Origin of the sequence: Flavobacterium sp. (assembly GCF_035299245.1) — a bacterium.
In the GTDB taxonomy this organism is placed as follows: Bacteria; Bacteroidota; Bacteroidia; order Flavobacteriales; family Flavobacteriaceae; genus Flavobacterium.
Genome location: NZ_DATGWY010000002.1, coordinates 115343 through 173013, shown reverse-complemented (window position 1 = coordinate 173013; position 57671 = coordinate 115343). Strand labels below are relative to the sequence as shown.

Genomic DNA, 57671 nt, shown 5'->3' with positions numbered 1-57671 from the left:
ATTTCTTTGTTTGCAAATTAGTTGCACAACATTTCGTTCCAAAATTCTCGGAAGATCAAACCTATGTACTTCATTTAGACCGTGTAAGAGATAACGATGATTATAGAAATCTAAGATGGGCAACACGTGAAGAGATGATTGAACACAGTCGTAAAAGTCCGTTTGTGATTCAAGCCAAAAAAAATCTTTTAGAACACAACATCAAATCCGACGGTAAAAAACTTACCGTTACCAAAGTCATCCTCATCAAAAAATTACTGGCAAAACCTGATAGAAAAACGCGTTTAAAAATGATTGCAAAACAGTTTGGTGTAAGCGAAATGCAAATCAGACGTATTAAAAGTGGCGAAAATTGGGGACACATTAAAATTTAAACTCATTTTCATTTGAGTACTAAAGATAATTTTTCAACAAATTCAGACTTGTACAAGCAATTCCGACCCAATTATCCTGTCGCTTTGTTTGAATTTATTGAAAGTAAATTAACTTCTACGGATTGTGCATGGGATTGCGGAACAGGAAATGGTCAAATAGCCCAACATCTGCAATCCATCTTCACAACCATTCATGCCACCGACATCAGTCAAAAGCAAATTGACTGTGCCGAAATTTCTGATAACATTGAATACTCTGTTCAGCCTGCAGAAAAAACAAATTTTACTCCTTCTCTATTCGATTTAATAATTGTCGGACAAGCCATTCATTGGTTTGATTTTAATGCTTTTTATGCAGAAGTAAATCGGACTGCTAAAAATAATGCTTTGCTGGTGGTAACGGGTTACGGAAAACTTCAAATAAACAACAAGATTGATGCTGTAATTGATTATTTATATACTGAAATCTTAGGGAAATACTGGGATAAAGAGCGGAAATACATAGATGAAAATTATACTACTATTCCGTTTCCATTTGCAGAAATAGACTGTCCAAAATTTGAAAACACTTATCAATGGACATTCGAACACTTAATGGGTTATTTGAACACTTGGTCGGCAGTAAAACATTATATTCAACAAAACCAATCCAATCCAATCGATTTAGTTTACAATCAATTGCGCTCATCTTGGGAAAAAGAGGAAATAAAAACAGTTCATTTTCCTTTATTGCTTCGAATGGGACGCATTTCAAAATAATTAGCTAACTTTATACAATAAAATTATTTGAACATGAAAAAGTTACTCATTATTGCATTTTGTATTCTGACATTAAGTAGCTGCAAAAAGAAAGAAGTTTTAGTTGATCCTCAAAAGATGGAAACTACTCAATCTCTTCTTCCAATAGGTTGTTATGTTTTTAACGATTCTAAAAATGTCATCTCGTTTGAAATTACAGATAATAAGGACGAAATAAAGGGAATTTTAGCCTACAGTTTAGCTGAAAAAGACCGAAATTCTGGCAGTTTTGTAGGTCAATTAAACAATAAAACTCTAATTGGAACCTACACTTTTCAATCGGAAGGAACCGAAAGCACCCGACAAGTAGCTTTCAAAATTAACGGAAACCAACTGTTAGAAGGTTATGGTGAAATGAGTGCTGACGGAACTACTTTTAAAGATACCAATGCCTTGACATTTCCAAATGAGATGCCATTGACTAAAACGCCTTGCAGTCAATAATACAGCTTTTTGATCTGTATGATAATTATCATTTCAAATTCATTTTACCTGATATAGATTTGTACCTTCAAAAGGTATGAGTATGTCAATTTCATTAATTCAAAAATACAATGTTCCAGGTCCGCGATACACCAGTTATCCGACTGTTCCGTATTGGGAAGAGAACGATTTCACGTTAGAAAAGTGGAAAAAAGATAGTATCAAATCGTTTCTAGAAAGCAATACATCGGAAGGAATCAGTTTGTACATTCATTTGCCTTTTTGCGAAAGTATGTGTACCTTTTGTGGTTGCAACAAACGAATTACAAAACGACACGATATTGAAAATCCGTACATTGAAGCCGTTTTGAAAGAATGGAATTTGTACTGTGATTTACTTCCCGAACAACCCAACATCAAAGAGATTCATTTGGGTGGAGGAACACCTACTTTTTTCTCACCCGAAAATTTAGAGCGTTTAATAAATGGTTTATTCGAAAGAGCCCAAAAAGCACCAAATCACGAATTCAGTTTTGAAGGCCATCCTAATAACACAACTCGAACTCATCTTCAAAAACTCTACGATTTAGGATTCAGAAGAGTGAGTTTTGGTGTACAAGATTATTCGCCCAAAGTACAAGAAGCGATTCATCGAAACCAACCGTTCCACAATGTGGCAAAAGTGACTTTTTGGGCACGCGAGATTGGTTATACTTCTATCAGTCACGATTTGATTTATGGATTGCCTTTTCAGACTTTAGACGATGTTTTGGATACCATTGACAAAACCAATTCACTCCAACCCGATCGCTTGGCATTTTACAGTTACGCTCACGTTCCGTGGATTAAAGGCAACGGGCAGCGTGGTTTCAATGATGAAGATTTACCCAAAGACGATGAAAAAAGAAGATTGTACGAAGAAGGTAAAAAACGATTAGCAACCAATCAGTACCACGAAATTGGAATGGATCATTTTGCGTTGGAAAACGACAGTATGTTTCAATCGTTTAATCAAGGAAAATTACACCGCAATTTTATGGGTTACACCTCATCAAAAACTCAATTGATGATTGGTTTGGGAGTTTCATCAATAAGCGACAGTTGGTACAGTTTTGCTCAAAATGTAAAAACGATTGAAGAATATTATCAGAAATTAGAAGCCAACGAATTGCCTGTTTTTAGAGGACATATGCTCACCATCGAAGATTTAATAATTCGCAAACACATACTGAATTTGATGTGTCAGTTTCAGACCACTTGGAGCGATTCTAAGACTACATTTGCCGAATTACCAAAAGTACTGCAACAATTAAAAGAGATGGAAAACGATGGCTTGGTTGAGATTACATCGAATTCGGTAACCGTTACCGAAAAAGGCAAACCTTTTGTGCGGAATATTTGTATGGCTTTTGATTTACGTCTCAAACGAAAAGCGCCTCATACCGAATTGTTTTCGATGACGATATAATAGACATCAAAATGCACTTTGTATCCCATTGAGAAATAACCGTTTGTAATTCGTAACATATTTGACAATTTAGTGACATATATAGAAATAATTGTTTCTATGTTCAACCGAATTTCAGACGAAAACTTCAGAAGAATACAGTTGCCTAAACAAAGTAGTTTAGTCAATTACTCGCGTTTTAAAGAGCTAGAGACGGATGTGTTATTCAGAAGTTTTAGTATCAAATACGTCATTGAAGGTTGTGAAAAATACCGAATCTATGGCAATCAGTTTAAAGTACAAACGGGCGAATATCTTTTGGCAAATAATTTTTCTGGTGGTCATTTGATCATTGACAATCCAACAATGGTAGAAGGAATGTGCATTGACATTGCTCCATCTATTCTAACCGAAGTAGTAAGCGGCATAAAAAAACCTGATTTAACCGAATTCAATCCCGATTTGGAGCGCTACTTCACAACCAACTATTTTCCTGAAAACAAATACAATGCAAAACAAAATGCATTGGGAAAAAGACTAGAGCAAATCAGCCAAGAATTAGCGTTGAACACTGAACATCAGTTTGAATTTAGCAATGAGTTTTTTTATGATTTAGCCGAAAAATTAGTCATTGACCAATACTCCAACATCAAAGACCTTAACGCTATTCCTTCGGTTAAATTGGCAACTAAAAAAGACCTTTTCAGAAAAATAGCACTCGGGAAAAATTTCATTGACAGCCATTTCAGTCAAATTAAAAATATCGAAGAAGTGGCATTAGAATGCTCGATGTCTGAATATCATTTTTTTAGATTGTTTCGTCATGTGTATCAAATAAGTCCGTATCAATACATTCTAAAAAAGAAACTTGAATTGGCGTATCACTTACTCAAAGATAAAACACTAAACATTTCAGAAGTCGCCTTTTTAACCGGATTTAATGATTTGCCTACCTTTAGCAAAAGCTTCAAAAAGCATTTTGGTTTAACTCCTTCTATTATTCAGAATAAATCCATTTTATAATTAGCAGAAATTGACAATCCTATCTCAAAATTGGCTCTTATTTTTGAGACAAAATAGTATTTATGAAATATTTTTTTCTGTTAATCACAGTAGTAGTTGGGTTTCAATCATTCAGTCAAAACATCAAACGAAAAGGCAGTTTGGGAGTTGCCTATTATCAAAAAACACCTGATTCATTAATTGATAAACTTCAATACGAAAAAGGAGCAGTTGTACAATTTGCCGTTCCTAACACCACGGCTGCGAGTATTGGTATAAAAAAGGACGATATTATCGTAAAAATCAATTCCACCTCTATTGAGACTCCAACACAAATTGTAAGTGAAGCCCGAAAATTCCGTTCTGGTGATCCAGTTGAAATAACCGTAATTCGAAATAAAGAAATTCAAACCCTCAAAGGAATAGTCATTGAACGACCCAAAGAAACCAGTGAAATCGCCGATGTAGTCTACGGTGAATTTGCATACAAGAATGGCTATGTTCGCACTATTTACAAATCATTAAAAGGGAAAAAACCAATTGGAACCATCTACTTTTTACAAGGATTACCTTGTTATTCAATGGATAATTTTCAGGCTTTAGATAAAACCAAACAAGCCATTGACGCCATGGTCGAAAGAGGTTTTGCTGTATATCGAATGGAAAAAGGTGACATGGGAGATAATCTAAACACGCCACCTTGTGAACCAATGGGCTTTACAGAAGAATTGGCCATGTACGATGCAGGATACAAAAATTTGTTGTTATTAAAAGAAGTTGATGCTAGCGCTATTTTTCTTTTCGGACATTCGATGGGTGGAATCACAGCACCATTATTGGCTGAAAAATACCAACCCAAAGGTGTTGTAGTGTATGGCACAGGATTCAAACCATGGCAAGAATATCTTTTTGATGCTTTTCTCATTCAATCGCAGTATTACGGCGAAGATTTAGGAAAATTACGTATGGCTTTGGAAAAATACAAACCCTATATTTACGACTATTTTTATCACAACAAAAGCATTGAAGAAATCGCCAAAGATCCAATGGGTTTGATGGCGCTTCAACAAGTTCTGAGCTACAATCCTGAAACGGGTTTGGTTGCTTCTGGAAGAAGTCCGTTGACTTTTAAAGAACTCAACCAACAACCTTTGGCAAAAGCATGGGGCAATTACGAAAATGATGTTTTGGCAATTTATGGTGAATGTGATATTGCGGCCAACAACGAGAAAGATCATGTAGCGTTGATTGATTACGTCAATAAAAAGAATCCCGGAAATGGAACTTTTTGGTTAGCTCCCAAAACCACTCACACGTTTGAAGAAATTGGTACAATGGAAGAATTCATCAAATGGCAATCCAACCCGCAGGCTTTTCAGCAATATGCTGCCTCAAAATTTAATCCAAAAGTATTTGATTATACGTGTGATTGGATGAAAACTGTTGCGGCCAAACCCAATAAAAACAGAGTGAAACCACTTTTTACCGACGTTAGCGAACGATTACCCGATATTGGGAGTCATGGAGCAAGTATGGATGTAAAAGCCACTGATATCAATGGTGATGGCCATTTGGATGTAATCTTGGCTAATGAATTTCAACCTAACACCATTCTCATTAACGATGGCAAGGGTAATTTCATCAACGAATCTGAAAAAAGATTGCCACAAGTAGTACATGATAGTGAAGATATTGCTACAGCTGATTTTAATGGAGATGGTTTAGTAGACTTAGTATTTTGCAGTGAAGACGATAAAGTACACGAATATTACCTCAACCAAGGACAAGGTATATTCAAAGAAGCTGCTTTTAAACTTCCAAATTCGGAGGCCAATGCGGTGATTGCAGCCGACTTCAACAACGACAAAAAAATGGATTTGCTTTTGGGAAATAGTGGTCAAAGTTTGATTTTAATTAACCAAGGAAATGGCGATTTTAAAGAAGAACCCAATCGATTACCAATCATCAAAAAAGTGACTCAAGATGTTGCCTTGATTGATATGGATAAAGATGGCGATATGGATTTATTTTTAGCCAATGAAGATGGGAATTTACTCTACAAAAACAATGGAAAAGGATATTTTACCGATTGCACTACAACTCACCTACCTCAACAAAATGATGATTTAGAGACACGAAAAATAGCACTAAGCGATGTAGACCGTGATGGCGATATGGATGTGTTTTTGGCTAATGTCAATTTCTTAGGAACTAAAAATCCGCAAAACAGACTGTACATCAATAATGGAAAAGGGAAATTTACTGACGAAACCAGTCAACGTTTGCCTAAAGATGAAGACCATACTATTGATGCCATTTTTGAAGATGTGAATAATGATAAAATTCCTGATTTGATTTTAGGAAATGTATTTGGAGGTCCGATTAAGGCTTATACTAACAACGGAAAAGGAGTGTTTTCAGATGCTACCGAAACTATCTTTGGAAAAAATATCATCGATGCATTAGGTGTAATCGCAGCCGATTTTGATGGAGATGGAATAAAAGAAATATATTTTTGTGACCGAAATAATCCTATAATTAACAACAAAGACGTACTACTTCATCAATCAAAAAAAATTGCTGTGAAGAGATAGATTAAGTTTGATTTGATGAAAAAAAAGCACCTGCTTGATTTCAGGTGCTTTTTGTTTAAAAAATAACTAAATTATCTACTCAAATACGTATAGATCTCGTCTTTAAGATGTAATAATTGTGATTTCAATTCGTGTGCATATTCGTCAATTACTACTTCTTCATCAGTATTGATTCGGTGAATTCGATGTTCCAACTCATGGTAATCGTCAAATAATTTTCTAAAATGGTGATCATCAACTTTGAGTTGGTGTATTTTTTCCTGGTATTCAGGAAACTCGTGTAATAAATCGTGTCTTTCCATGACTTTTAGTTTTTTGGTTATTAATTGTGGCAATTAGCATTGGCTTGAACAAATAAATCCATTGTACTAGGGGAAATATAATCGATATTTAAACCTAATCCTCTAAGGATGAATAACGTTCCGATGAGTATGGTTACCAATGGAATCGCCTTTTGAATTTTATTTCTGAAAGGTTGTGTTATAAAATTAGTGGCATAAACGACAGCACTCATAAGTGGAATGGTTCCTAGACCGTACAAAAGCATATAGGATACACTTAACAAGGTGTTTTGCATAGCAATAGCTCCGAATAAAGCGGCGTAGACCATTCCGCAAGGCAATAAACCATTCAAAAACCCGATGGTGAATAACGCATCTGGACTTTTGCGTTTGAACTGTTCGCCTAATTTACTTTTAATGCTTGAGATGAGTTTGTAAATTGGTTTTGAGAAATTATATTGGGCAAAAACCCGATCAGGCACAAGTGCTATAACAATCATCAAAACACCAACCACAACAGACAATCGTTGTTGAAAACCTGCAATAAACAAACCTCTTCCGAGTAGTCCAAAAATAAATCCCAACATACCATAAGCGGTAATTCTGCCCAATTGGTACGTTAGGATTTGAAGCGCTTTTTTCGTTGGATTTTTATGGTCTACAGGTAACATCATCGCAATTGGTCCGCACATACCAATGCAATGTAAGCTACTAATCAATCCAAAAAATAACGCAGTAAATAACATTATGAGAGTGTTACAAAATGAATTTCTCCTTACTTAAATAATCAACACCATTATAACTCCAATCTAAAGCAATGTCCCAACGACCGCCAACCAAGTTGTTTTTAGGTATGAGCAAACGAGGACCAGAAAGTGAAACCTGAGTTTCAAAATCTAGTTTTTTGTTGGACGGTCGATATAAGGACACTTTGCCTGTAACTTTAGTATAATCGATATCTTCTGGGAACTGAACTACTATTCCTTCTTTCTCAACAGTAAATTGTACTGCAGTAGTCAAATCATGAGCATTTTGCTCTTTCTCCATTTCCTTTTCAAATCCTTGCTCCTTTTGATAGTATTTTTCAACTACTAATTCGTTGTCGTATTTACTGTTGGATTGCACTTTAAAAACAAAGAACAATATGAAACTCATAAATAATCCAAATGCAATTACAATTCCGGTTCCCCAATTTATTTTCATGATTTCTATTTTTTTAGTCGAAACTTCTTGGTCCAATAAAATTAGTAGACGTTGTTTCAATTACTTTATTTCCGTTGTAAACGGCCATTTCTAATTCGGTTTTATCACCTGTCAAATAAGCTTGATCAATTTCGATGAATAATGTCCCTTTTGCTAAACCTTGTTTTGGAACTTTAATTTTGGCATTTCCAACCAACTTCACTTCACCTTTTGGAGTGATTAATTTGAAGGTAACATCCTCAAAAGGAGCTTCTGTTTTATTGACAATTTTGTATGTATAAATATTACTTATCTTGTCTCCTTTGTGCTGGAACAATTGTCCTGGTAAATGCAATACAGTCGCTTCAACATCATTTCGCAAGAACAACATTCCAATGAACACACCCGTTAAAATGGCCAAAACAGCAATATACCCTTTCATACGAGTGGTCAATTTGAACTTCTCTTTTTTAACGATTTCATCTTCGCTGGCGTAACGAATTAATCCTTTTGGCAGTCCAACTTTATCCATGATGGAATCGCATTCATCAATACAAGCTGTACAGTTGATGCATTCTAATTGCGTTCCGTTTCGGATGTCAATTCCGGTTGGACAAACGTGAACGCATACTTTACAATCAATACAGTCACCTTTTCCTAAAGCTGCTCTATCTTCATTCTTATTGAATTTAGCTCTTCCTGTTGTACCTTCACCACGAACGTGATCGTAAGCAACGTTAATGGTTTTATTATCCAACAACACACCTTGCATCCTTCCGTACGGACAAGCTATTATACATACTTGCTCTCTGAACCATGCATAGATAAAATAAAATACTGCTGTAAAAATCAATAAGGCAATGAGCGTGCTGGCATTTTTAGTTGGTCCTTCTTGAATGAATTTAATCAACTCATCACTGCTGATCAAATACGCCAGAAACACATTGGCAATGATGAACGAAATGAGAAAGAAGATGATGAACTTGACTGCTTTCTTTCTGATTTTTTCGGCATCCCAATCTTGTTTAGCTAAACGCATTTGAGCAGCTCTGTCGCCTTCAATCCAAAATTCAATTCTACGGAAAACCATTTCCATGAAAATGGTTTGTGGACAAAACCAACCGCAAAATATTCTACCGAAAGCAACAGTAAAAAGCGCCAATCCGACCACACCAATAATCATCGAAATTACAAATAAGTGAAAATCCTGTGGCCAAAAAGGGAAACTGAAAATATTGAATTTTCGTTCCAATACATTAAACATCAAGAACTGGTTGCCATTAATTTTTAAAAATGGTGCACCCAATAAGAAAATCAACAAAAAATAACTGAGTAGTTTTCTTCTATCATACAATTTTCCTGAAGGTATTTTTGGAAAAATCCACGCTCTCTTACCTTTGCTATCAATAGTTGCAATGGTATCCCTAAAACTATCATCTTGAATTTTTGACATGGCATTTGAAATGAATCACGCGAATTGTAGCAACCCGCGTGATATTTATTTAAAGTTATTTTGCTACTACTTTTGTACTGTCAGTAGCAGTTGCTTTGGCATCAACAGGTGCAGCGGCACCTTCTTCTACCCATAATTTTGCTTCGGGTTCTACTGGTTTGGCACCAGCTGGTTTTGAACCTTGTAAAGAAAGAACGTAACTGGCCACTTTTTGAATATCAGAAGGTTTGATGTTTGATTTCCAAGGCACCATACCTTTTCCTTCGCGTCCACCTTCAGAAATGGTTTTGAAAACATTTTTGATTCCGCCACCATTAATCCAGTATTCATCAGTTAAGTTGGGTCCGATTTGTCCACCACCATCAGCTTTGTGACAAGCTACACAGGCATTAGTGAAAATTTCTTTTCCTTTTGCTAAGCTTTCAGCATCGGTTAATAAAGTTACTTTATCCACATTCATTTCATCAGGAGCATCCGATTTGTTTTTCTCGATTTCAATTTTAGCTGTTTCCACCTCAGCAAGATATTCTTGTGCTTGGTTATAGTCACCAAACATGTGAAAACGCAATAAATAAATCACACCAAAAATGATTGTCGCATAGAACAAGTTGACCCACCATGGTGGTAACACGTTGTCTAACTCTTTAATTCCGTCGTAATCATGATCTAACATTACATCTGCTTCTTGTTCCACTTCTTTAGAACGAGTAAGCTTTTTCATCAAGTTTTTCATGAAAGGACTTTCAGAAAAAGAAACCGATTGGGCGTCAGCTAATTTTTGTTTTTGTTCGTCAGTCAACATGTGATACGTCACTTTGTCAACAGCGCTTGTTACGATTTCGATGGCAACCAATAAGAAAAGGAACACACCCAAAAAGAGCATAACCATTGGATACTTAATAAAAGCAGGACGATCGCCAGAATCAATAAAATACTCCAATGCTGCAAACACCATTGCAAATATCACTGGAACTCTAACGTATGATGGAAATAATTTTTTCATTATATATCTTTTATAATTTTTAATTAGTCTTTAAAAGGTAATTCACTAAGCTCTTTGATTGTTTCTTTTTTGTAGGTCATTGCCCAGATAAAAAAAGCAACAAACACAGTAAAGAAAATGGTCAGCGAAATAATCGGATAGATTGAAACACCATCAATCGTTTCCATATTATGTTTTATGAACTTTAACATGGCTCTTATTTTTTATCTTTAACTTTAATATCAGTACCTAAACGTTGTAGATAAGCGATAAGTGCTACGATTTCTCTGTCTTTCATAGGAACAAATTGTTCGCCTTTAGCAGCCGCTTTTTTCTTACTGTCTTCATATGACTTAACAAAATCAGGATCGTTATACAAGTTTTTCTCTATAGCTTCTGCTTGAGTTGCAATACTTGTTTTGGCATTAGCAATGTCTTCTTTAGTATAAGGAACACCTAAAGTTACCATAGCTTCCATTTTTTTCTCGGTCATTGAATAATCCATCGGACTGTTGTCAAACAACCATTTATAACCTGGCATGATAGAACCGGGAGAAGTACTTTGTGGATTCCACATGTGGTTGAAATGCCAGTTATCGTTGTATTTTCCACCTTCACGATGTAAATCTGGACCAGTACGTTTTGAACCCCACAAGAATGGATGTTGGTACACGTATTCACCTGCTTTCGAATATTCTCCATAACGTTCCACTTCTGAACGGAAAGGACGAATCATTTGAGAGTGACAACCTACACAACCTTCACGGATGTATAAATCTCTACCTTCTAATTCTAACGGAGTATAAGGTTTAACGGCTGCGATTGTAGGTATGTTTGATTTTACCATAATAGTTGGTACAATTTGGATAAGACCACCAATTAAGATTGCAACAGTAGTTAATAACGTAAATTGAACTGGTCTTCTTTCCAACCAAGAGTGCCATTTTTCACCTTTAAGTCGTGCTGATCCAATGGCTGCTAAAGCTGGAGCTTCGGCTAATTCATCTTCTACTTTTGCACCTGAAGTTACCGTTTTAGCAATGTTGTATACCAATACAATTACACCTGTAAAGTAAAGAGTTCCACCGATAGCACGCATCCAATACATTGGGATAAGCTGTGTCACCGTTTCTAAGAAGTTACCGTATACTAACGTTCCTTCTGGAGTAAATTGTTTCCACATAGAAGCTTGAGTAAATCCTGCAACATACATTGGAAGCGCATATAAAATAATACCTAAAGTTCCGATCCAGAAGTGGAAATTGGCTAATTTTTCAGAGTACAATTTGGTTTTAGTCATGCGTGGAATCAACCAATAAATCATACCAAATGATAAGAATCCATTCCAAGCCAGAGCACCAACATGAACGTGAGCAATAATCCAGTCGGTAAAGTGCGCAATCGCATTTACATTTTTCAAAGAAAGCATCGGACCTTCAAATGTGGCCATACCGTAACCTGTAATCGCTACAACATAGAATTTCAATACCGCATCGGTACGTACTTTATCCCAAACACCACGAAGAGTTAATAAACCATTAATCATACCACCCCAAGATGGAGCAATCAACATTACTGAGAAAACAACACCTAGATTTTGTGCCCAGTCTGGAAGAGCAGAATACAATAAATGGTGAGGTCCAGCCCAGATGTAAATGAAAATTAACGACCAGAAGTGGATGATAGAAAGTCGATACGAATACACCGGACGATTAGCTGCTTTTGGAACAAAGTAGTACATCATCCCTAAGAATGGAGTAGTTAGGAAGAATGCAACCGCATTGTGTCCGTACCACCATTGCACTAAAGCATCTTGTACACCTGCGTAAACTGAATAGGATTTTAATCCGGAAACAGGTAATTCTAAACTGTTAAAAATATGAAGTACAGCAACGGTTACAAACGTAGCAATGTAGAACCAAATGGCTACATAAATATGACGTTCTCTTCTTTTGATAATGGTTCCAATCATGTTGATACCAAAAACTACCCAAATTAATGCAATGGCAATATCAATTGGCCATTCTAATTCGGCGTATTCTTTAGAAGTAGAGAAACCTAAAGGTAAAGTCACTGCTGCGGCTACAATGATCAATTGCCAACCCCAAAAATGCAGATTACTTAAAAAGTCGCTCAACATTCTTGTTTTTAGCAAGCGTTGCATAGAGTAATAAACTCCAGCAAACATAGCATTACCCACAAAGGCAAAAATAACGGCATTGGTGTGTAATGGTCTTAATCGTCCAAAACTTAAAAATGAAACTCCATCGGTAAGATTAGGAAAGAGGAATAAAATAGCCAGAATCAACCCGACTAGCATTCCCACTACTCCAAAAAGGATACTCGCGTAGAGGAATTTCTTTACAATTTTGTTGTCGTAATAAAATTGTTGCATTTCCATAATTATAATTGTTTTTCTTCGGTTATATTAATTTGATTTTTGTTTGTTTCTTTGAGAAGTTCATCGTCAAATAACATTCTGACTGACGGCGTATAGTCATCATCGTACTGACCTGATCGGACGGCACGAATAAAAGCATACAAAAACGCTATGGCTACGACTATACTAATTGAGATTAATAAATAAATGACACTCATACCTTACTAATTGTGTTAACAAAATTACTTTTACCTAGTTTCTTAAAATATGACATTTGTCATACTCTTAAATTTGTCTTAAATTTTTATTTACTTCGAGCGAAATAATTACTCATAATGGTCACAAAACTGACTATGGTTACTGTACTCAAAGGCATTATTATTGCGGCTACTAAAGGCGATAAATTGCCTGTAACAGCGTAACTTAATCCGACTACATTGTACAATAATGACAAGCCAAAACTCATGTAAATGGTTTTCATTGCGTTTTTAGAATACTTCATAAAAAAGGCAATCTTATCGAATTGGGTTGCATCCAAAATTCCGTCGCAAGCAGGAGAAAATACGTTTACATTTTCGGAGATGGAAATTCCGACATTGCTTTGAGCCAAAGCGCCGGCATCGTTCAAACCATCGCCCACCATCATTACATTTCTTCCTTGCTTTTGAAGGTTTCCGATGAATTCTAATTTTTGTTCTGGTTTTTGATTGAATACCAAAGTAGCTGTAGTTGGTAGCATTTTTTCAAGGATTTTTCGCTCACCATCATTATCACCCGACAATACCACTATGCTGTATTTTTTGGCTAACTGCTCAAACAATTGCTCCAAACCATTTCGGTATTGATTATTGAATACATAACTTCCTTTGTATGCTCCATTAATTTCAACATGCACTTTGGTTTTCTTATGCGTGTTTTCGCTCATGTGTTGCAAAAACTGAGACGATCCTAATTTTATTGAATTTCCATCCAAAGTGGCAAAAACTCCTTTTCCGATGATTTCTTCAAAACTCGTAATTTCGATTCGGTCGGAATTCGGAATGAACTCATACAATCGTCTGCTTAATGGGTGATTCGAACCGCGTAAAGTGTTTTTTAGTAATTTTAATTCGGCATCATTTAAAGGAGTTCCTTCATAAGTAATGGATGTCTTTTTGTTAGTTGTAATCGTTCCTGTTTTATCAAAAACAATCGTGTCTACTTTGGCCAATTGCTCAATTACTAAAGCATTCTTTAAATAGAATTTTCGGTTACCTAAAATACGCAACACATTACCTAATGTAAAGGGTGCGGTCAATGCCAATGCACACGGACAAGCCACAATCAAAATTGCTGTAAACACATTGAATGCAGTGGCTGTGTCGAAAAACATCCAATAAATAAAGGAAACTACCGCCAATCCTAGTAAAGCAGGCGTAAAATAGCGGCTGATTGTATCCGTAATCGTTTTGTGTTTTTGTTCGACTCTTTTTTGAAAGACATCATTACTCCACAATTGCGTGAGGTAACTTTGTGACACTGAAAACAGCACTTCCATTTCAATGACTTTGCCCATTTGTTTTCCGCCAGCAAAAATTTTATCACCCGATTTTTTTTCAATCGCAACCGCTTCACCTGTCACAAAACTGTAATCTATCGATGCTTTTTCGGAGATTAAAATTCCGTCAACCGGAATCAATTCTTGGTTTCGAATGAGCAATCGATCGCCTTTTTCAATATCATAGACTTGAATGGCTTCTTCACTTCCATCAGGTAAAACTTTTGTAATAGCAATAGGAAAATACGATTTGTAATCGCGTTCAAACGATAAGAAGTCGTAGGTTTTGATTTGAAACAATTTCCCCAATAACATAAAGAAAATTAATCCACACATACTATCAAAAAAACCTTGTCCGTAGTCAAAAACAATATCAACCGTGCTCCGAACGAACATAACTACAATTCCCAATGCAATTGGAATATCAATATTGAGCAGACCCGATTTGATGCTTTTCCACGCCGACACATAATAACCCGAAGCCGAGTAAATGAAGGAAGGAAGTGATAATGCAAATATCAACCAACGGAAAAATCCGCGGTACTGATTGATCCAAAATTCTTCTACTTCAAAGTATTCGGGAAACGAAAGCAGCATTATGTTTCCGAAGCAAAAAAACGCCACACCAATTTTATATATTAAGGAGCGATCGACTTTCTTTTTCCCTTCGTCAAAATTCTCCAAACTGATGTACGGTTCGTAACCAATCGAACTGAGTAATTCAACTATCTTTTTAAGCGTTGTTTTTTCGGGATTGTAAGTAATTCGAACTTTCTTTTCGGGAAAATTCACCTGTGAAGTACTTATGCCTTCTTGAAGTTTCTGTAGATTCTCCAAAATCCAAATGCACGAACTACAGTGTATGTGAGGAATGTACAGTGAAACAATATTCGTTGTATCCTCTTGGAATTCGAGAAGTTTAGCAACAATTTCGTCATTGTCTAAAAAATCATATTTACCTTTAATATCCAGTGGAGTTGCGCCAGGTGACGCTTGAAAATCATAATAGCAAGTCAAATCATTCTGACTGAAAATTTCGTAGACGGTTTTACAACCGGTACAACAAAAACTTTTTTCATCAAATAGAACTTCGTCTTTTTTTACAATTTCATTACCACAATGGAAACATTTTTCTGTGTCCATAATTTGCTCATTTTACCTGCAACAAAGGTTAGACAATGGTTAAAATTAAAATATGATATTTGTCATGGTTTTAATATCTTTGTAGAACTTAAACTAAAACCAAGTTATGAGTAAGTGTGAACAGTGCATTGTGAGACAGTTTAGCTCTTTAAAAGCGTTATCTAAGGATGAATTAATGCGTATGGCAGAATGTAAAACGTCGTACACAATTAAAAAAGGCGAGCCTATTTTTGAAGAAGGTGAAGTAACCAATGGTATTTACTGTGTCAAAGACGGTGTTTGCAAAATGACTAAGTTAAGTGCCAACGGTAAAGACCAAATTGTAAAATTGGTGAAATCGGGCGAACTATTAGGTCAGCGTTCGATGATCAGTGACGAACCTGCTAATTTAAGTGCCGTGGCATTAGAAGACATGGAAGTGTGTTTTATTCCGAAGAGTGAAGTCATGGCCTTTTTTACCCAGAACAATCAGTTTTCGATGAACGTGATGAAAACCATTTGCGGTGATTTGAAAGAAGCCGATGATCATATGGTTTCGATGGCACAAAAAAGTGTGAAAGAACGTTTGGCCGAAACCTTACTCTATTTAGAAGAAACCTTCGGAAAAAGTGCTGATGGATCATTACACATCCAATTATCACGTGAAGAGTTAGCTGGAATGATTGGTACAGCTACCGAAAGTTGCATTCGTTTACTATCCGAATTCAACAAAAGCGGTTATGTAGATTTAACTGGAAAAAAAATTACCATTTTAGATCGCAACAAATTGAAACGTTTGGCGGATTAATCCCATCAAAATAATACTACAATTTAAACTGCTTTTCGTAAGCAGTTTTTTTTTATTTTTATTGAAAATGAAACATTAAGAATTTCAGCCTATGAATGCAGGAAAGAAATACACCTTATCAGAGTTTATTTATTGGACTCGAAGACACATTTATAAACTACTGATTTTATCTACAATTCCGACTATTTTGTATTTTTTTGGATGGAAATTTCTTTCCATTACTTGGGTTCCAGTAGCCATGTTAGGTACAGCTGTGGCGTTCATTGTCGGATTTAAAAACAACGCCAGCTATGGTCGTTTGTGGGAAGCGCGACAAATTTATGGTGCCATCATCAATGATAGCCGAAGTTTTGGCGTGAAGGTTCGCGATTTTTTAGGCGGAAAAACAGATTCCGATGTTACAGCCATTTTCTACCGTCATTTTGCATGGTTAACTGCCTTACGCTATCAATTAAGAGAATCGCGGGTTTGGGAAAATATGGATCAAAAGAACAATATTGAATATTTGAACAGCTATTTTTCCATCCCCGAAAGGGAAACACCACTCGAAGAGGAACTGAAAAAATACCTTTCTGAAACGGAACACTCCTATTTACTGAGTAAAAAAAACAGAGCTACTCAGGCGTTGGCTTTGCAGTCTGAAATGATCAATAGTTTACATAAAAAAGGGAAACTATCCGATTTTCAGCAGATGCAATTACAAACGAATTTGTCGCTTTTTTACGAACACCAAGGAAAAGCCGAACGCATTAAAAATTTCCCTTATCCTAGAAATTTTTCTTCCATAACCACCATTTTACTTTACGCTTTTGTGATTTTGGTTCCGTATGGATTACTCAAAGAATTTGATGGAATGGGAAAAGGAACTTTTTTGGAAGGTTGTACCATTTGGTTGAACATTCCGTTTGCCACTATGCTGACTTGGGTTTTTGTGTCGTTGGATTTGGTAGGTGAAAGTTCGGTGAATCCGTTTGAAGGCAATGCTAATGACGTTCCGATTACGCAAATCAGTCGCACGATTGAAATCGACCTGCGAGATATGTTGGACGAAACCGATTTGCCTAAGCCAATAACACCAACTAATAATATAGTAATGTAATTCTAATTGATATGGACATAGAAAAAGTATTCAAAAACAACGAAAAATGGATTGCTCAGAAGCTTTCTGTTGACTCAAATTATTTCGAAAATTTATCCAAAGGTCAAAGTCCGGATATTCTATACATCGGTTGTTCTGACAGTAGAGTTACTGCCGAAGATTTGATGGGTGTTGAACCCGGCGAAGTATTCGTTCACCGCAACATCGCCAATATGGTAATCAGTATCGATTTGAATGTAATGTCGGTGTTGAACTACGCCGTTCGTCATTTGAAAGTCAATCACGTAGTGGTTTGTGGCCATTACTTTTGTGGTGGTGTAAAAGCGGCGATGGTGGCACAAGATATGGGAATTTTGAACCCGTGGTTGCGTAATATTCGCGATGTATATCGTTTACACAAAGAAGAATTGAACTCGATTACAGACGAAAATCAACGGTACAATCGTTTGGTAGAGTTGAATGTTCAAGAACAATGCGTCAATTTGATTAAAACAGCGGCAATTCAAGAAGCGTACAAAGAAAGAGGTTTACAAGTACATGGTTGGGTTTTTGATATTCATTCGGGCAAACTCATCGACTTAAAAATTGATTTTCCAAAAGTGTTGAAAGACATTATGGAGATTTATGATTTGGGACAGTAAAATCAACTCTCTTGGAATGATTTCATTTAAAACGGTACAAAAGTTGGCACTTTCTTTTCCTGAAACTACGGAAGAACCTCATTTTGAAAAGACCTCATTTCGGGTAAAAAAGAAAATTTTTGCGACTTATGACGAAAAAAACGAAAGAGTATGCATCAAACTTTCTGCGATTGATCAAAATGTATTTTTCTATTGACGGAAAGAGTATTTATCCGTTAAATAATAAATGGGGAAAACAAGGTTGGACATTAATTGAATTGAAACTCGTAAATCCTGATTTGTTGATGGATGCCATTACATCAGCCTATTGCGAAGTGGCACCAAAAAAACTTGCTGAACAAATTCGAAATAGTAATTCTTAATTTCCAAAAGAATACTCTCTTTCGACTAAAGCAATTCGAACGGTGTAATTTTCGTACCACTTACTTCGGCCTTTGAGTTGAGCGTCTAAATGATCTAAATTGTTTTTCCAGTTTTTAATGGATTCCAAATCGCGCCAATACGAAACAGTGATTCCGACTTCATTTCGCGCCGATTCTACTCCGAGAAATCCTTCTTGTTGTTGGGCTAATTCGACCATTTGAGTTGCCATTTCGGCGTAACCTTCATCGACTGAAGTTCGAGTTGAAGTAAAAATAACAGCGTAGTAAGGTGGTTGCATAATTATTTTAAAAATTAAAAACAATTTTAGTGTGAGATAAAACATTAAGTGTTTACAATCAATCACAACTTCTTCGCTTCTTCCCAAATTTTAATAACTGAAAATCAAAGATTTTCTGATTACTGTTTATTTGGGAAGCCGCTTCGCTTCTTCCCAAATTTTAATAACTGAAAATCAAAGATTTTCTGATTACTGTTTATTTGGGAAGCCTCTTCGCTTCTTCCCAAAAAACATCCATCTCTGCTAAAGTCATATCGGCTAGAGGTTTTCCGAGTGAGCTTGCTTTACTTTCTAAATATTGAAAACGTTTGATGAATTTTTTGTTGGTGCGTTCTAAAGCATCTTCGGGATTGACTTTCAAAAACCGAGCGTAATTGATCATTGAAAATAGCACATCGCCAAACTCTGCTTCTATTTTGTCTTGATTTCCTGCATTGACTTCGGTTTGGAGTTCGTTCAATTCTTCCTGAACTTTGTCCCAAACCTGATGTGGTTCTTCCCAATCAAATCCGACTCCTTTTACTTTATCTTGAATGCGACTTGCTTTAACTAATGCTGGCAATCCTTTAGGAACCCCTTCTAAAACCGATTTTTTACCTTCTTTTAATTTGAGTTTTTCCCAGTTTTGTTTTACTTCTTCTTCATCAGCCACGACCACATCTCCATAAATATGCGGATGACGATGAATGAGTTTATCACAAATTTCGTTGGCCACATCGGCCATATCGAAATCGTTGGTTTCACTTCCTATTTTGGCATAAAAAACAATGTGCAAGAGTAAATCGCCTAACTCTTTTTTGATTTCTTGTAAATCGTTATTCAGAATGGCATCACCCAGTTCGTAGGTTTCTTCAATGGTTAAATGACGTAAACTTTCGAGTGTTTGCTTTTTGTCCCACGGACATTGAGCACGCAAATCGTCCATAATATCCAATAAGCGATTGAAAGCATTGAGTTGGTCTTGGCGGGAATTCATCTTTTTGAGTTGCTGAGTTACTGAGAATCTGAGTTGCTGAGTATTTTTTCTTTCAGAGCAGCGGACTTTCTTCTCACTCGTAAAAATAAAAAATCCTGTCACTACAATGCAGTAACAGGATGTATAGTTATGAAAAAGAAATTAACTATTTTTTAGTTTTTGGAGTCTTTTCCTTTGTATCTTTTTTGGTTTCTTTTTTAGCCTCTTTTTTTACTTCTTCCACTACTTCTTCTTTAATAGCTTCAGCATTGGCTACTTTTGGTTCTTCTTTTGAAACTAAACCTTTGGCTTGCAAAATATTATACCAATTGATAACTTTTTTAATATCAGAAGGATATACTCTATCTTCATCATAATCAGGAACAATTCCGGCAAAATAAGTAATTAAAGCGGCATTGTCTTCTTTGTGAGAAATCGCCGGACCTTCATTTTCTTTTACAGCAATCGCACGCATGATTTCGGCTAATGGCTTTTCTTCGCTGTGAGTGTACATTGAAATTTCAGACAATAAACTCACGTTACTTCTCATTCCAACAGTAATCTTTTTTCCATCTAATAACGACTCGGCCACAAAACCCGAACGCGTTTGTAATTTCAATTCGTATAATCCTGGTTTCCCAGAAATGGCTAATATTTTTTCTACATTCATTTCTAAAAATTGTTTTTAAGCGGTGGCAAATATATAGATTTTAAATTCCAAAAAGCAAATAACAAATTCCAAATAAATCTTCCGAAGAACTTTCTTACTCTTCACTATTTACTTTTCACTAATCACTATTTTTTCAAATTAGCTAACTTCATTCGGTAATCAGGACGAAATTTGCCTTCCATAATATTTTGAAGTTTCTTTTTGATCAATGTTTTTTTCAAAAGAGCAATTTTGTCGGTAAACAAAATACCTTCAATATGATCGTATTCATGTTGAATTACGCGAGCAATCAAACCATTGTAAGTAGCTGTTTTTTTGTTGAAATTCTCGTCGTAGTATTCAATCGTAATTTGCTCGTGACGGTATACATCTTCTCGAACTTCTGGAATACTCAAACAACCTTCGTTGAAAGCCCATTCTTCACCTTCTTCTTTCAGCATTTTAGCGTTGATGAATACTTCCTTAAAGTTTTTCAATTGCTCGGCTTCTGCTGGCGTTAAGTCTTCACTATCACTTAACGGTTCGGTATCGAGAATAAACAAACGAATCGGTAAACCAATTTGCGGAGCTGCCAATCCCAAACCATAAGCGTTATACATCGTATCGTACATATTTGCGATCAATTCCTTTAAATTAGGATATTCTGGCGTAATATCTTCGGCCACTTTTCGTAAAACGGCTTCTCCGTAACCGTAAATAGGTAGTATCATTTTTGTGAAATTCTGTAATTATTGGGCAAAAGTAATCAAAAAAAGAAATAGTTGTAAGTTTGATGAATGTTGTTTAGATAAAATTAACGCGTTGCTTGCGCATTCAGACGTAAGATTTTTTGAACATTAGTTCTAACTTCTTTACATAAATCAGCATTTGTATTGAGCGATTGCCCATACGACGGAATCATTTCTTTGAGTTTGTCTTGCCAATTGGCTTCTTTCATATCGTTACCAAAACAACTATTTATTACTTCTAACATTATAGAAACTGCTGTTGATGCTCCCGGCGATGCTCCTAATAAACACGCTAAACTTCCGTCTTCAGAGTGAATAATTTCAGTTCCAAATTCCAAAATTCCGCCTTCTTTTTCATCTTTCTTAATCACTTGTACGCGTTGTCCCGCTTCTAATAAAATCCAATCTTCCGATTTTGCTCCTGGGAAATATTCTTTCAACGCTTCAATGCGTTTCTCTTGAGATTGCATGACTTGTTCGATAAGATATTTTGTAAGTGGAATGTTGTTCCAACCTGCATACAGCATCGGTTTTATATTGTCAAATTCGATTGATTTTATCAAGTCCAAATACGAACCATTTTTTAAAAATTTGGTCGAAAAACCAGCAAATGGTCCGAATAATAATTCTTTTTTACCATTGATAATGCGTGTATCCAAATGCGGAACCGACATGGGTGGCGAACCTACGCTCGCTTTCCCATATACTTTCGCTTGATGCTGATTAATAATAGCTTCATTGGTACATTTCAGCCATTGTCCGCTAACTGGAAACCCGCCAAAACCATCGCCTTCTTTGATGTCGGCTTTATCCAACAATAATAACGAAGCTCCGCCAGCGCCAATAAAAACAAATTTTGCTCTCGTTTTTACCTTTTCATCGGTAATTTTATTATTGATTTTCAAACGCCAAACTCCGTCCTCTTTTTGTTTTAATTTTTGAACTTCGTGATTGTAAAAAACAGCAACTCCTTCTTGTTTAACAAGATAGTCAAGTAAACTTTTGGTCAATGCGCCAAAATTGACGTCGGTTCCATCTTCCATAAAAGTAGCGGCAACTTGATCTCCACTCCTATTTTGCATCACTAATGGCATCCACGATTGCAATTGTTCTTTATTTGTGGAAAATTGCATTTCAGAAAATAACGAATGTTGTTGTAATGCTTCAAATCGCTTTTTTAAAAAAGTTACATTTTCTTCCCCAAAAACAACACTCAAATGCGGAATGCGATGAATGAATGTTTCTGGATTCGGGAGTTTTTCATTGGCCACCAAATAACTCCAAAATTGTCGCGTTACTTCATAACTTTCGGCAATTTTAATGGCTTTTTTGGTATCGATAGTTCCGTCTGAATTTTGAGGAGTATAATTGAGTTCACAATAAGCAGAGTGACCTGTTCCAGCGTTATTCCACGCATCTGAACTTTCTTGTGCGGGTTGATCCAATCGTTCGTATAATTCAATTTTTAGCTTCGGATTGAGTTCTTTCAATAATACACCCAACGTTGCACTCATGATTCCGGCGCCAATTAAAATGACGTCTGGATGTTGCTTTGAATCTTCCATTTTAAAACATTTTTCGGCTTAAATAATCTTGTAACATAATGGTGGCCGCAATTTCATCAATCAATGCTTTATTTTGACGTTGTTTCTTTTTCAATCCGCTATCAATCATGGTTTGAAATGCCATTTTGGAAGTAAATCGCTCGTCGGCGCGTTCCACTTTCATATCGGGAAATTCTTGTTGGAACTTGGTCACAAACTTCTCAATTATTTCGGCACTTTCAGAAGGTTGTCCGTTCATTTGTTTCGGCTCACCTATAAGTACTTTAGCTACGTTTTCTTTTGAAAAATAGTCGTTCAAAAAAGCAATTGCAGTTTCAGAAGGAATCGTTGTCAAACCCGAAGCAATAATTTGCAATTCATCGGTGACCGCAATTCCGGTGCGCTTTATTCCGTAATCGATAGCTAAAATTCGTGCCATACTTTCTTTTTTACAAAGGTAGAGAATTAATCAAATGTGAGTTGCTGAAATTCATCTAAAATAAAGAATAAAATTTTAGTCAAAAGTCATTCTCCATCGGGAATTTTTAAATAAATTAGCGACTTTAATTTTATATCAAATCCAAATGAAAAATACTGCTTTATCGCACATTCATGAAAGTTTAGGAGCAAAAATGGTTCCATTTGCTGGTTACAATATGCCAGTTCAATACGAAGGAGTAAATGCCGAACACGAAACCGTTAGAAATGGCGTGGGTGTTTTCGATGTTTCACACATGGGAGAGTTTTTGTTAACGGGTGAAAATGCATTGGCTTTAATCCAAAAAGTAACTTCTAATGATGCTTCGGTTTTAGAAATCGGAAAAGCGCAATATTCGTGTTTACCTAATAATGAAGGCGGAATTGTAGATGATTTAATTGTGTATCGTGTAAAAGAAGAGCAGTATTTATTAGTTGTAAATGCTTCTAATATTGATAAAGATTGGGATTGGATCTCGTCGCACAATGATTTGGGAGTTGAAATGAAAAATCTTTCTGATGATTATTCGTTGTTGGCCATTCAAGGTCCAAAAGCGGTTGAAGCGATGCAATCATTAACTTCAATTGACTTATCTGCTATCAAGTATTACCATTTTGAAGTAGCCGATTTTGCTGGAATTAAACATGTAATTATATCTGCAACTGGTTACACTGGTTCGGGTGGATTTGAGATTTACTGTAAAAATAGCGAAGTTGAACAAGTGTGGAATAAAGTTTTTGAAGCCGGTGCTGCATTCGGAATCAAACCTATTGGCTTGGCTGCGCGCGATACGTTGCGTTTGGAAATGGGTTTTTGTTTGTACGGAAACGACATTAACGATACTACTTCGCCATTAGAAGCCGGTTTGGGTTGGATTACTAAATTCACCAAAGATTTTGTCAATTCAGAAAACTTGAAAAAACAAAAAGAAGCTGGAGTTACCAAAAAATTAGTTGGTTTTGAGCTGACAGAAAGAGGAATTCCGCGTCATGATTACGAAATTGTCGATGCTGATGGAAATAACATCGGAATTGTAACTTCGGGAACTATGGCACCTTCTTTGGGTAAAGGAATTGGAATGGGTTATGTAAAAACCGAATTTGCAGCAGTTGATTCTGAAATTTACATTCAAATCAGAAATAATAAAGTTGCCGCTAAAGTGGTTAAAATGCCATTTTATAAAAAATAATTTGTGAGATTATATTTGTATCTTCTGTTGTTCGTTTCAAGTATTGCTTTTTCTCAAAGTGATTCGAATCCGTGTGAAACGTTGGGACGAATAGAAAAATTAATTAAATACCAACATTACAAAAGCAAACCGATTGATGATAGTTTGTCGGCGTATGTACATCGTGTTTTTCTATTAAAATTAGACGAAGATTCGCGTTTGTTTATTCAACCCGAAATTGATCAACTGAGCAAACACAAGTTCAAGATTGATGATTATTTGAATGAAAAAAACTGTGCTTTTCTTGATGAATATTATGCCTCCTATACTAACGCCGTCAATCGTTATGAAAAAATAATTGATGGAATAATAAGTTCGCCTTTTGCCTACAAGCGAAACGACACCATTCAGTTTTCGAAAGAGAATTTTCCGTATCCAAAAGACGAAGCCGAACAGAACAAAATCTTTCAAAAAAGCATTCTATTTCATGTTTTAAAGGACATTTCTGAAATCAGTAAAAACAGAGACTCTTTAATTCAGAATTTTGATAAGATTGCTCCGATTTCGAAAGACAAAGTTTTAGAATCCTACAAATGTAAAACCGAATCGTATCGATTGTCTAAAGCCGAATTTTACTCGGTTTTTTATAATGTTTTTTGCCGCTATTTTGATCCACACACCATGTATTTGTCGCAAAGTGATCGCTACTCCTTTTTGTCGGGTGTGAGTTCAAGTAACTTAACATTCGGATTTTATGTATCCTTAAATGAAAGTAATGAAATAGTAATTGAAGACATTATTCCGGGTAGTTCGGCTTATTCTACTCAAAAAATAAGTTCAGGCGATGTAATAACCAAAATTGCTTCCGACAATACCGAATATCGAGTGGCCTGTTCTTCTTTGAAAAAAATTGAAGAAATTTTTACTTCCGATAAATTTAAAAAAGCCGATTTCACCGTTCGAAAGAAAACAGGTGAAATTGTCACAGTAAAGTTGGTCAAAAAAGTAATGAAAGATTACCAAAATAATGTGTACAGCTATGTTTTACAAAAAGACAGCCTCAAAATTGGTTACATCAAAATTCCGAGTTTTTATTCGACTTTTGAAGACGGAACTACCAATGTAAGTGACGATGTGGTAAAAGAATTGTACAAACTAAAAGAAGACAAAATTGAAGGCTTGATTTTAGATTTGGAAGACAATGGTGGTGGTTCAATGGACGAAGCGGTTCGCATGACCGGAATGTTTATTGATATTGGTCCGATTGCTTTATTACACAATAGTTTTGGCAAAAAAGAAGTTGTAAAAGATTACAATCGTGGTACTGTTTATTCTGGTCCAATTGTAGTGTTAATCAACGGAAATTCGGCTTCGGCTAGTGAATTTTTTACGAATGCGATTCAGGATTACAATCGCGGAATCGTAATCGGAAATCAATCGCATGGAAAAGCATCAATGCAACGTATTTTTCCACTCACCGAGGGCAAAGAACCTACAGAATTTATAAAAATTACCATTGAAAAATTTTACAGAATAACAGGTCAAAGTAATCAAACTATCGGAATTACACCCAATGTAGAAATTCCGACACTTTTTAACGAGCAGATGCCACGAGAAAAAGACAATTTGACTGCATTACCCAATGAAGTTATCGAATCAAAAGTAAAATATCAAGTAGAGAGTAATCAAAATGCAATGGCCATCGAGAAAAGCATCAACCGATTAAAAGATAATCCATCCGTAAAAGCCATCAGCGATTTGAATACAAAAATTAATACTTTATTCAACAACGACTTAACTCCAATTTTACTTCAATTCAAAAACGTATTTGAAGAAGTGAATAAAGTGAATCAACTTTGGAAAGAAATAACTGATTTTAGTAAAAAAGAATATCCAATTCATGTGGTAAATAGCACAATGAATGAAGAATACCAACAGTTTGATGAGTATTTAAAAAGCAGTAACATCGAAAAAATAAAAGCAATTAAGCAAAACATTCATATTGTAGAAGCCTTAAATATTATTCACGATTTAAAAGATAAACCATGAAAAAATGTATTCTCCTATTTTTGATGGCAACACTAAATTTGGTTGCGCAAGATTTTAAAACTCCTGTTGATTATTTAAGTTATTTAGGTAAAGAACAACAAGCCATCGCACGAAGCACCTGGAAGTATACTTCGGCTGTTGCTCACTCAACCAGTGCACGCCGAATAGAAGCAACTCGAAAGCAATTAGTTAAAAGCATTCAAGTAGCCAGCAAAAAAATTGAAGCCTTGAAAAACGGCTACAAAGGCGATGTTGAATTCAGAGACAAAGTATTAAATTACCTGTATTTTGCCGAAAAAAACATCAACGAAGAATACAGTAAAATCATCGACATGCAAGAAGTAGCTCAACAATCGTATGATTTCATGGAAGCGTACATCATGACTCGTGATTTGGTGAATAAAAAGTTGGATGATGAGATGGAAAAAGTAAAATTAGCCCAAAGTGAATTTGCTCAGAAATACAACATTACGCTTACAGATGAAGAATCTGAATTGGGGAAAAAAATCAAAATTTCTAATGAAGTTTTTGATTATCACTCTGTTTTGTACTTGATTTTCTTTAAAGTGAATATTACCGATTTTAATTTATCCAAAGCTATTGAAAGTAAAGACTTAGTAGCTATTGAACAAAATGCTTCTTCACTTGGTAAATATGCCGATGAAGGTTTAGAGAAAATCAAAACGCTCTCAAAGTACAAAAACGATGCTTCTTTACTTGATGAAACGAAAAAAACATTGTTGTATTACAAAAATGTGGCCGAAGAGTACACTCCAAAAGTAGTAGCCTATTTGATGTTTTATGATAAATTCGAAAATGCTAAGAAAACATTAGAAGCCAAATCAGAGAATGACAGAACCAAAGAAGAAGTGGATAATTACAATTCTATGGTGAAACAAGTTAACAAAGAAATTGCCAATTACAACAAATTATCCAGTTCGAATTTTCAAGATAGAACCAATACTATTAACGCTTGGAATGGTGCTGCAGACGACTTTATTGCGCGACATGTACCACAAGATTAAAAAGGTTTTGGAAAACATCATAATAGTTTTACTTTTGCAAAAAAATAATCGAATACCTACACGAAATGGGAAGAGCATTTGAATTTAGAAAAGCACGAAAAATGAAACGTTGGTCAGCAATGGCGAAAACGTTTACTCGTATTGGAAAAGACATTGTAATGGCCGTTAAAGAAGGCGGACCAAACGCAGAGACAAATTCGCGTTTAAGAGCTGTTATACAAAATGCCAAGGCAGCAAACATGCCAAAAGATAACGTTGAACGCGCAATTAAAAAAGCATCGGATAAAGATACAGCCAACTTCAAAGAAGTTCTATTCGAAGGATATGCTCCACACGGAATTGCTATTTTAATTGAAACCGCGACAGATAATAACAACCGTACAGTTGCCAACATCAGAAGTTATTTCAATAAATGCAACGGAACAATGGGTACACAAGGCTCTGTTGAATTTATGTTTGATCATACTTGTAATTTCAGAATTCCAGCCGAAGGCCAAGACGTAGAAGAACTAGAATTAGAAATGATTGATTTTGGTGTGGAAGAAATTTTTGCCGATGACGACGGAATCATCATGTATGCTCCATTTGAAAGTTTTGGAGCCATTCAAAAAGAATTGGAAAACAGAGGTTTAGAAATCTTATCTTCGGGTTTTGAACGCATTCCTCAAATTACCAAAGAATTGACTCCAGAACAAGTGGCCGACGTAGAAAAATTACTTGAAAAAATTGAAGAAGATGACGACGTGATGAACGTGTATCATACCATGCAGGAATAGATTGTTAGACTGCTTAGAATGCTAGATTGTAAGACAGTAAGATTGTAAGAGATTTTAGATTTTAGATAGATATAAATCCGTTTTGTGAAAACAGAACGGATTTTTTATTTCACTATCAATCAGCACATTGAATTGATAGCTAAAATATTTTTAATAAAATCTGTAACTTTCTATTTTGCCCGTCGTATAATTACTGTTATCAACAAACAAGTACACAAAAAATGACACAGAGGTGTTAACCAACTTCCCGTAATTCATCTAATACTACTTTCTTGAATTTACTAACGGAAAAAAGAAATCTTCTTTTTCTGCGGACTTGTATTGTTTCAATTTTAATTTATTAACAGTTTAATTTCATTTACAATGACAACAATTTCTACTCTAATGTGGATAATACCTTTAGCGCTGTGTATTATCCTTTACAAATTTGTATTGCGCGTTTTCTTCGGTATGGTAATCGTTCCCGAAGATAAAATTGGATTAGTCACCAAAAAATTCGTTTTGTTTGGAGCAGACAAATCTTTACCTGATGGGCGAATTATAGCCACTAAAGGTGAATCAGGTTTTCAAGCTCAAACCTTGGCTCCAGGATTGTATTGGACCAAATGGATTTGGCAGTATTCGGTTGAAATGACTCCGTTTACCATCATACCCGAAGGAAAAATCGGATTGGTGTTGAGCAAAGACGGACAAGAAATTCCGACTGGACGTATTTTGGCCCGAAAAGTTGAATCCGACAATTATCAAAATGCCATTGATTTTTTAAATAATGGTGGACAAAAAGGAAGACAAACGGCGTTCATCACCAGTGGATCGTACCGTATTAATACATTCTTATTTGAAATTGTGATTGTAGACCAAGTAAAAATCTATGAAAACATGGTCGGAATTGTTACCGCTTTGGATGGTGAACCGATTCCACAAGGTCAAATTGCAGGTAAATTCATTGATGGTCATAATAACTTTCAAGATTTTGATACCTTTTTAACTAATGGTGGTAATCGCGGATTACAACCACAGGTAATTTTAGCAGGCTCGTATTACATCAATCCATGGGCAATTCAATTGGAGCAAAACCCAATGACAGAAGTTCCCATCGGACATGTTGGAGTCGTTATTTCATACATTGGTGAAGATGGACAAGACGTTACTGGTGAAACCTTCAAACACGGAAATATCGTTTCAAAAGGACAACGCGGTGTTTGGATGGAACCGTTTGGACCGGGGAAATATGCTTTGAACAAGTATTCCACTAAACTGGAGTTGGTTCCAACAACTAACTTAGTATTAAATTGGGCTAATGCGAGAAGCGAATCACATAATTTGGATAAAAACCTTTCCACGATCACCGTTCGTTCTAAAGATGGTTTCCCTTTTAATTTGGATGTTTCTCAAATTATACACGTTCCAGCCAACGAAGCACCTAAAGTTATTGCGCGTTTTGGAAGTATGAACAACTTAGTTTCTCAAGTGTTAGAACCAACCATTGGAAACTATTTTAGAAACTCGGCTCAAGATAGTGATGTGATATCGTTCTTAAGTACCCGTAAAGAGCGTCAGGAATCTGCCAAAAATCACATTAAAACAGTTTTAGATGAATACAATGTGAACGCCGTTGATACTTTAATTGGTGATATTACACCACCCGAATCGTTAATGAAAACGTTAACTGATAGAAAAATTGCTGAAGAAGAGCAAAAAACCTATCAAACGCAAAAAATGGCGCAAGAACAACGTCAAGGTGTAGAAAAAGAGACTGCTATTGCCGATATGCAAAAAGAGATAGTGAAAGCTTCACAAAGTGTTGAAATTGCGCAACGTACAGCCGACGCTACAGTTAAAAAAGCAGAAGGTGATGCTACCAGTTTGAAATTGAATGTGAATGCGGAAGCTGAAGCAACCAAAATGCGTGCACAAGCAGAAGCAGAAGCTACCAAAGCAAGAGCTGGAGCACAAGCTGAAGCAACACGTTTAAATGCCAGCGCAGAAGCAGAAAAGATATCTAAAACAGGTTTAGCGGAAGCAGAGAAAATCATGGCCATTGGTAAATCGACCGCTGAAGCGTATGAATTGCAAGTTTCGGCTATGGGTGGAGACAACTTCACCAAGTATAAAATTACCGAAGAAATTGGTAAAGGAAATATTAAAGTGATTCCAGATGTATTAATTACCGGAACCAATGGTTCTGAGGGCGGAATCAGTGGTTTGTTGGGAATGAAATTGATGGAAATGATAAATACCAAAAATGAAACTACTGAACCAAACAAAGAATAAATTCAGTTGATTACAAAGAAAAACTCCGAGCAATCACTCGGAGTTTTTTATATCTATAATCGTAAAGTCTTACAATCTTACAATCCTAAAATCTTATTTAATAAATTCAATCTTCTGTGCTTCTTCAGCATTTACGCTATCAAAGAAACCTTGTTCATTCATCCAATCATCACTGAATACTTTGCTCATGTAACGCGAACCGTGATCTGGGAAAATAGCGACAACATTACTGTTAGCATCAAATTCACCTTCTTCAGAAAATTGTTTTATGGCTTGCATTACCGCTCCAGAAGTATATCCTACAAACAAGCCTTCCTTTTTGGCGATTTCTCTTGTTGTGTGAGCACTTTCTTCATCGGTTACTTTGATGAACTTATCGATAATGTCAAAATCAGTCGCAGTCGGAATCAAATTTTTTCCTAAACCTTCTATACGATAAGGGTAAATTTCTTCAGCATCAAATTCTTTGGTTTCGTGGTATTTCTTCAATACTGAACCAAAAGCATCTACGCCTAAAATTTTAATATTTGGATTTTGTTCTTTTAAGAATTTTGCTGTTCCCGAAATAGTTCCTCCGGTTCCGCTACACGCCACTAAGTGAGTAATTTTACCTTGAGTTTGTTCCCAAATTTCTGGACCAGTTGTTTTGTAGTGGGCATCAATATTCAATTCGTTGAAATACTGATTGATGTATACTGAACCTTTAGTTTCTTCGTGTAAGCGTTTGGCTACATTGTAATAAGAACGTTCGTCGTCTGCTGAAACGTGAGCTGGGCAAACATAAACTTTAGCACCCATACTTCTCAACATATCTATTTTATCTTTAGAAGATTTTGAACTAACTGCTAAGATACAGTTATATCCTTTAATGATACTGACCATGGCTAAACTGAAACCAGTATTACCTGAAGTAGTTTCGATTATGGTGTCACCTGGAGTTAAAATTCCTTTCTTTTCGGCTTCTTCAATGATGTAAAGAGCAATTCTGTCCTTGGTTGAATGGCCAGGATTAAAAGCTTCTACTTTAGCATAAAAATTTCCTTCTAATCCGTCTGTTATTGCATTAAGCTTAATAAGTGGTGTGTTTCCTATTAATTCTAACACATTATTAAAGGCTTTTATTTCTTCTTTCATAAAAAAAATATTAGTCAAGGTAAATATAAAAAATGCTACCTCAAAACCTTGCAAATTTAATAAAAATTTTTAAACTATTTTCGTATTCCAACTAAATCTAACAAAAAAGTGAATTCTTTAGCCAATTCCTTCAGAGCTTCAAATCTTCCCGAAGCTCCGCCGTGTCCCGTATCCATATTGGTATCCAGAAAAAGCTGATTATTATTGGTTTTCATTTCACGCAATTTGGCAACCCATTTAGCTGGTTCCCAATACTGTACTTGCGAATCGTGCAAACCAGTTGAAACATATAAGTTAGGATACTCTTGTGCTTTTACATTATCATAAGGTGAATACGACAACATATAATCGTAGTATTTTTTATCATTAGGATTTCCCCATTCATCGTATTCTCCTGTTGTAAGTGGAATTGTATCATCTAACATTGTAGTTACCACGTCGACAAATGGTACTTGAGCAATCACGCCTTTGTACAATTGCGGAGCCATATTGATTACTGCACCCATCAACAATCCGCCGGCCGAACCGCCTTCTGCAAATAAATAATCGTTTGAAGTATACTTCTCAGCAATTAGAAATTCAGAACAGTCAATAAAATCAGTGAATGTGTTTTTCTTTTTTAATAATTTTCCGTCTTCGTACCATTGTCTGCCTAGATCTTCTCCTCCGCGAATGTGTGCGATGCCAAAAATAAAGCCTCGATCCAACAAACTCAATCGAGTAGAACTAAAACCTGGATCCATTGAATAACCATACGAACCATATGAATTTAATAAGAACGGATTTTTACCGTCTTTTTTGATTCCTTTTCGATACACTATCGAAATAGGAACTTTTGTACCGTCTTTGGCTGTAGCCCAAATGCGTTTTTCCTCGTAATTATTTTTATCAAATTTTCCGCCTAAAACCGCTTGCTCTTTCAAAACCGTTTTAGTTTTAGTACGCATATTAAAATCGATTACCGATGCTGGTGTTGCCATTGATTGGTAGCCGTAACGTAAAATTTCAGTATCAAAGTCGATGTTGGTTGTTGTATAGCAAGTATACGTTTCGATTTCAAAAGGCAAATAATACTCCTCGCCTTTCCACGGCATGATTCTGATTTTATTCAAGCCATTAGAACGTTCTGAAACCACCAAATAATCTTTAAAAACGTCGATATCTTCTAATAAAACATCGTCCCTGTGCGGAATCAAATCAACCCAATTCTCCTTTGATGTTTTGTTTTCTGGAGTTTTCATCAATTTGAAATTAGTCGCCTTGTCTTTATTGGTTACGATGTAAAAATTATCTTCATAATGCGAAATAGAGTACTCTAATCCTCGAGTTCTTTTTTGAAAAACAGTAAATTTTTCATCGGGAGTTGACGCCAATAACAATTGATATTCAGATGTCAAGGTACTGCTCGAACCAATTACTAAGTATTTCTTAGATTTTGATTTGTAAATGTAGGTGTTGAACGTCTCATCTTTTTCGTGATACACCAACTCGTCGTTACTGATGTCAGAACCCAATTTATGCTTGTAAATTTTATCCGAACGCAAGGTCACACTATCTTTTCGAGTATAAAAAACAGTTCTGTTATCATTTGCCCAGGTTGCACCACCAGTGGTGTTTTCAATTTTAGTAGACAGAATTTCTCCTGTTTCCAAATTTTTAAATTGAAGTGTATATTGTCGTCTTGATACCAAATCGACTCCAAATGCAACCCATTTATTGTCTTCACTCACACTCAATCCAGCTAACTGAAAATACGAATGTCCTTTTGCCATTTCGTTGCAATCAAACATAATTTCTTCTTTGGCTTCTAACGAACCTTTTTTACGCGAATAAATGGGATAATCTTTGCCTGTTTCATAACGAGTAATGTAGTAATATCCATTATATAAATAAGGCACCGACTCATCATCTTCTTTGATTCTCGACTTCATTTCTTCAAATAACTGATCTTGAAATTCTTTGGTATGAGCCGTAGCTTTCTGATAGTATTCGTTTTCTTGATTCAAATAATCAATCACTTCGGGATTTTCTCGCTCGTTCAACCAATAGTAATTATCCGTTCTGATATTTCCGTGTTTTTCAATAGTATGTGGCTTTTTTTTTGCTACAGGAGGAAGTAAAGTTGCTTGCATCTTGGGTTTACTGTTTTGTGAAATTCCGGCTGCAAAAATAAGGCAGGAACTCATTAAAATAAGAGATTTCATAACAAATTTTTATTTTTTATACGCAATATAGTACTTTTGCAAAGTAACACTATTAAAACTATCTTAAAATGTTTGGAGACCTAATGGGAATGATGGGTAAACTTAAAGAAACCCAACAAAAAATAGAAGAAACTAAAAAACGTTTGGACACCGTTTTGGTAGATGAGCAAAGTTCGGATGGACTATTAAAAGTGACTTTAACTGCCAATAGAAAAATAAAGTCAATTGACATCGATGAAAGCCTTTTAGAAGACAAAGAACAACTCGAAGATTACTTAATTCTTGTTCTCAACAAAGCCATCGAAAAAGCGACCAACGTTAACGAAGCCGAACTCGGAGCTGTTGCTAAAGATGGAATGCCTAATATTCCTGGGATGGATATGTTTAAGTAAATTGAAAGAAATTTAAACTTCAATATTCGTTAATCGTTGTTCAATATTCATCATTTTTGAACTCTGAATATTCAACTTGGAATTTTGATTTTTGAAGTTTTTATAAAAGTCATTTTTCTTAAAACTTCACCAACGCTTCCTTCACATAATCATGCATTACTTCTTTGTAATCCAAATGCGTGACAATGCGCAATTTGCCTTGTCCCATCGAACTGATGTGAATGCCTTTTTGCTTTAATTTTTCAATAGTAGCTTTCTCGTCCAAATGCGGTTTTAAATTGAAAATCAAAATATTAGTTTCTACGGGTTCTACTTTTTCAATCCACGGTAATTGTTGTAAAATAGCGCCTAATTCTTTTGCTCGACGATGATCTTCAGCCAAACGACTGATGTTGTTTTTTAAAGCAAAAATTCCGGCTGCCGCCAAATATCCTGACTGACGCATATTACCACCAAATATTTTACGAATGCGAATGGCTCGTTTGATCGTTTCTGAATCACCCACCAAAACCGAACCAATCGGTGCACCTAATCCTTTTGAAAAACAAACGGATATAGTATCAAACAACTCGCCGTATTGTTTTGGATGTTCTCTTTTAGCTACTAAAGCATTCCACAAACGCGCTCCATCCAAGTGGTATTTTAAGTTGTTTTCTATACAAACTTGCTTTATTTTCTTTAATTCTTCCATGTCATAACATGCGCCACCACCTTTGTTGGTTGTGTTTTCAACTGAAACTAGTTTCGACAATGGTGCATGATAAAACTCGGGGTCATTGATTCCTGCTCTCACCTGCTCTGCCGTAATCATTCCGCGGATTCCATCCAGTAAATTAAAATTCACACCACTATTGGCTGATGCTCCGCCCGCTTCATACAAATGAATGTGCGACCATTTATCGCAAATAATTTGATCGCCCGGATTCGTATGCAACTTAATCGCCGTTTGATTGGTCATCGTTCCCGTTGGAAAAAACAACGCTGCTTCCTTTCCGAATAAATCGGCTACAATGGCTTCAAATTCGTTTACTGTTGGGTCTTGCTTGAACACGTCGTCGCCTACTTTGGCATTGAACATGTACTGCAACATATCGTGTGAGGGTTTGGTAACCGTATCGCTGATTAAATTTATTTCCATATAATGAATAGATGTTCTATTTTTGCGGTAAAGCCTAGCCCCGATAGAGCCGATATCCTTTTTATTGCTTTAAAGAAAAGCCCTCAGACAAGCACAGGGTGACCAGCAATAAAAAGATAAAGGCGAAAGCGGGATCAGCTTCAAATAAAAACACAAAACTACATTAATTTATGACAAATACCGAACAAATTAAAGGTATAGTAGAACGTCTTGGTGCGTTGAGGAGGTATCTTTGACATTGATGCCAAACTTATTGAAATAGCCAACGAGGAAGAAAAGACGTTTGCGCCCGACTTCTGGAACAAAGCCAAAGAGGCCGAAATCATTGTACGTAATCTTCGCTCAAAGAAAAAATGGGTAGAAGATTTTGAAAAAGCCAACTCATTAACTGAAGAACTTCAAATTACGTACGAATTCTTCCGCGAAGGCGATGCCACCGAAGAAGAACTCGATCATCAGTACGATTTAGCCAACGAACACATTGAAAATATGGAGTTCCGCAACATGCTATCGGATGAAGGTGATAATTTGAGTGCCGTATTGCAAATTACGGCTGGAGCTGGTGGAACCGAAAGTTGCGATTGGGCTTCGATGCTGATGCGAATGTATTTGATGTGGGCCGAACGACAAGGCTACAAAATTAAGGAATTGAACTTTCAAGAAGGCGATGTGGCTGGAATCAAAACGGTAACATTGGAAATTGAAGGAGATTTTGCCTTTGGTTATTTAAAAGGAGAAAACGGAGTGCATCGATTGGTGCGTATTTCCCCTTTTGACAGTAATGCCAAACGCCATACTTCATTTGCGTCAGTTTATGTTTATCCTTTGGTGGATGACACCATTGAAATCGAAATCAATCCAGCCGATATCGAAATTACCACTGCTCGTTCGAGTGGCGCTGGTGGACAAAACGTAAATAAAGTAGAAACTAAAGTACAATTGGTACACAAACCTACAGGAATCCAAATTCAGTGTTCGGAAACGCGTTCGCAACACGACAACCGCCAACGTGCGATGCAAATGTTGAAATCGCAGTTGTACGAAATCGAGTTGAAAAAGCAACAAGAACAACGCAACGACATCGAAGCGGGAAAAATGAAAATTGAATGGGGTTCGCAAATCCGAAATTACGTTATGCAACCGTATAAATTAGTCAAAGACGTTCGCACAGGCAAAGAAACCAGCGATGTGGATGGTGTTATGAACGGTGAAATCGATGGGTTTTTGAAAGCGTATTTGATGATGATGGGACAGAAGGAGGAAAATTAATTGACAATTGATAATTGACAATTGATAATTAAATCCTATATTTGCAACGAGGATTCCGAAAGGAAGTTACACCTCACCACAATAGTCGATCGCTCCAGGTCGACTTTTGTATTTTATAGAATGGATGAAAATGGTAAAGAAGAAAGTAATATTTTTAGTATTCTTTCAGCGAAGCGATCTTTCAGCGAAGCGGTCTTTCCTCTAAAGGACTTGCTTTAAAAATTCCAACATCGCTGTCCACGAGCGTTTAGCTGCTTTTTCGTTGTACGCTGCGCCTTTACTATTGTCATTTCCTGCTCCAACTTCGGTAAAAGCATGAACTGCATTGGCATAATAAATCATTTCCCAATCAGCTTTAGCAGTGCGCATTTCATTTTGAAAAGCTTCAACTTCAGCTTTTGGTACGTACGGATCATCTGCACCGTGCAATACCAAAACTCTAGGATTTATAGTTTCCACTTTGCGCGTTTCATCTTTTCCTAAACCACCGTGAAACGAAACAATTCCTTTTACTTTCATGTTGGTTCGCGCCGCTTCTACAGCTCCAGTTCCACCGAAACAATACCCAATCACTACAATTTTATCAGGATTAGCTCCTTTTTTCACCAATTCATCCAAGGCCAATTGAATGCGACGATGGTAATCGGCAATGTTTTTTTTATAAAATCCGGCTTGTTTTCCGGCTTCTTGATAATTAGTTGGTTTATTTCCTACACCGTAAATATCGGCTACAAAAGTGATGTAACCCAAATCGGATAATTGAGTGGCGCTGTCTTTGGCATGATCGTCAATTCCCATCCATGCGGGAAGGATCAAAATTCCAGGTTTGTCTTGTAAGGATGTTTTAGGAACAGCTGCCAATCCGCTTAATTTCTGATCGCCATCATTGTAGTTCACTTCAATAAATTGCGCCATAGAAATAATTGGTAAAAGAATAATTGCCAATACGTATAATTTAGTCTTCATCTTTTTTTATTGTAAATGTATCAATTTCTTTGAAAAACATTTGTTAAGTTGGTATTAAAAAAGCGTCTCTTTTGGAAACGCTTTGAATGATTGGGTCGAGATGAAATTAGATTCCGATTTCAACTTGGAAACGAACGTACCAATTATTTTTACTTGTTCCGTTGTAAAAATCCAATGTATCGTAATTGATTTCGCCTTGCAATTTAAAAGTATGTTCCCAGATGTATTTAGTCACACCAAAGCTGTATTGTTTTGTGTTTGGAGCTTTGCTTTCGATATCATTACCTACTTTTTGAATCGAATAACGACCGATAATTTCGTAGTTTTTCTTGGTATTATAACTCAACTGATAATCAAATCCGTTGCCCACAAAAGCATAATTGGATTCAGTTACATCATCAGGATTGAACGTAACTGCATTTTCATTGGTTGTTCTCGACATATAACTCGCCATCGCTGCCCAGCCGTTGTACTTGAACATTCCATCTAATAAAACCGACTTCATCGTGCGTGTTTCAAACAAATCATTCCCCAACTGACCTTGTGTTCTTCGTGCGTGATTGTTTTGTTGAAAAGCTCCAGACAACATCAATTTTGGTTTTTTTTCGCGAATTACATCACCTTCAAAGTACGTTCCGTCTTTAGCAAAAGCGCCAAAAGGAAGCAATTCAACTTTACCTGTAACAGCAACACCATTATCAGCTTTTCCTGTAACATTCCTGCCTTCACCTGTTGAAAATGCCGCTTTTAAATTGTAGGAGAATTTATCTTTAAATTCATTCATATTGTGAATTTGGAAACCAAAATCCCTGTCAATAGTGAATCTAGCATTATTGATTGTTCTATCGGTCAATTGCAAACCTCCAGACGAATTCACGCGTTGGCGATTTCCTGGTAATTTAGTTTGCCCGAAACTGATGTTCCAATGTTTATTAGGACGGTAAAAAACCACTGCATCTCTAATGATGTTGATGTTTTCACCTTCACGAATCTCGCCAACATCGCCGGGCGCAAACGATAATTGAATCGCGTACAAGAACTTAGGATTTCCCACATATCCATCCAGACGCAAACGCAAACGACGAATTTGTCCATCATAAGCACCGCTTTCACCATCATTTTCCAAATAAGTAACGCGATTTTGCATGCGAAAACGAATGTTCATCTGGAACAAACTATCTGGTGAAGTCATTCCGATTCCTTTTCCAAAACTATAATAAGGTAAAGTCGATAATTTAATATCATTATCGTGTTTGGTTTGCTCGATAGTAACCTGCGCTTGGCTTGAAAAAGCAAGTGATAGAAATACTAATAAGGTTATTTTTTTCATTGTTGTGTTGTTTGTAAAGTTTAGTTATGGCTTGTGTTTTTAAAAGGTTTATAAATAATTAAGTTACGATTACGGATTAATTATTTTTCATTAAATCAATAACAATTACTTAACATTTTCAAAAAAGGTTTAAAAAAAACTGCCTACAAGAGACAGTTTTTTTATGAGATAATTATTTTATATGAATAACTTCAAGAAATAATATACTAAAGCAGCTAATACCGCAGAAACGGGAATGGTCAAAATCCACGCCCATAATAGTTTTACAGTTACACCCCAACGTACCGCAGAAACTCTTTTGGTTACTCCTACTCCAATGATTGAACCAGTAATAGTATGTGTAGTTGAAACTGGAATTTTAAAATGCTCTGTTGTAAACAAAGTCAAAGCACCAGCCGATTCGGCAACCACACCTTCAAAAGCAGTTACTTTAGTGATTTTAGAACCCATTGTTTTTACAATTTTCCATCCGCCACTTAACGTTCCCAATGCGATTACAGTATAACAAGTAAGTGGAATCCAACCTGGCATATTTGATTTAATTCCTTTGTCTTCGTCTGGTAAAACCACATTCAAATCCAACCATCCATCCGACATATTCATATTTGGATTCATTCTGATGTAAACTGCTACTGCAGCAGCAATGATACCCATCACTTTTTGAGAGTCGTTTCCACCGTGACCTAAACTGAAAGCAGCCGATGATAATAACTGCATTTTCTTTAATACTCTTTCAGCTTTTGCTGTTGAAAAACTGCTAAACACCAAGTTGAAGATTGCTAAACTGTAAAAAATGACTGCTACTAAGAACCATTTGATGTTGTGCGGTTCGGTAATTACACTCCAAAAATGATTGTCAAATCGTGGTTTTTTGATGTCTTCGTAAGGCAATAAAACGGTTGACAAAAACCAAGCTACTAAAAGCATTAATACAACCGTCAATATTTTTGGCCATTTTTCTTTCTTAGAAGAATACATTAACCAAAGCGAAATGAAATACGAAATAATCATTCCCAATAACGGCGCAAAAACAATAAATAAAATCACAATAAAAACACCCGATGGTAATAATTCACCTTCTTTGGCTGCTTTTAACCAGTTGACAATTTTAAATCCGGCGTGCTCTGGGTCAGTTACACCATAAAAACCGTGAGCAATGGCTGCTCCTGCAAATCCACCAATTAAAGTATGCGATGATGAAGATGGAATTCCTTTCCACCACGTGAATAAATTCCACACTATCGCAGCGACAACACCCGCTAAAATAACAACTAAGTCGATACTACTCGTATGAGCAGTTTTAGCTACTGTATCTGCAACTCCAAATCCGAATACCCAATACGCTAGGAAATTAAATAATGCTGCCCATAAAACGGCCTGAAATGGCGTTAATACTTTAGTGGCTACAATTGTTGCAATCGAATTGGCTGCATCGTGAAACCCGTTGATATAATCAAATATCAGGGCAAGAACGATAATTACTATTAGTAAAGTAAAATCCATAAAAGTTGTTTTTTAGTGAGAACTATTATGAATGTTTAACTGAAATTTGCTCCATTACGTTAGCAACACTCTTACATTTATCAGAAGCTGATTCTAAAGCAGAAAGCACTTCTTTATATTTAATAATGTTTTTAGCATCATTTTCATTTTCGAAAATATCAGCCACAGCTTTATCAAAAACCGAATCCGCTTTACTTTCTAACTTATTGATTTTCTTACAAGTATCCTTAATTGCTTTGTGATTGTTCATGTCTTTCAATTCTTTGATCCCAACACCTATCAATTGACATGCTTCTAAGTTGATTTCGGTTAATTTACGAATTGATTTCGTTATTTTTTCCACTTGATACAAACGCATTTTGCTTGCTGCACCGTGCATGAAATCGGCCACATTATCAATTGCTTTGATTAATGAGTGAATGTCTTCTCTGTCAAATGGAGTGATGAAATTTCTACTTAATTCTAAGTGAGTTTTGTGAGTGATTTCTTCGATAGTAGCTTCTAATTCTTCTATCTTTTTGAAATAATCTTCACGCTCAGTTTTCGGAGCATTTACTGCTTCGTGTAGCGTTTCAGCTAGTGAAATCAAATTGGTTGATGCTTGTTCAAATAAAGGAAAGAATTTTTTATCTTTCGGAACCAAAAACTGGAAAATACTGTTTAATGACATCTTTTTTTCTGTTTAATTTGGCGCAAAGGTATTTACCCAATGTTAAGAAAACATTAACTAAATAATATTATGAGGTTATTAATTTTTACAATTTCGTAATATTAAATTGCACTCTTTTTAAATGAAATCGTTTTCGTACATTAGCCACACTAAAAAAAGCATCATTTTATGGACATCAACTTCAATAAAAACGAAGACCACAACAAACTTTTATTATCCGATTTGAAACAACGTTTTGCCAAAGTACGACTTGGCGGCGGAGAAAAACGCATCGAAAAATTACACGCCGAGGGTAAAATGACGGCTCGCGAACGTATTGATTATCTGTTGGATGCCAAAGCGAATAGTATTGAAATTGGAGCTTTTGCTGGAGAAGGTATGTATACCGAACACGGCGGTTGCCCATCAGGTGGAGTTGTCGTAAAAATGGGTTACATCAAAGGCAAACAATGCATTGTAGTAGCCAATGATGCTACCGTAAAAGCCGGAGCTTGGTTTCCAATTACTGGAAAAAAGAACCTACGTGCTCAGGAAATCGCAATGGAAAACCGTTTACCAATTATATATTTAGTGGATTCAGCAGGAGTGTATTTACCGATGCAAGATGAAATTTTTCCAGATAAAGAACACTTCGGACGTATTTTTAGAAACAACGCCATCATGAGCAGTATGGGAATTACTCAAATTGCTGCTGTTATGGGAAGTTGTGTCGCTGGTGGAGCGTATTTACCTATCATGAGTGATGAAGCCATGATTGTTGATAAAACCGGTAGTATTTTCTTAGCAGGAAGTTACTTGGTAAAAGCGGCTATTGGCGAAAATATAGATAATGAAACTTTAGGTGGAGCGACTACTCACTGCGAAATTTCGGGTGTGACCGATTATAAAGCCAAAGACGATAAAGACGCACTCGATCGAATCAAAAGCATCGTCGGAAAAATTGGCGATTACGAAAAAGCAGGTTTCAATCGTGAAAAACCGCAAAAGCCAGCGTTAAAAGAAGACGATATTTTCGGAATTCTACCGAAATCACGCTCCGAACAATACGATATGATGGAAATCATCAAACGTTTGGTTGACAATTCTGAAATGGATATGTACAAGGAAGGTTACGGTCAATCCATCATCACGTGTTATGCACGAATTGACGGTTGGGCAGTCGGAATTGTGGCCAATCAACGCACCGTTTCCAAAACCAAAAAAGGCGAAATTCAGTTTGGTGGCGTGATTTACTCCGATTCGGCTGATAAAGCCACTCGATTCATCGCCAATTGCAACCAAAAGAAAATTCCATTGGTATTTTTACAAGACGTAACCGGATTCATGGTCGGAAGTAAATCAGAACACGGCGGAATCATCAAAGACGGAGCCAAAATGGTGAATGCGGTTTCCAACTCGGTAGTACCGAAATTCACTATCGTAATTGGGAATTCCTATGGCGCAGGAAATTATGCCATGTGCGGAAAAGCCTACGACCCACGATTAATTGCAGCTTGGCCAAGTGCTGAATTAGCAGTTATGGGCGGAACTCAAGCAGCAAAAGTGTTGGCACAAATTGAAGCATCTTCGTTAAAAGCCAAAGGCGAAACCGTGGACGAAAAAGTAGAACAAGAGTTATTTGATAAAATCAAAGCGCGCTATGATGCACAAGTTTCGCCGTACTACGCAGCTTCGCGATTATGGACCGATGCCATCATTGATCCGTTAGAAACCCGAACTTGGATTTCAATGGGAATTGAAGCCGCTAACCATGCGCCAATAGAAAAAAAGTTTAATCTGGGTGTGATTCAGGTATAAGTTTTTATAAACACGAATTTCACGAATTAACTCAAATTAAATTGTTTTTAATTCGTGAAATATGTGTAAATCTTCAATATGCATAAAAATCTCTTCCATAATTTTAAAACTAATGTTTCATCCATTCCGCTCCCGGAAAAATTCACCTTTCCGTTTTTTTACGAACCACACGAACTTAGTAAAATAGCGGCAAATGAACTTCAAAATTACCTTCAAAACCAAACCGATTGGAAGCATAATTTTGGCTTAGATAATGCACAAGACGGATTGGTAATTGGAAAAATGTTTGGTGTTTTAGTTGTTCAAAATCAGGAAAATGAATTGGGTTATTTAGCTGCATTCTCAGGAAAATTGGCCGAAACTAATCACCTTCCCTATTTTGTACCCACCGTTTTTGATATGTTAGAGGAAGAAGGATTTTTTAAAAAAGAAGAACAAATTCTCAATAAATACAATAAAGAAATTGACCAATTAATCCACTCTGAAGCCTATTTAAACGCAACAAATCACCTAATTGAAGTACAAAACCAAGCAGATACTGAAATAAATGCCCATAAAGAACAAATTAAGTTAGGAAAGGCATATCGAGCCAAAAGACGTGAAGTTTGCTCTATTGAAGAATTAAAACTCTTCGAACAAATGAGTCAGGCTGAAAGTATTTTGCTAAAGAAATTGAAACAACATTGGCACAACGAAATTGTTAATGCTAAAAAAGACGTCGACTTTTATCATCACAAAATTAATGCTTTAAAAGAAACACGCCGTGTTCGATCATCCGAATTGCAAAAACAGTTGTTTGAAAATTATTCGTTTCTAAATCAATATGGAAAACTGAAGAGTTTGGAGAAAATTTTCAAAGGAAATCCGCCTGCTGGTGCCGGAGAATGTGCGGCTCCAAAACTATTGCATTATGCTTTTCAACACCAATTGAAACCCATTGCAATGGTCGAATTTTGGTGGGGACAATCGCCTAAATCGGAAGTACGCAAACACCAGCAATTTTATCCTGCGTGCACGGGCAAATGCGAACCCATACTAAACCATATGTTGGAAGGAATAGAGCTAGAAGACAATCCGTTTATCGTCAATCCAGCAGAAGGAAAAGAATTGGACATCGTTTTTGAAGATGATTATTTAGTAGTTATCGATAAACCTTCTGAATTTTTATCGGTTCCTGGAAAGCAGATTACCGATTCGGTTTACACCCGTATGAAAGAAAAGTATCCAGAAGCAACGGGTCCATTAGTAGTGCATCGGTTGGATATGTCTACATCGGGTTTGTTACTGATTGCAAAATCGGGTGAAATCTATAAAAAACTACAATCGCAATTCATCAAACGACAAATCAAAAAACGATACGTCGCTCTACTGGATGGTGTTTTAATCGGAAAAGAAGGCGTTATCGATTTACCATTACGAGTAGATTTGGACAATCGACCGAATCAAATCGTTTGTTATAAATACGGAAAAAAAGCCGAAACACATTGGGAAGTAATTCAACAAAAAGGCACTAAAACTTTGGTTTACTTTTATCCAATAACGGGACGAACCCATCAACTCCGTGTTCATGCGGCTCACATTCTTGGTTTGGATGCACCAATTGTGGGTGACGATTTATACGGAAAAAAAGGGAAACGCCTGCATTTACACGCCGAAAGCATTACCTTTCAACACCCCATTTCAAAAGAGATGATGACCATTTCAAAAGAAGCTGAGTTTACTATCTAATTTTTTTATTATTTTTTATACCGATTGGTATTTTTTTTATTATTTTTGTTTTAATGAAAACAAAGTCCGAACAAACCACCGAATACATTATTCAAACCGTTGCTCCTATTTTTAATAAAAAAGGATACGATTCGACGAGTCTATCTGACATTGTTGCATTAACTGGATTGACCAAAGGTGCTGTTTACGGCAATTTCGAATCAAAAGAAGATTTGGCTGTACAAGTGTTTTTATACAATGTCAAACGGATAAAAACCTCTTTATCGGACTATTTATCTTCAGCAAAAAATCCGACTGAGCAGTTGCATTTACTCATCAAATACTACAGAGAATACTACAATAACATGTTTGATTTTGGCGGTTGTCCTATTTTAAACGTAACGGTTGATGCCAAAAATGTTAATCCCGTTCTGTACGAATTAGGATGTGTTGAAGCTAAGAAAATGGAATACAAATTGGCTATTATAATTCAAAACGGAATGAGTAATGGCGAATTTAAATTGGATATCAACCACGAAATTATTGCAAAAAACATGTATTCGATGATTGAAGGATGTGTTTTTACAGCATTTACTCATCAAGACGAAACCTATATTTCCAATATGATGGATCTTTTAGAGGAATACATCCAAAATAAAATATTAGTTTAATTTTTTTTTAACCAAAATTATACCGATTGGTATATTTTTAAAACCAATGAACAATGAAACAACTATTAGAAACCAAAACCAAAGTACGATTTCAAGATTGTGATCCTTTTAATCACTTGAACAATGCAAAATACCTCGACTATTTTATGAATGCTCGTGAAGACCAATTGTTGGAGTATTATTCAATTGACATCTTCAAAATGGCTAAAACAGAACTGAAAAGTTGGGTAGTAACATCCAATCAAATTGCTTATTTGAAACCCGCTTTCACCATGGAAGAAATTGTAATCGAATCACAATTAATTCATTACACTGACAAAAGTTTAAAAGTTGAAATGCGAATGTACAACGAAACGAAAACCGAACTCAAATCACTCTATTGGGTGAATTTTGTACATTTTGATTTGAAAACACAACGACCTACCGTTCACTCAGAAGAATTAATGCAGCTTTTTGAAACGGTCATTACTAATGTGAAAACTCACAATTTTGATGAACGGATGATTTCAATACGATAAGACATTAACATTATATTTAGTTCAAAGAAGATTATTTTTTTTTACTTTTGATTTCAATCGTCTCAAAAATGAAAAAAATAGTTTTCTTTCTCCTAGTATCATCCCTCAGTTTTGCACAAAATTTCACACGAAAAGACTCACTTCATGGCGGTTTACGATTGGAACGTACGTGTTTTGATGTACTTCGCTATGATCTGAACATCACTATAAATCCAGATGAAAAATCGATTGTAGGTTACAATGAAATTACTTTTAAAATAGTAAATTCAACTAAAAGAATTCAAATTGATTTGTTTGATAACATGCAGATTGACAGCATTATTCACAATTCAAAAAAAGTAGCCTACCAACGTGAATTCAATGCTGTTTTTCTTCAATTTGAATCAGAATTGAATCAAAACAGTACTGAAAAAATCCGTTTTTATTATTCGGGAAAACCTAAAATTGCTAAAAGAGCACCTTGGGACGGCGGATTTGTGTTTAAAAAAGACCGTCAAGGAAAACCATTCATCGGAGTTGCTGTTCAAGGAACCGGAGCCAGTTTATGGTATCCTGTAAAAGACACTCAAACCGATGAACCTGACGATGGCGCAACCATCAAAGTAGCGGTTCCTAATGGTTTAATGAATGTTTCCAACGGACGTTTGACCGGTTCTGAAGATTTGAAAAATGGCTATACACGTTGGGATTGGGAAGTAAAAAATCCGATTAATACTTATAATATCACGGTAAATATTGCGGATTACGTTCACTTCCATGACAATTACAAAGGATTGGATTTGGATTATTATGTGCTACGAGAAAACGGCGACATTGCACAAAAGCATTTTGAAGAAGTAAAACCCATGATGGATTGCTTTCAGAGCAAATTTGGCGCGTATCCATTTATGGAAGACGGTTATAAACTGGTAGAAACTTCTTATTTGGGAATGGAACATCAGAGTGCTGTTGCTTACGGAAATAAATTCCAACAAGGTTATTTGGGCAATGATTTATCTGGTACAGGAATTGGATTGTTATTTGACTACATTACCATTCACGAAAGTGGACACGAATGGTTTGGTAACAGCATCACATCGACAGATATTGCCGATATGTGGATTCACGAAGGATTTACTCAATACACCGAAATTGTTTTTGTAGAATGTCAATTTGGCTATGAAAAGGCCATGAAATATGCCAATGGATTGCGCAATAATGTACAAAATGACCGGCCAATTATTGGTCAATGTTGCGTGAATAATGAAGGAAGTGGCGATATGTATCCAAAAGGTGCGCTACTTTTAAATACGCTTCGACATGTGATAAATGATGATGAAAAATGGTGGAAAATGATATTAAAATACGCCGAAACGTACCGTCATAAAATCATCGATACACCCACAGTAATTGCCTTTTTTAATGCTGAAAGCGGAATGAACCTCACTTCAATTTTCGATCAGTATTTAAAACAGACAACTATTCCTACATTAGAAATAAAAAGGAAAAAAAATCATTTGCAATTTAAATGGATTGCTGAACCCGGATTTTCAATGCCCGTTCATTTGATGATTGATGGTGAAAAAGTACGAATTGAGCCCACAACTAGCTGGAAAAAATCTTCTTTTAAAGTAGCTAAAAAAGCTACAATTGTCGTTCAAACACAGGAATTCTTTGTTAATGTGAATGATTCTGGTCAATAAAAATTCATTCTAAAAAAACATCTATCTAACTAATAATTAGTAAATTAGCATTAACTAAAAACTAATTATTATGGATACAACTGTTAAAGGTAGAAACAAATGGGCCAACGCTCATACAAATTATTGGTTGGATGCATTGCGAATTGCATTAGGAGTTTTTTTTATTTACAAAGGTGCTTCATTCATCACTAATACGGGTGAGTTTGACGGAATTGTGGCATCTACAGATTATTTTAACGGCGGAATGATTTCCTTTCATTACATCGCAGCAGCGCACATCATGGGTGGAATTATGATCATCTTCGGATTAATAACCCGTTGGGCGATAATTGCACAATTACCTATCTTGATTGGAGCTGTACTGGTGAATTTCATTGGTGAAATGAATGCAAACAATTTAATCTTAGCAACTCTAACATTAGCTGTAAGTCTGTTTTTTCTGTTTTATGGCAGCGGAAAACATTCAGCCGATTATTTCTTCAAAATGAACAAATAATTAGCGAAGCGTTTCTTTACGCAACACTTTACCATTTTCGGTTTCTTTAAACTTGGAAATGAACACAATTTCTTTGGGTTTTTCGTATTTATCCAAACCATCAAAAACGTTGTTATCAATCGTAAACTGATCACCTTCGACTACTAAAATCACTTTTTCGCCCAGTTCTTTATCGGCTTTGCCAGCAATAAAAAATCGGGGTTCGATCTTTCCTGAGAGCTTTTCTTCAATACTTTCGGGTATGAATTTGATTCCGCCTGTATTGATTACATTATCAATTCTTCCTAAAAACACAAACTGATTTTCGTTGACCAATTCTACTAAATCATTGGTTAAAATTACATCATCGGAAATACTTGGTGCGTGAATTACTAAGCAATTTCTATCGTCATACGAAATCGTCACTTTTGGTAAAACCGTAAATGCCTTTTCCCCTATTTTTCGAGCTGCAATGTGGGTAATTGTTTCGGTCATACCATAAGTTTCATAGACTAATGTTGGTAATTTTGAAAGCGAAGTTTCAAGAGTTTTTTCCATTTTTGCTCCACCAACAATGAGTTTTTTTACTCTTTTGAGTTGTTTGATTGAATGTTTGGCTTGCAGCGGAACCATTGCAACAAAGTCGTAACTTTCGGTATCGGTTTCGTCCAATGGATGTGAACTTGGAGCCACAAAATCGACATCCAATCCTAAAATCATCGCTCGTATCAACATCATTTTTCCAGCAATGTATTTTACGGGTAAGCAATGAAGTGCTTTATTTCCGGGATGAAGATCAAAAAAATCGCCAGTTGCAATTGCCGAATTCACCATGGCTTGTTTATCAATTTGTATTGTTTTAGCATCACCTGTTGTACCCGAAGTTTTCACTTCTAAATAGGATTTACTATCAAACCAATCCAAAATAAAATCACCAACAGGTTTTTCAAAATCGTCTCCTTCTTTGATAAAACTGTAGGCTACACGGCACAAATCTTCTCTATTCAAATGAAATCCGTTCAGTTTGAACTGATTGTGTACGTTTTCATAGGTAGGTGTAAAATCAATCATTATTCGTACATTTTATAATTAGTTGCTGTTTCAGGTTCGGTAACTTTTCCAGTTAGTTTATCTTTCCAATCATGCCATTTGTATCTTTTGGCAAAAATGAACAAAATAATGGGATACATAATGGCCATCGAAAGTATCATTTCGATTAATGCATTCGATGGATTGGTTTCACTAGTATATTTGAAAACAGCATCGGTTTGCAAAGCCGAAAAATCGGATGTTATCAACAATGCAGCCATCAAATTATTTCCTAAATGAAATCCTAAAGCCAATTCCATTCCTTCGTCCATCAAAGTCATCACGCCCAGTAAAAATCCTGTCCCAATGTAAAAAACCATGACTCCATAACCCATTTCTGCAACTTCAGGATTCGCACTGTGCATAATTCCGAAAACTACCGATGTTATGATTAATGGTGTCCAACGATTGCGAGCCATTATTCCGATTTGCTGCATTAAGTAACCTCTGAATAAATATTCTTCTAAACCAATTTGAAAAGGAAATAACAACAAACTGATGATTAGTAAAACGGTAAATTTAACTGGATTGAAATTCCACTGAATCATCGAGTTGTCATAATAATAGGATATCCCGAATGTTAATAGTGTAATAAAAACAATTAAACCAAGTGAAAATCCGAATCGCTTAAAATCAAAACTCTTTCGGCTTGTACTCAAAGACAAAATACTTCTCTCATGAATAAAACGTACCAACAAAAAAAGTAATCCTAACAAAAACACAAACGGAATCAAATTGACGGTTAATGAGAGCCATTTGGGTAAAGTTCTCATTAATTCGTAGGTTTTCTCAATTTCCTCATCAGAAATAAGAAGATAACCGATGAAATTAACTATGAAGATTCCTGTTGAAACCAAAGTAGTTACAATTACTCTCCACAAATCATTTTTCCCTTTATAGGCTTGCTCAATAAACATTTTTGTTGGTTTAGAATTACTTGCCTAATTTAGCTTTTTTATTTCAGTAATTCATTACATCTTACAAAAAAATTATGATTACCATTTACCATAATCCGCGCTGTGGAAAGTCGAGAGATTGTTTAGCATTCATCCAAAATTCAAATCTTGAATATGAAGTTATTAAGTATTTGGAAACTCCATTTACAAAAGACGAATTAACAAAAGTTATCGGTAAATTAAAAATCAAGCCGATAGAATTGGTTCGTACTAAAGAACCCGTTTGGATTGAAAAATACAAAAGCAAAAGCCTATCAAATGCTGAAATTATTCAAGCCATGATTAATCATCCTATTTTGATTGAAAGACCAATAGCAGTAAAAGGAAATAAGGCAATAATTGCTCGCCCACTAGAAAAAATCAAAGAAATTCTCTAATTGTGTTTTATTTAACAAAGCATTGGGAATTGTACGTATAATGAAGATTTAAATTTGCATTTTAATTGATGTATCATTAAATTTTCGCAAATGAAGTATTTCTATCTGTTTTCATTATCCTTTCTTACTCTATTTTCAACAACCCTTTTCGCTCAAAAACCCGAAGGAAAACCTGAAGCAAAAAAATTAATCGTTACTGGAAAAGTGATTGAAAAAACTACAAGTCAACCTTTGGAATACGCAACAATTACTTTGTTCAATACCAAAGCAAACAAAATTACTAGTGGTGGTATTACCGATGCTAATGGTGAATTTAAAGTAGAAGCAAATCCGGGAACTTACGACATAAAAATTGAGTTCATCTCGTTTAAAATAGTAGAGTTGAAAGCAAAAACAATTGCCGACAACACCAATTTGGGTGTGATTTCTTTAGAAGATAATTCACAACAATTGAACGAAGTTGTGGTTCGTAACGAAAAAACTACAGTAGAAATCAAACTCGACAAAAAAGTATACAATGTAGGTAAAGATTTGATGGTAAAAGGCGGAACAGTGAGTGATGTTTTGGATAACATTCCGTCTGTAGCAGTTGATGTGGAAGGAAATGTAAGCTTGCGCGGAAATGAAAATGTACGTGTGTTAATCGATGGAAAACCATCCAATGCGATTAGTATTGCTGATGCTTTGAAATTAATTCCAGCCGATGCTATTGATAAAGTTGAAGTGATTACCAACCCATCGGCACGTTACGACGCTGAAGGTGGCGGTGGATTGTTAAACATTATTCTTAAAAAAGGAAGAACCAGTGGTTTGAACGGTACCTTTTTATTGACAACAGGTTATCCTGACAACCACGGAGTAAATGCAACTATAAACTATAAAGGAGACGATTTTAATTTTTTCACTACTCAAGGTTACAATTACAGAAGCAATCCAGGAAATTCGTATGTGGAAACCGATTATTTATCTGGAAATGCATCTTCTCCAGCTTCAATCATAGAAAATCGAGATAACGATCGTTTGAATAAAGCCTACAACGGAAGCTATGGTTTGGATTGGAATTTGGATAAAAGCCTCAATTGGACCAATGTTGTCAATTACAGAAAATCCTCTGGAGACAATCAAGACAATGTGGTTTTTGATAATTTTTATACCAATTCGGCCTTAAATAATACAAGAACCCGAACTAGTTTTGAAGGAAGTGAGAGTGAAAACATCGAATTCAACTCAACTTTAGCAAAAAAATTCAAAAAAGACGGTCATAAATTGAATCTTGATTTTCAAGTTTCGTCGAATCAAGATTTGAACATTGCCGACATTTACGACAGCACTTACGGAAACGACAAAACCAATAATGATCAGAGTCAAAGCAGACGTTTAGTGCAGTTGGATTATGTTTTACCTGTTGGGAAAGACAGTCAGTTTGAAGCCGGTTACCGCGGTGATTTTACCAATCAAAATACCAATGTTGTAGTTTTTGAAGATGGTGCTTTAAATGATAATTTTACCAATCAATTAGAATACAAAGAAAAAGTAAATGCTTTGTACACGCAATACGGATTCAAAGTAAAGAAATTCTCGTTCCTTTTTGGAGCGCGTTGGGAAGACTCCAACATCGATGTCAATCAAATCAAAACAAGAGATTTCAACAATAAAAAATACGACAACTTCTTTCCAAGTGCTTTTGTGACCTACGAAATTAAAGAGAAAACAAACGTTTCTTTTAGTTATTCGAAACGCATCAACAGACCAAGAGGAAGACAGTTGAATCCGTTCAGCAACTATTCGAGTAACATTAATATTTTTCAAGGAAATCCCGATTTAAATCCGGCGCTTACCGATGCTTTTGATATCGGATTTTTAAAATCATGGGAAAAAATAACTTTGAGTACTTCAGCTTATTTCAATCACACCGAAGATGTTTTTCAATTTGTTCGAAGAGAATCAGGTGCATTTGTAAACGGAATTCCGGTAATTTTAAGTTCGCCAATTAACCTTTCAACAGAAGACCGTGCTGGATTTGAGTTCACTTTAAATTATACACCATACAAATGGTGGAGATTGAACAGTAACTTTAATTTTTATAGCGTAGTTAATAAAGGAAATTACACTTATGTGAATTTTAATAATGAAGAAGTAACTCAGAATTTTGATAATAAAGCAACTACTTGGACTACTCGATTGACATCCAAAATTACTTTGCCAGGCAAGATCGATTGGCAAACCAATATGAATTACGATGGTGATCAGAAAATGGCACAAGGAAAGCGAATTGGCGTCTTTGCCATGAACTTGGCTTTCAGTAAAGACATTTTAAAAGATAAAGGAACGCTCGCCTTCAACGTAAGTGATGTGTTCAATTCACGTAAAAGAATCATGGAAACTTTAATTCCGGGTTCCATCAGTTCGTATGCCGAAATGCAATGGAGAGAGCGTCAATTTACGTTGTCATTCACCTACCGTTTCAACAAACCTAAAAACGAAAGAGAGAAACCAAAACGTCCAATGCAAGACAATGATGGCGGTGGCGGTGATTTCTAAGAAATAATTCCAATAGCCTAAAAAATCCTTGTTCATTATTTGTTGAACAAGGATTTTTTATTAGTTGTACAGTGATGGAGTAACTAATGACATAATAATCCACAAAAAAAAGTTCCACTCAATAGGTGGAACTTTTTTTATATCAGTACAAACTAAAAATTAAGCTTGTTCAGCGGCTTTTTTAGCTTTTCTTTCTTGTAGTAATTCTTTTGATGCACCAAAAATCCAATACGGAATTAAGTGAATTAAAAAAATCATCAACCAAAATCCCATTGTTAAAATAGTCATGAAAGCTAAAAAACCTAAATATTGTTGGAAAGTATGCATGTCTTTTGAGATATTTTATTATTTCTTGTCAAAGGTAAAAGATAAATTTATTGTAAACAAAAAAACTTAAATAAATATTAACCACTTTATAAACATTAATACCATTTTCGCTTTTTAAAGTAGATGATCATACCCACCAACAATAAAAACATAAAGCCTAGAATGATGAAATAACCGTATTTCCAGTGCAATTCGGGCATATTATCAAAGTTCATTCCGTACACACCAACGATAAACGTCAGTGGCATAAAAAACACCGAAACTACTGTAAGCGTTTTCATAACTTCATTCATTTTGTGACTTTGAGTTGAAAAATAAAAGCTCGAAGCACTATCCAAAGTAGTCATATCGTAGTCAATTTGCTCCAAAAGCTCCAAGCACTTTTGGTGTAAGCGATCGAAAAAACTGTAATTCTCATGTTCTATTGTATTGAAAACATTGTCTTCTTTCATTGTTTTTATCGAATACAATGAATCGCGTAACGGAATAATTGAACGTTTTAAAAAGTTGAAGTTATCACGATGCTTTTCAATTTCTTCTAACACAATTGGTTTTGCATTCGTTTTGGATAAATTAATCAACTCTTCTACTTTATCCTCTTCATTTTCAATAGTGATATAAAAATTTTCCATCACCGCATCCAACAAAAGATACAACAAATAATCGGCTTTTTTCTCACGAACTATTCCAGAGTGCGTACGAATTCGCTCTCTGATGTGCGTAAAAAAGTCACTTCTTTTTTCCTGAAAGGAAGTGAGTATTCCATTTTTTAATAAGAAACTAATTTGTTCGGCATTGATTACATCCGAATTTTCAATTGGTAATAACGATTTGATACTGAAAAATAAAACATCATGATATTCATCCAACTTTGTTCGCTTGATGGTATTGAGAATGTCGCCCAACATAAAATGATCTACATTCAAAAACTGACCCACCGATTTTATGCGTTCAATATCGTTCAAACCATGAATATTCAACCAGTTGACCTTGTTTAAATCGACAAATTTCTCCAGTTGATTTACACTACATTCTTGATATTCAACAAGTTCATTAGATGTATAGACGAACAACTGCATTTCCGTTTTAACGTCTTTATGACTTCCTGTATATTCTAAAATTGAAGGCTGAACTTTCTTTCCTTTTTTATATCTAATCTTTCGCACGGATTCAAATTTTTTCTAAAATTACTAATATTTCTTTTTTTCAAAGTATTTTTACCAAAAACTATTACATGATTACATTAATTCTCAATATCAAAGAACTTTTACAAGTAAGAGAAACATCTATTGCTAAGGTTTCAGGAAAAGAAATGGCAATTTTACCATCGATTAAAAATGCTTTTTTGTTGATTGAAAATGATGTAATTGCCGATTTTGGTTCGATGGAAAACTGTCCGAAAATCAACGCTGATCTAACCGTCGATGCAACTGGAAAAATTGTACTTCCAACCTGGTGCGACAGCCATACTCATATTGTATATGCTGGAAACAGAGAACAAGAATTTGTAGACCGAATTAACGGAATGACGTACGAAGAAATTGCGAATCGCGGTGGCGGAATTTTAAACTCGGCCAAAAAACTCAACGAAACATCCGAAGAAGATCTTTACAATCAATCGAAAAAGCGTTTGGAAGAAGTCATGCAACTCGGAACCGGAGCAGTCGAAATCAAATCGGGTTATGGTTTGACCGTGGAAGGCGAATTGAAAATGCTGCGCGTCATCAAAAAATTGAACGATAATTATCCCATAAAAATCAAAGCTACGTTTCTTGGAGCTCATGCTTTTCCTATTGAATATAAGGAAAATCACTCAGGCTATATTGATTTAATTATCAATGAAATGTTACCCAAAATTGCAGCTGAAAACTTAGCCGAATACATTGATGCTTTTTGTGAAACGGGTTATTTTTCGGTGGAAGAAACCCAGCGCATCATGGAAGCGGGAAAAGCACACGGATTGATACCGAAAATTCATGTGAATCAGTTCAATGCTATTGGCGGAATTGCAGCTTGTGTTCAACACAACGCCTTGTCAGTAGATCATTTGGAAGTTGTTACCGAAGACGACATCGAAGCGCTTAAAAACTCTGAAACTATGCCTGTGGCTTTGCCGAGTTGTTCGTATTTTTTGAGCATTCCGTACACTCCGGCGCGCCAATTGATGAATGCTGGATTACCTTTAGCTTTGGCAACCGATTTCAATCCAGGTTCTACTCCATCCGGAAACATGAATTTTGTGGTAGCAACGGCTTGCATCAAAATGAAAATGACTCCCGAAGAAGCCATCAACGCCGCCACCATCAACGGTGCATATGCTATGGGAATTTCAGAAACACATGGAAGTATTACCAAAGGTAAAAAAGCAAATGTGATAATCACTAAAGAAGTCAATTCGTACTATGAATTACTGTACGCTTTTGGAAGTAATTTGATTGATTCGGTGCTGATTGAAGGTAATATTGTTTAAAACATAAAAATTTAGCTTTTTGTTTTTAAATCATTAAGAAATTAAGAAAATTAAGGACTGACTTAATGAAACTTAACTCCTTAATGTTTAAGATTTTAAACTATTTCAACGTAATACTCGAATTTCCCACCAATTTTGATTGATCAAAAATGTTAATGAAATACGTGCCTTTTTCAAAATCAGTATCAAAAAAATCTTGAGTTACGGTAGCCGTTCCATCCGACACATCAACCGTTTTAGAAAAACTATAGGTTAACGATTTATCACCAAAAAACTCTGTTATTTTTCTTCCCATAACATTGTTTTTGCTATTGATGACTTGTATGTAGTACGTTTTACTGTCTTGATTAGTACCTGAAGAACCATTCACAGAAAACGAAACACGCAACATTTTTGCTTTGCTAGCCGAAACCGTTTCCTCTTGTTTTCCTGAACTTTTGGTGATGTAAGCTAATGCTTTTAAATTCGACACTCTGAATTCCTCAACCTTAACTTCCTCCACTTTAGGTTGCGCTTTGGGTTGCACCACAACTGGAGTTTCATTTACCACATTCGTTGGAGAAGCATCTGTAGTTTTAGAAGTTTCTTTTTTTACAGTGTTACTTACTTTAGAATTAGCAATTGTAGATGTTTCTTTTTTTGAAAATGCATTCGTCGATTTAACTGAAATATTATCGGGTAATTTGGTCGATTTGACTTTAGCTACAGCATTGGTTTTACCCGATTTCAAAGCTACAATTTCATTCACCAACACTCGCATTTTTGATTCTAATTGCTGGTATTGTGTTTTGTATTTAATGAGTGCATTGGCGTCACTTTTGGTTTTTTCCAGTTCATACATCAACGACTCGACTTTCTTTTTTTCTTCTTTTAATTCTTGGAATGAAGTAGTTTTTTCAGCAATTTTCGAATCGTACATGCTTTTCAACTCTTCAATTTCCTTCATGACTTCATCATTAGTAGAAACTGAATTAACTGGTTGTTTACTCGAATTAAAATCGCCCACAATATAACCAATCGCTCCAGCCAAAGCCAGAACTAAAACCCCAATAATGAATAGTAAATAAGAAGTGCGTTTTTTATCGTCCATTTTCAAGTAGCATTTCAACAAAAATACTAAATAGAAAAACTGCAAAATAGACAGTTAGCATAAGTTATAAACAAAAAAAGGTGAAAAAATACATTTTTCAAAATATACTACGTAAAGTAATTAAATAGTATTGACACCCAAAAAAATTACCACTGATTCACAGATTTTCTTAACTTTTAATCTGTGAATCAGTGGTAGAAAAACTTACACTAAAATTCTTCTATTTCAAGGTAAAACTCGACTTAGAAACCAATTCGCCTTTGTCAAAAATATTCACAAAGTACGTTCCTTTTTCGAAGTTAGAACCTTTTAAATTCTCAGTAACTTTAACCGTTTTGTTTTCGTATTGAACTGTAGTTAAGAAACTATACGTTAATGATTTATCACCAAAAGAAGTAGTCACTTTGTCTCCTAATACATTGTTCTTACTGTCGATAACCTGAACGTAATAAGTTTTGTCACCCGATTTAGCAATGTTATTTTCAGCGATAGTAAAACTTACTTTTAATAAATCAGCGCGACTTGCTTTGTCCGTTTCAATTTCTTTACCTGAGCTTTTTTGTTTGTAAGCAGCCGTTTGCAAGTTCAACACCGATAATTTAGAACCTTTTTCAACCGTTTTACTCAACTCTTCATTCTGACCAACCAACACTTTATTGTAGTTTTTAGACTCTTCTAAAACCACTTTTGTGCTGTCTAAATCGGTTGTCAACTCTTGATTTTGAGCTTTCAAAACCTCAACTTCTTGCATCAACGATTTATTTTTTGTCTCAAGATTGTTATACATTTGTCGGTATTTTGACAATGAATTAACATCATTTTTGGTACGTTTCACTTCTTCCATCAATTGAACTACCTTTTCTCTTTCGGCAATCAATTCATCCGACATTGAAGTGTTTTCGGCCAAAGCAGTA

General features: G+C 35.6%; 55 protein-coding genes (2 of these 55 running past the window's edge). 27 read left to right on the top strand and 28 right to left on the bottom strand.

The window, feature by feature from the left end; genetic code table 11:
* The 6 genes from VK161_RS01255 to VK161_RS01230 all read left to right on the top strand — a co-directional run.
* On the top strand, window positions 1-374 hold the 3' portion of the coding sequence (locus tag VK161_RS01255; protein WP_324212928.1) for a hypothetical protein. Its footprint begins 211 nt before the window's first position; the window shows 374 of its 585 coding nt (coding positions 212-585); its start codon lies beyond the left edge, outside the window; the stop codon is at window positions 372-374.
* Between the two features lie 12 nt (window positions 375-386).
* Window positions 387-1133, top strand: coding sequence for a class I SAM-dependent methyltransferase (locus VK161_RS01250; protein ID WP_324212927.1), 747 nt, complete (start codon window positions 387-389; stop codon window positions 1131-1133).
* Window positions 1134-1166: 33 nt separating this feature from the next.
* A complete protein-coding gene (locus VK161_RS01245) occupies window positions 1167-1616 on the top strand; it encodes a hypothetical protein (protein WP_324212926.1) in 450 nt (149 codons plus the stop codon).
* 82 nt (window positions 1617-1698) lie between these two features.
* Window positions 1699-3063: an oxygen-independent coproporphyrinogen III oxidase gene (hemN, locus tag VK161_RS01240; protein WP_324212925.1), complete on the top strand. Its 1365-nt coding sequence runs from the start codon at window positions 1699-1701 to the stop codon at window positions 3061-3063.
* A gap of 99 nt (window positions 3064-3162) precedes the next feature.
* Entirely contained in the window at window positions 3163-4065 is a 903-nt protein-coding gene (locus VK161_RS01235) for an AraC family transcriptional regulator (protein WP_324212924.1), read from the top strand.
* A gap of 62 nt (window positions 4066-4127) precedes the next feature.
* Window positions 4128-6638, top strand: coding sequence for an FG-GAP-like repeat-containing protein (locus tag VK161_RS01230; protein WP_324212923.1), 2511 nt, complete (start codon window positions 4128-4130; stop codon window positions 6636-6638).
* 71 nt (window positions 6639-6709) lie between these two features.
* Here the strand turns inward: VK161_RS01230 and VK161_RS01225 are convergent, their stop codons facing one another.
* From VK161_RS01225 to VK161_RS01185, 9 genes are all read right to left on the bottom strand, one after another.
* Window positions 6710-6940 (bottom strand): YdcH family protein, encoded by a 231-nt coding sequence (locus tag VK161_RS01225; protein ID WP_324212922.1) that lies wholly within the window; start codon window positions 6938-6940, stop codon window positions 6710-6712.
* A gap of 20 nt (window positions 6941-6960) precedes the next feature.
* The gene (locus VK161_RS01220; protein ID WP_324212921.1) at window positions 6961-7665 is read right to left on the bottom strand and encodes a sulfite exporter TauE/SafE family protein; all 705 of its coding nucleotides are present in this window, start codon (window positions 7663-7665) and stop codon (window positions 6961-6963) included.
* A gap of 10 nt (window positions 7666-7675) precedes the next feature.
* Entirely contained in the window at window positions 7676-8122 is a 447-nt protein-coding gene (locus VK161_RS01215) for a FixH family protein (protein ID WP_324212920.1), read from the bottom strand.
* 13 nt (window positions 8123-8135) lie between these two features.
* Complete coding sequence (ccoG, locus tag VK161_RS01210) at window positions 8136-9554, bottom strand: cytochrome c oxidase accessory protein CcoG (protein ID WP_324212919.1); 1419 nt, start codon at window positions 9552-9554, stop codon at window positions 8136-8138.
* A 55-nt stretch (window positions 9555-9609) separates the two neighbouring features.
* Window positions 9610-10557, bottom strand: a complete 948-nt coding sequence (locus VK161_RS01205) for a cbb3-type cytochrome c oxidase N-terminal domain-containing protein (RefSeq protein WP_324212918.1) — start codon at window positions 10555-10557, stop codon at window positions 9610-9612.
* Window positions 10558-10580: 23 nt separating this feature from the next.
* Window positions 10581-10748: a CcoQ/FixQ family Cbb3-type cytochrome c oxidase assembly chaperone gene (locus VK161_RS01200; protein WP_324212917.1), complete on the bottom strand. Its 168-nt coding sequence runs from the start codon at window positions 10746-10748 to the stop codon at window positions 10581-10583.
* A 5-nt stretch (window positions 10749-10753) separates the two neighbouring features.
* Window positions 10754-12937, bottom strand: a complete 2184-nt coding sequence (gene ccoN / locus VK161_RS01195) for a cytochrome-c oxidase, cbb3-type subunit I (RefSeq protein WP_324212916.1) — start codon at window positions 12935-12937, stop codon at window positions 10754-10756.
* A 2-nt stretch (window positions 12938-12939) separates the two neighbouring features.
* Window positions 12940-13134: a cbb3-type cytochrome oxidase assembly protein CcoS gene (gene ccoS / locus VK161_RS01190; protein ID WP_324212915.1), complete on the bottom strand. Its 195-nt coding sequence runs from the start codon at window positions 13132-13134 to the stop codon at window positions 12940-12942.
* A gap of 86 nt (window positions 13135-13220) precedes the next feature.
* A complete protein-coding gene (locus tag VK161_RS01185) occupies window positions 13221-15596 on the bottom strand; it encodes a heavy metal translocating P-type ATPase (RefSeq protein ID WP_324212914.1) in 2376 nt (791 codons plus the stop codon).
* A gap of 106 nt (window positions 15597-15702) precedes the next feature.
* Between VK161_RS01185 and VK161_RS01180 the strand changes: the two genes are divergently transcribed.
* From VK161_RS01180 to VK161_RS01160, 5 genes are all read left to right on the top strand, one after another.
* Window positions 15703-16383: a Crp/Fnr family transcriptional regulator gene (locus VK161_RS01180; RefSeq protein WP_324212913.1), complete on the top strand. Its 681-nt coding sequence runs from the start codon at window positions 15703-15705 to the stop codon at window positions 16381-16383.
* A gap of 91 nt (window positions 16384-16474) precedes the next feature.
* Window positions 16475-17482 carry a bestrophin family protein gene (locus VK161_RS01175; protein ID WP_324212912.1) on the top strand — a complete coding sequence of 336 codons (1008 nt, stop codon included), beginning with the start codon at window positions 16475-16477 and terminating at the stop codon, window positions 17480-17482.
* A gap of 11 nt (window positions 17483-17493) precedes the next feature.
* Window positions 17494-18123, top strand: coding sequence for a carbonic anhydrase (locus VK161_RS01170; RefSeq protein WP_324212911.1), 630 nt, complete (start codon window positions 17494-17496; stop codon window positions 18121-18123).
* The gene (locus VK161_RS15380; protein ID WP_324212910.1) at window positions 18107-18319 is read left to right on the top strand and encodes an MmcQ/YjbR family DNA-binding protein; all 213 of its coding nucleotides are present in this window, start codon (window positions 18107-18109) and stop codon (window positions 18317-18319) included. Before VK161_RS01170 ends, VK161_RS15380 begins: the two co-directional genes overlap by 17 nt.
* Complete coding sequence (locus tag VK161_RS01160; protein WP_324212973.1) at window positions 18252-18485, top strand: hypothetical protein; 234 nt, start codon at window positions 18252-18254, stop codon at window positions 18483-18485. Before VK161_RS15380 ends, VK161_RS01160 begins: the two co-directional genes overlap by 68 nt.
* Here VK161_RS01160 and VK161_RS01155 read toward each other — a convergent pair.
* The 6 genes from VK161_RS01155 to ruvX all read right to left on the bottom strand — a co-directional run bounded on the left by VK161_RS01155 (window position 18482) and on the right by ruvX (window position 23120).
* Complete coding sequence (locus VK161_RS01155; RefSeq protein WP_324212909.1) at window positions 18482-18784, bottom strand: antibiotic biosynthesis monooxygenase; 303 nt, start codon at window positions 18782-18784, stop codon at window positions 18482-18484. The genes VK161_RS01160 and VK161_RS01155 overlap by 4 nt on opposite strands.
* A gap of 196 nt (window positions 18785-18980) precedes the next feature.
* Window positions 18981-19760, bottom strand: coding sequence for a nucleoside triphosphate pyrophosphohydrolase (mazG, locus tag VK161_RS01150; protein ID WP_324212908.1), 780 nt, complete (start codon window positions 19758-19760; stop codon window positions 18981-18983).
* Between the two features lie 145 nt (window positions 19761-19905).
* Complete coding sequence (locus VK161_RS01145) at window positions 19906-20409, bottom strand: DUF5606 domain-containing protein (protein ID WP_324212907.1); 504 nt, start codon at window positions 20407-20409, stop codon at window positions 19906-19908.
* A gap of 125 nt (window positions 20410-20534) precedes the next feature.
* Window positions 20535-21119: a peptide deformylase gene (gene def, locus VK161_RS01140; RefSeq protein WP_324212906.1), complete on the bottom strand. Its 585-nt coding sequence runs from the start codon at window positions 21117-21119 to the stop codon at window positions 20535-20537.
* A gap of 83 nt (window positions 21120-21202) precedes the next feature.
* A complete protein-coding gene (locus VK161_RS01135; RefSeq protein WP_324212905.1) occupies window positions 21203-22702 on the bottom strand; it encodes a malate:quinone oxidoreductase in 1500 nt (499 codons plus the stop codon).
* A gap of 1 nt (window position 22703) precedes the next feature.
* On the bottom strand, window positions 22704-23120 hold the full coding sequence (gene ruvX / locus VK161_RS01130; RefSeq protein WP_324212904.1) for a Holliday junction resolvase RuvX: 417 nt from the start codon (window positions 23118-23120) through the stop codon (window positions 22704-22706).
* 145 nt (window positions 23121-23265) lie between these two features.
* Between ruvX and gcvT the strand changes: the two genes are divergently transcribed.
* From gcvT to VK161_RS01105, 5 genes are all read left to right on the top strand, one after another.
* Window positions 23266-24348 (top strand): glycine cleavage system aminomethyltransferase GcvT, encoded by a 1083-nt coding sequence (gene gcvT / locus VK161_RS01125; RefSeq protein WP_324212903.1) that lies wholly within the window; start codon window positions 23266-23268, stop codon window positions 24346-24348.
* A gap of 3 nt (window positions 24349-24351) precedes the next feature.
* Window positions 24352-26376: a S41 family peptidase gene (locus tag VK161_RS01120; RefSeq protein WP_324212902.1), complete on the top strand. Its 2025-nt coding sequence runs from the start codon at window positions 24352-24354 to the stop codon at window positions 26374-26376.
* Window positions 26373-27401 (top strand): LIC11966 family surface protein, encoded by a 1029-nt coding sequence (locus VK161_RS01115; protein WP_324212901.1) that lies wholly within the window; start codon window positions 26373-26375, stop codon window positions 27399-27401. The genes VK161_RS01120 and VK161_RS01115 overlap by 4 nt, the downstream gene beginning before the upstream one ends.
* A 65-nt stretch (window positions 27402-27466) precedes the next feature.
* Window positions 27467-28177, top strand: coding sequence for a YebC/PmpR family DNA-binding transcriptional regulator (locus tag VK161_RS01110; RefSeq protein WP_324212900.1), 711 nt, complete (start codon window positions 27467-27469; stop codon window positions 28175-28177).
* Window positions 28178-28540: 363 nt separating this feature from the next.
* Window positions 28541-30451: an SPFH domain-containing protein gene (locus VK161_RS01105; protein ID WP_324212899.1), complete on the top strand. Its 1911-nt coding sequence runs from the start codon at window positions 28541-28543 to the stop codon at window positions 30449-30451.
* A 93-nt stretch (window positions 30452-30544) separates the two neighbouring features.
* Here VK161_RS01105 and VK161_RS01100 read toward each other — a convergent pair whose 3' ends face one another.
* Entirely contained in the window at window positions 30545-31585 is a 1041-nt protein-coding gene (locus VK161_RS01100) for a cysteine synthase family protein (RefSeq protein WP_324212898.1), read from the bottom strand.
* A gap of 74 nt (window positions 31586-31659) precedes the next feature.
* Entirely contained in the window at window positions 31660-33789 is a 2130-nt protein-coding gene (locus tag VK161_RS01095; RefSeq protein ID WP_414655407.1) for a S9 family peptidase, read from the bottom strand.
* A 68-nt stretch (window positions 33790-33857) separates the two neighbouring features.
* Between VK161_RS01095 and VK161_RS01090 the strand changes: the two genes are divergently transcribed.
* Complete coding sequence (locus VK161_RS01090) at window positions 33858-34181, top strand: YbaB/EbfC family nucleoid-associated protein (protein WP_324212897.1); 324 nt, start codon at window positions 33858-33860, stop codon at window positions 34179-34181.
* A gap of 118 nt (window positions 34182-34299) precedes the next feature.
* Here the strand turns inward: VK161_RS01090 and VK161_RS01085 are convergent, their stop codons facing one another.
* Window positions 34300-35319 (bottom strand): GntG family PLP-dependent aldolase, encoded by a 1020-nt coding sequence (locus tag VK161_RS01085; protein WP_324212896.1) that lies wholly within the window; start codon window positions 35317-35319, stop codon window positions 34300-34302.
* A gap of 170 nt (window positions 35320-35489) precedes the next feature.
* On the opposite strand from VK161_RS01085, the gene prfB reads away from it, so the two are divergent.
* Window positions 35490-36588 (top strand): peptide chain release factor 2 gene (gene prfB, locus VK161_RS01080; protein ID WP_324212895.1). Its coding sequence is split into 2 segments (ribosomal slippage): window positions 35490-35552 and window positions 35554-36588, totalling 1098 coding nucleotides; the frame shifts between segments, so codons are not numbered across the junction.
* Between the two features lie 201 nt (window positions 36589-36789).
* On the opposite strand, the gene VK161_RS01075 is transcribed toward prfB, so the two are convergent.
* From VK161_RS01075 to VK161_RS01060, 4 genes are all read right to left on the bottom strand, one after another.
* Entirely contained in the window at window positions 36790-37554 is a 765-nt protein-coding gene (locus tag VK161_RS01075) for a dienelactone hydrolase family protein (RefSeq protein ID WP_324212894.1), read from the bottom strand.
* 106 nt (window positions 37555-37660) lie between these two features.
* Window positions 37661-38884: a porin gene (locus VK161_RS01070; RefSeq protein ID WP_324212893.1), complete on the bottom strand. Its 1224-nt coding sequence runs from the start codon at window positions 38882-38884 to the stop codon at window positions 37661-37663.
* A 177-nt stretch (window positions 38885-39061) separates the two neighbouring features.
* Window positions 39062-40387, bottom strand: coding sequence for an inorganic phosphate transporter (locus VK161_RS01065; RefSeq protein WP_324212892.1), 1326 nt, complete (start codon window positions 40385-40387; stop codon window positions 39062-39064).
* Window positions 40388-40412: 25 nt separating this feature from the next.
* Complete coding sequence (locus tag VK161_RS01060) at window positions 40413-41057, bottom strand: DUF47 domain-containing protein (protein ID WP_324212891.1); 645 nt, start codon at window positions 41055-41057, stop codon at window positions 40413-40415.
* 168 nt (window positions 41058-41225) lie between these two features.
* Here VK161_RS01060 and VK161_RS01055 point away from each other — a divergent pair, with 168 nt between their 5' ends.
* The 6 genes from VK161_RS01055 to VK161_RS01030 all read left to right on the top strand — a co-directional run bounded on the left by VK161_RS01055 (window position 41226) and on the right by VK161_RS01030 (window position 47928).
* Window positions 41226-42854 (top strand): acyl-CoA carboxylase subunit beta, encoded by a 1629-nt coding sequence (locus tag VK161_RS01055; RefSeq protein WP_324212890.1) that lies wholly within the window; start codon window positions 41226-41228, stop codon window positions 42852-42854.
* A gap of 78 nt (window positions 42855-42932) precedes the next feature.
* Complete coding sequence (locus VK161_RS01050; protein ID WP_324212889.1) at window positions 42933-44582, top strand: RluA family pseudouridine synthase; 1650 nt, start codon at window positions 42933-42935, stop codon at window positions 44580-44582.
* Between the two features lie 53 nt (window positions 44583-44635).
* A complete protein-coding gene (locus VK161_RS01045) occupies window positions 44636-45232 on the top strand; it encodes a TetR/AcrR family transcriptional regulator (RefSeq protein ID WP_324212888.1) in 597 nt (198 codons plus the stop codon).
* Window positions 45233-45285: 53 nt separating this feature from the next.
* Window positions 45286-45750 (top strand): acyl-CoA thioesterase, encoded by a 465-nt coding sequence (locus VK161_RS01040; protein ID WP_324212887.1) that lies wholly within the window; start codon window positions 45286-45288, stop codon window positions 45748-45750.
* Window positions 45751-45818: 68 nt separating this feature from the next.
* Entirely contained in the window at window positions 45819-47432 is a 1614-nt protein-coding gene (locus tag VK161_RS01035; protein WP_324212886.1) for a M1 family metallopeptidase, read from the top strand.
* A 70-nt stretch (window positions 47433-47502) separates the two neighbouring features.
* Window positions 47503-47928: a DoxX family protein gene (locus tag VK161_RS01030; protein WP_324212885.1), complete on the top strand. Its 426-nt coding sequence runs from the start codon at window positions 47503-47505 to the stop codon at window positions 47926-47928.
* On the opposite strand, the gene VK161_RS01025 is transcribed toward VK161_RS01030, so the two are convergent.
* Together VK161_RS01025 and VK161_RS01020 are read right to left on the bottom strand one after the other, a co-directional pair.
* On the bottom strand, window positions 47929-48978 hold the full coding sequence (locus tag VK161_RS01025; RefSeq protein WP_324212884.1) for an AMP-binding protein: 1050 nt from the start codon (window positions 48976-48978) through the stop codon (window positions 47929-47931). It abuts the gene before it with no gap.
* Window positions 48978-49913 carry a CPBP family intramembrane glutamic endopeptidase gene (locus tag VK161_RS01020; protein ID WP_324212883.1) on the bottom strand — a complete coding sequence of 312 codons (936 nt, stop codon included), beginning with the start codon at window positions 49911-49913 and terminating at the stop codon, window positions 48978-48980. Before VK161_RS01020 ends, VK161_RS01025 begins: the two co-directional genes overlap by 1 nt.
* A 74-nt stretch (window positions 49914-49987) precedes the next feature.
* Here VK161_RS01020 and arsC point away from each other — a divergent pair, with 74 nt between their 5' ends.
* Window positions 49988-50329 (top strand): arsenate reductase (glutaredoxin), encoded by a 342-nt coding sequence (arsC, locus tag VK161_RS01015; RefSeq protein ID WP_324212882.1) that lies wholly within the window; start codon window positions 49988-49990, stop codon window positions 50327-50329.
* A gap of 90 nt (window positions 50330-50419) precedes the next feature.
* Window positions 50420-52870 carry a TonB-dependent receptor domain-containing protein gene (locus VK161_RS01010; protein WP_324212881.1) on the top strand — a complete coding sequence of 817 codons (2451 nt, stop codon included), beginning with the start codon at window positions 50420-50422 and terminating at the stop codon, window positions 52868-52870.
* A gap of 159 nt (window positions 52871-53029) precedes the next feature.
* Here the strand turns inward: VK161_RS01010 and VK161_RS01005 are convergent, their stop codons facing one another.
* Together VK161_RS01005 and corA are read right to left on the bottom strand one after the other, a co-directional pair.
* Window positions 53030-53197: a hypothetical protein gene (locus tag VK161_RS01005; RefSeq protein ID WP_324212880.1), complete on the bottom strand. Its 168-nt coding sequence runs from the start codon at window positions 53195-53197 to the stop codon at window positions 53030-53032.
* A 95-nt stretch (window positions 53198-53292) separates the two neighbouring features.
* Window positions 53293-54363, bottom strand: a complete 1071-nt coding sequence (gene corA, locus VK161_RS01000; RefSeq protein ID WP_324212879.1) for a magnesium/cobalt transporter CorA — start codon at window positions 54361-54363, stop codon at window positions 53293-53295.
* 68 nt (window positions 54364-54431) lie between these two features.
* Here corA and hutI point away from each other — a divergent pair, with 68 nt between their 5' ends.
* Window positions 54432-55667 carry an imidazolonepropionase gene (gene hutI, locus VK161_RS00995; protein ID WP_324212878.1) on the top strand — a complete coding sequence of 412 codons (1236 nt, stop codon included), beginning with the start codon at window positions 54432-54434 and terminating at the stop codon, window positions 55665-55667.
* A 100-nt stretch (window positions 55668-55767) separates the two neighbouring features.
* Here the strand turns inward: hutI and VK161_RS00990 are convergent, their stop codons facing one another.
* Window positions 55768-56757 (bottom strand): hypothetical protein, encoded by a 990-nt coding sequence (locus VK161_RS00990; protein WP_324212877.1) that lies wholly within the window; start codon window positions 56755-56757, stop codon window positions 55768-55770.
* 220 nt (window positions 56758-56977) lie between these two features.
* Window positions 56978-57671 carry the 3' portion of a hypothetical protein gene (locus tag VK161_RS00985; RefSeq protein WP_324212876.1) on the bottom strand. 191 nt of this gene lie beyond the right edge of the window, so 694 of the gene's 885 nt are visible here — the last part of the coding sequence; the start codon falls outside the window, past its right edge; the stop codon is at window positions 56978-56980.

Coding starts and splice junctions, on each gene's coding strand:
- VK161_RS01245 (WP_324212926.1), top strand. CDS start 1,167: ATGAAAAAGTTACTCATTATTGCATTTTGTATTCTGACATTAAGTAGC.
- hemN (WP_324212925.1), top strand. CDS start 1,699: ATGTCAATTTCATTAATTCAAAAATACAATGTTCCAGGTCCGCGATAC.
- VK161_RS01235 (WP_324212924.1), top strand. CDS start 3,163: ATGTTCAACCGAATTTCAGACGAAAACTTCAGAAGAATACAGTTGCCT.
- VK161_RS01230 (WP_324212923.1), top strand. CDS start 4,128: ATGAAATATTTTTTTCTGTTAATCACAGTAGTAGTTGGGTTTCAATCA.
- VK161_RS01225 (WP_324212922.1), bottom strand. CDS start 6,940: ATGGAAAGACACGATTTATTACACGAGTTTCCTGAATACCAGGAAAAA.
- VK161_RS01220 (WP_324212921.1), bottom strand. CDS start 7,665: ATGTTATTTACTGCGTTATTTTTTGGATTGATTAGTAGCTTACATTGC.
- VK161_RS01215 (WP_324212920.1), bottom strand. CDS start 8,122: ATGAAAATAAATTGGGGAACCGGAATTGTAATTGCATTTGGATTATTT.
- ccoG (WP_324212919.1), bottom strand. CDS start 9,554: ATGTCAAAAATTCAAGATGATAGTTTTAGGGATACCATTGCAACTATT.
- VK161_RS01205 (WP_324212918.1), bottom strand. CDS start 10,557: ATGAAAAAATTATTTCCATCATACGTTAGAGTTCCAGTGATATTTGCA.
- VK161_RS01200 (WP_324212917.1), bottom strand. CDS start 10,748: ATGTTAAAGTTCATAAAACATAATATGGAAACGATTGATGGTGTTTCA.
- ccoN (WP_324212916.1), bottom strand. CDS start 12,937: ATGGAAATGCAACAATTTTATTACGACAACAAAATTGTAAAGAAATTC.
- ccoS (WP_324212915.1), bottom strand. CDS start 13,134: ATGAGTGTCATTTATTTATTAATCTCAATTAGTATAGTCGTAGCCATA.
- VK161_RS01185 (WP_324212914.1), bottom strand. CDS start 15,596: ATGGACACAGAAAAATGTTTCCATTGTGGTAATGAAATTGTAAAAAAA.
- VK161_RS01180 (WP_324212913.1), top strand. CDS start 15,703: ATGAGTAAGTGTGAACAGTGCATTGTGAGACAGTTTAGCTCTTTAAAA.
- VK161_RS01175 (WP_324212912.1), top strand. CDS start 16,475: ATGAATGCAGGAAAGAAATACACCTTATCAGAGTTTATTTATTGGACT.
- VK161_RS01170 (WP_324212911.1), top strand. CDS start 17,494: ATGGACATAGAAAAAGTATTCAAAAACAACGAAAAATGGATTGCTCAG.
- VK161_RS15380 (WP_324212910.1), top strand. CDS start 18,107: ATGATTTGGGACAGTAAAATCAACTCTCTTGGAATGATTTCATTTAAA.
- VK161_RS01160 (WP_324212973.1), top strand. CDS start 18,252: ATGACGAAAAAAACGAAAGAGTATGCATCAAACTTTCTGCGATTGATC.
- VK161_RS01155 (WP_324212909.1), bottom strand. CDS start 18,784: ATGCAACCACCTTACTACGCTGTTATTTTTACTTCAACTCGAACTTCA.
- mazG (WP_324212908.1), bottom strand. CDS start 19,760: ATGAATTCCCGCCAAGACCAACTCAATGCTTTCAATCGCTTATTGGAT.
- VK161_RS01145 (WP_324212907.1), bottom strand. CDS start 20,409: ATGAATGTAGAAAAAATATTAGCCATTTCTGGGAAACCAGGATTATAC.
- def (WP_324212906.1), bottom strand. CDS start 21,119: ATGATACTACCTATTTACGGTTACGGAGAAGCCGTTTTACGAAAAGTG.
- VK161_RS01135 (WP_324212905.1), bottom strand. CDS start 22,702: ATGGAAGATTCAAAGCAACATCCAGACGTCATTTTAATTGGCGCCGGA.
- ruvX (WP_324212904.1), bottom strand. CDS start 23,120: ATGGCACGAATTTTAGCTATCGATTACGGAATAAAGCGCACCGGAATT.
- gcvT (WP_324212903.1), top strand. CDS start 23,266: ATGAAAAATACTGCTTTATCGCACATTCATGAAAGTTTAGGAGCAAAA.
- VK161_RS01115 (WP_324212901.1), top strand. CDS start 26,373: ATGAAAAAATGTATTCTCCTATTTTTGATGGCAACACTAAATTTGGTT.
- VK161_RS01110 (WP_324212900.1), top strand. CDS start 27,467: ATGGGAAGAGCATTTGAATTTAGAAAAGCACGAAAAATGAAACGTTGG.
- VK161_RS01105 (WP_324212899.1), top strand. CDS start 28,541: ATGACAACAATTTCTACTCTAATGTGGATAATACCTTTAGCGCTGTGT.
- VK161_RS01100 (WP_324212898.1), bottom strand. CDS start 31,585: ATGAAAGAAGAAATAAAAGCCTTTAATAATGTGTTAGAATTAATAGGA.
- VK161_RS01095 (WP_414655407.1), bottom strand. CDS start 33,789: ATGAAATCTCTTATTTTAATGAGTTCCTGCCTTATTTTTGCAGCCGGA.
- VK161_RS01090 (WP_324212897.1), top strand. CDS start 33,858: ATGTTTGGAGACCTAATGGGAATGATGGGTAAACTTAAAGAAACCCAA.
- VK161_RS01085 (WP_324212896.1), bottom strand. CDS start 35,319: ATGGAAATAAATTTAATCAGCGATACGGTTACCAAACCCTCACACGAT.
- VK161_RS01075 (WP_324212894.1), bottom strand. CDS start 37,554: ATGAAGACTAAATTATACGTATTGGCAATTATTCTTTTACCAATTATT.
- VK161_RS01070 (WP_324212893.1), bottom strand. CDS start 38,884: ATGAAAAAAATAACCTTATTAGTATTTCTATCACTTGCTTTTTCAAGC.
- VK161_RS01065 (WP_324212892.1), bottom strand. CDS start 40,387: ATGGATTTTACTTTACTAATAGTAATTATCGTTCTTGCCCTGATATTT.
- VK161_RS01060 (WP_324212891.1), bottom strand. CDS start 41,057: ATGTCATTAAACAGTATTTTCCAGTTTTTGGTTCCGAAAGATAAAAAA.
- VK161_RS01055 (WP_324212890.1), top strand. CDS start 41,226: ATGGACATCAACTTCAATAAAAACGAAGACCACAACAAACTTTTATTA.
- VK161_RS01050 (WP_324212889.1), top strand. CDS start 42,933: ATGCATAAAAATCTCTTCCATAATTTTAAAACTAATGTTTCATCCATT.
- VK161_RS01045 (WP_324212888.1), top strand. CDS start 44,636: ATGAAAACAAAGTCCGAACAAACCACCGAATACATTATTCAAACCGTT.
- VK161_RS01040 (WP_324212887.1), top strand. CDS start 45,286: ATGAAACAACTATTAGAAACCAAAACCAAAGTACGATTTCAAGATTGT.
- VK161_RS01035 (WP_324212886.1), top strand. CDS start 45,819: ATGAAAAAAATAGTTTTCTTTCTCCTAGTATCATCCCTCAGTTTTGCA.
- VK161_RS01030 (WP_324212885.1), top strand. CDS start 47,503: ATGGATACAACTGTTAAAGGTAGAAACAAATGGGCCAACGCTCATACA.
- VK161_RS01025 (WP_324212884.1), bottom strand. CDS start 48,978: ATGATTGATTTTACACCTACCTATGAAAACGTACACAATCAGTTCAAA.
- VK161_RS01020 (WP_324212883.1), bottom strand. CDS start 49,913: ATGTTTATTGAGCAAGCCTATAAAGGGAAAAATGATTTGTGGAGAGTA.
- arsC (WP_324212882.1), top strand. CDS start 49,988: ATGATTACCATTTACCATAATCCGCGCTGTGGAAAGTCGAGAGATTGT.
- VK161_RS01010 (WP_324212881.1), top strand. CDS start 50,420: ATGAAGTATTTCTATCTGTTTTCATTATCCTTTCTTACTCTATTTTCA.
- VK161_RS01005 (WP_324212880.1), bottom strand. CDS start 53,197: ATGCATACTTTCCAACAATATTTAGGTTTTTTAGCTTTCATGACTATT.
- hutI (WP_324212878.1), top strand. CDS start 54,432: ATGATTACATTAATTCTCAATATCAAAGAACTTTTACAAGTAAGAGAA.
- VK161_RS00990 (WP_324212877.1), bottom strand. CDS start 56,757: ATGGACGATAAAAAACGCACTTCTTATTTACTATTCATTATTGGGGTT.